The sequence below is a fragment of the Stutzerimonas stutzeri genome, from assembly GCF_002890895.1.
Classification (GTDB): domain Bacteria; phylum Pseudomonadota; class Gammaproteobacteria; order Pseudomonadales; family Pseudomonadaceae; genus Stutzerimonas; species Stutzerimonas stutzeri_AB.
The window spans coordinates 398746-456416 of the sequence record NZ_POUL01000005.1; the positions used below are offsets into that span (position 1 = coordinate 398746).

General features: G+C 61.2%; 45 protein-coding genes (1 of these 45 running past the window's edge). 15 read left to right on the top strand and 30 right to left on the bottom strand.

What is annotated here, in order from left to right:
• Positions 1-390: 390 nt before the first annotated feature.
• The 3 genes from CXK96_RS12285 to CXK96_RS12295 all read left to right on the top strand — a co-directional run bounded on the left by CXK96_RS12285 (position 391) and on the right by CXK96_RS12295 (position 3048).
• Positions 391-654, top strand: coding sequence for a DUF4212 domain-containing protein (locus CXK96_RS12285; protein WP_102836722.1), 264 nt, complete (start codon positions 391-393; stop codon positions 652-654).
• 5 nt (positions 655-659) lie between these two features.
• Positions 660-2429, top strand: a complete 1770-nt coding sequence (locus CXK96_RS12290; protein WP_102836723.1) for a sodium:solute symporter family protein — start codon at positions 660-662, stop codon at positions 2427-2429.
• A 97-nt stretch (positions 2430-2526) separates the two neighbouring features.
• Entirely contained in the window at positions 2527-3048 is a 522-nt protein-coding gene (locus tag CXK96_RS12295) for a hypothetical protein (RefSeq protein WP_102836724.1), read from the top strand.
• 104 nt (positions 3049-3152) lie between these two features.
• On the opposite strand, the gene CXK96_RS12300 is transcribed toward CXK96_RS12295, so the two are convergent.
• The 11 genes from CXK96_RS12300 to CXK96_RS12350 all read right to left on the bottom strand — a co-directional run bounded on the left by CXK96_RS12300 (position 3153) and on the right by CXK96_RS12350 (position 17053).
• Positions 3153-3362, bottom strand: a complete 210-nt coding sequence (locus CXK96_RS12300; RefSeq protein WP_102836725.1) for a hypothetical protein — start codon at positions 3360-3362, stop codon at positions 3153-3155.
• Positions 3359-4483, bottom strand: coding sequence for a PepSY-associated TM helix domain-containing protein (locus CXK96_RS12305; protein WP_102836726.1), 1125 nt, complete (start codon positions 4481-4483; stop codon positions 3359-3361). The genes CXK96_RS12300 and CXK96_RS12305 overlap by 4 nt, the downstream gene beginning before the upstream one ends.
• Positions 4483-6900: a TonB-dependent receptor gene (locus tag CXK96_RS12310; RefSeq protein ID WP_102836727.1), complete on the bottom strand. Its 2418-nt coding sequence runs from the start codon at positions 6898-6900 to the stop codon at positions 4483-4485. Before CXK96_RS12310 ends, CXK96_RS12305 begins: the two co-directional genes overlap by 1 nt.
• Before the next feature lie 114 nt (positions 6901-7014).
• Complete coding sequence (locus CXK96_RS12315) at positions 7015-7998, bottom strand: FecR family protein (protein WP_102836728.1); 984 nt, start codon at positions 7996-7998, stop codon at positions 7015-7017.
• Entirely contained in the window at positions 7995-8510 is a 516-nt protein-coding gene (locus tag CXK96_RS12320; RefSeq protein WP_102836729.1) for an RNA polymerase sigma factor, read from the bottom strand. Before CXK96_RS12320 ends, CXK96_RS12315 begins: the two co-directional genes overlap by 4 nt.
• Before the next feature lie 121 nt (positions 8511-8631).
• Positions 8632-9336, bottom strand: a complete 705-nt coding sequence (locus CXK96_RS12325) for a 3'-5' exonuclease (RefSeq protein WP_102836730.1) — start codon at positions 9334-9336, stop codon at positions 8632-8634.
• On the bottom strand, positions 9333-11267 hold the full coding sequence (locus CXK96_RS12330) for a putative nucleotidyltransferase substrate binding domain-containing protein (protein WP_102836731.1): 1935 nt from the start codon (positions 11265-11267) through the stop codon (positions 9333-9335). The genes CXK96_RS12325 and CXK96_RS12330 overlap by 4 nt, the downstream gene beginning before the upstream one ends.
• A gap of 197 nt (positions 11268-11464) precedes the next feature.
• The gene (locus tag CXK96_RS12335; RefSeq protein ID WP_102836732.1) at positions 11465-11869 is read right to left on the bottom strand and encodes a phosphate ABC transporter substrate-binding protein; all 405 of its coding nucleotides are present in this window, start codon (positions 11867-11869) and stop codon (positions 11465-11467) included.
• 11 nt (positions 11870-11880) lie between these two features.
• The gene (locus CXK96_RS12340) at positions 11881-13029 is read right to left on the bottom strand and encodes a hypothetical protein (protein WP_102836733.1); all 1149 of its coding nucleotides are present in this window, start codon (positions 13027-13029) and stop codon (positions 11881-11883) included.
• Between the two features lie 20 nt (positions 13030-13049).
• Positions 13050-14672 carry a methyl-accepting chemotaxis protein gene (locus CXK96_RS12345; protein WP_102836734.1) on the bottom strand — a complete coding sequence of 541 codons (1623 nt, stop codon included), beginning with the start codon at positions 14670-14672 and terminating at the stop codon, positions 13050-13052.
• 200 nt (positions 14673-14872) lie between these two features.
• A complete protein-coding gene (locus CXK96_RS12350) occupies positions 14873-17053 on the bottom strand; it encodes a malate synthase G (RefSeq protein WP_102836735.1) in 2181 nt (726 codons plus the stop codon).
• A 295-nt stretch (positions 17054-17348) separates the two neighbouring features.
• On the opposite strand from CXK96_RS12350, the gene CXK96_RS12355 reads away from it, so the two are divergent.
• Positions 17349-17867 carry a glycine cleavage system protein R gene (locus tag CXK96_RS12355; protein WP_102836736.1) on the top strand — a complete coding sequence of 173 codons (519 nt, stop codon included), beginning with the start codon at positions 17349-17351 and terminating at the stop codon, positions 17865-17867.
• Between the two features lie 7 nt (positions 17868-17874).
• On the opposite strand, the gene rarD is transcribed toward CXK96_RS12355, so the two are convergent.
• Positions 17875-18768 carry an EamA family transporter RarD gene (gene rarD, locus CXK96_RS12360; RefSeq protein WP_102836737.1) on the bottom strand — a complete coding sequence of 298 codons (894 nt, stop codon included), beginning with the start codon at positions 18766-18768 and terminating at the stop codon, positions 17875-17877.
• A 187-nt stretch (positions 18769-18955) separates the two neighbouring features.
• Here rarD and CXK96_RS12365 point away from each other — a divergent pair, with 187 nt between their 5' ends.
• Together CXK96_RS12365 and treF are read left to right on the top strand one after the other, a co-directional pair.
• Positions 18956-19723, top strand: coding sequence for an SDR family oxidoreductase (locus CXK96_RS12365; protein WP_102836738.1), 768 nt, complete (start codon positions 18956-18958; stop codon positions 19721-19723).
• Complete coding sequence (gene treF, locus CXK96_RS12370) at positions 19720-21318, top strand: alpha,alpha-trehalase TreF (protein ID WP_102836739.1); 1599 nt, start codon at positions 19720-19722, stop codon at positions 21316-21318. The genes CXK96_RS12365 and treF overlap by 4 nt, the downstream gene beginning before the upstream one ends.
• 184 nt (positions 21319-21502) lie before the next feature.
• Here the strand turns inward: treF and CXK96_RS12375 are convergent, their stop codons facing one another.
• Genes CXK96_RS12375 through CXK96_RS12385 form a run of 3 tightly spaced genes read right to left on the bottom strand, consistent with a single transcriptional unit; the run spans position 21503 to position 24144 of the window.
• Positions 21503-22003 (bottom strand): LEA type 2 family protein, encoded by a 501-nt coding sequence (locus CXK96_RS12375; protein WP_102836740.1) that lies wholly within the window; start codon positions 22001-22003, stop codon positions 21503-21505.
• An 8-nt stretch (positions 22004-22011) separates the two neighbouring features.
• Positions 22012-22773 (bottom strand): slipin family protein, encoded by a 762-nt coding sequence (locus CXK96_RS12380; protein ID WP_102836741.1) that lies wholly within the window; start codon positions 22771-22773, stop codon positions 22012-22014.
• A 3-nt stretch (positions 22774-22776) separates the two neighbouring features.
• Positions 22777-24144, bottom strand: a complete 1368-nt coding sequence (locus tag CXK96_RS12385; RefSeq protein ID WP_102836742.1) for an NfeD family protein — start codon at positions 24142-24144, stop codon at positions 22777-22779.
• Positions 24145-24577: 433 nt separating this feature from the next.
• Here CXK96_RS12385 and CXK96_RS12390 point away from each other — a divergent pair, with 433 nt between their 5' ends.
• From CXK96_RS12390 to CXK96_RS12415, 6 genes are all read left to right on the top strand, one after another.
• Positions 24578-24793, top strand: coding sequence for a hypothetical protein (locus tag CXK96_RS12390; protein WP_102836743.1), 216 nt, complete (start codon positions 24578-24580; stop codon positions 24791-24793).
• A 388-nt stretch (positions 24794-25181) separates the two neighbouring features.
• Entirely contained in the window at positions 25182-25340 is a 159-nt protein-coding gene (locus CXK96_RS12395; RefSeq protein ID WP_045423855.1) for a YqaE/Pmp3 family membrane protein, read from the top strand.
• 217 nt (positions 25341-25557) lie between these two features.
• Entirely contained in the window at positions 25558-29061 is a 3504-nt protein-coding gene (locus CXK96_RS12400; protein WP_102836744.1) for a response regulator, read from the top strand.
• Between the two features lies 1 nt (position 29062).
• Complete coding sequence (locus tag CXK96_RS12405; protein ID WP_102836745.1) at positions 29063-29881, top strand: CheR family methyltransferase; 819 nt, start codon at positions 29063-29065, stop codon at positions 29879-29881.
• Complete coding sequence (locus tag CXK96_RS12410; protein WP_102836746.1) at positions 29878-30477, top strand: chemotaxis protein CheB; 600 nt, start codon at positions 29878-29880, stop codon at positions 30475-30477. The genes CXK96_RS12405 and CXK96_RS12410 overlap by 4 nt, the downstream gene beginning before the upstream one ends.
• Before the next feature lie 3 nt (positions 30478-30480).
• A complete protein-coding gene (locus CXK96_RS12415) occupies positions 30481-31677 on the top strand; it encodes a hybrid sensor histidine kinase/response regulator (protein WP_102836747.1) in 1197 nt (398 codons plus the stop codon).
• Between the two features lie 16 nt (positions 31678-31693).
• Here the strand turns inward: CXK96_RS12415 and CXK96_RS12420 are convergent, their stop codons facing one another.
• From CXK96_RS12420 to CXK96_RS12445, 6 genes are all read right to left on the bottom strand, one after another.
• The gene (locus CXK96_RS12420) at positions 31694-32347 is read right to left on the bottom strand and encodes an HAD family hydrolase (RefSeq protein ID WP_102836748.1); all 654 of its coding nucleotides are present in this window, start codon (positions 32345-32347) and stop codon (positions 31694-31696) included.
• Positions 32347-33348: an ABC transporter ATP-binding protein gene (locus CXK96_RS12425; RefSeq protein WP_102836749.1), complete on the bottom strand. Its 1002-nt coding sequence runs from the start codon at positions 33346-33348 to the stop codon at positions 32347-32349. The genes CXK96_RS12420 and CXK96_RS12425 overlap by 1 nt, the downstream gene beginning before the upstream one ends.
• 153 nt (positions 33349-33501) lie before the next feature.
• Positions 33502-34302 carry an ABC transporter permease gene (locus CXK96_RS12430; RefSeq protein WP_102836750.1) on the bottom strand — a complete coding sequence of 267 codons (801 nt, stop codon included), beginning with the start codon at positions 34300-34302 and terminating at the stop codon, positions 33502-33504.
• Entirely contained in the window at positions 34289-35200 is a 912-nt protein-coding gene (locus CXK96_RS12435) for an ABC transporter permease (protein WP_256061606.1), read from the bottom strand. Before CXK96_RS12435 ends, CXK96_RS12430 begins: the two co-directional genes overlap by 14 nt.
• On the bottom strand, positions 35197-36000 hold the full coding sequence (locus CXK96_RS12440) for an alkaline phosphatase family protein (RefSeq protein WP_102836751.1): 804 nt from the start codon (positions 35998-36000) through the stop codon (positions 35197-35199). Before CXK96_RS12440 ends, CXK96_RS12435 begins: the two co-directional genes overlap by 4 nt.
• Before the next feature lie 70 nt (positions 36001-36070).
• Positions 36071-37129 carry an ABC transporter substrate-binding protein gene (locus CXK96_RS12445; protein WP_102836752.1) on the bottom strand — a complete coding sequence of 353 codons (1059 nt, stop codon included), beginning with the start codon at positions 37127-37129 and terminating at the stop codon, positions 36071-36073.
• Between the two features lie 353 nt (positions 37130-37482).
• On the opposite strand from CXK96_RS12445, the gene CXK96_RS12450 reads away from it, so the two are divergent.
• Positions 37483-38217: a UTRA domain-containing protein gene (locus CXK96_RS12450; protein ID WP_102836753.1), complete on the top strand. Its 735-nt coding sequence runs from the start codon at positions 37483-37485 to the stop codon at positions 38215-38217.
• A 245-nt stretch (positions 38218-38462) separates the two neighbouring features.
• Here the strand turns inward: CXK96_RS12450 and CXK96_RS21170 are convergent, their stop codons facing one another.
• The 9 genes from CXK96_RS21170 to CXK96_RS12495 form a co-directional block, all read right to left on the bottom strand.
• Complete coding sequence (locus CXK96_RS21170; RefSeq protein WP_102836792.1) at positions 38463-39116, bottom strand: hypothetical protein; 654 nt, start codon at positions 39114-39116, stop codon at positions 38463-38465.
• 542 nt (positions 39117-39658) lie between these two features.
• Complete coding sequence (locus CXK96_RS12460) at positions 39659-42961, bottom strand: hypothetical protein (RefSeq protein ID WP_102836754.1); 3303 nt, start codon at positions 42959-42961, stop codon at positions 39659-39661.
• Positions 42958-45144, bottom strand: a complete 2187-nt coding sequence (gene tssI, locus CXK96_RS12465; RefSeq protein ID WP_102836755.1) for a type VI secretion system tip protein VgrG — start codon at positions 45142-45144, stop codon at positions 42958-42960. Before tssI ends, CXK96_RS12460 begins: the two co-directional genes overlap by 4 nt.
• Before the next feature lie 257 nt (positions 45145-45401).
• The gene (locus CXK96_RS12470; RefSeq protein WP_102836756.1) at positions 45402-45920 is read right to left on the bottom strand and encodes an Hcp family type VI secretion system effector; all 519 of its coding nucleotides are present in this window, start codon (positions 45918-45920) and stop codon (positions 45402-45404) included.
• Between the two features lie 280 nt (positions 45921-46200).
• Positions 46201-47661, bottom strand: a complete 1461-nt coding sequence (selO, locus tag CXK96_RS12475) for a protein adenylyltransferase SelO (RefSeq protein WP_102836757.1) — start codon at positions 47659-47661, stop codon at positions 46201-46203.
• Positions 47662-47742: 81 nt separating this feature from the next.
• Complete coding sequence (mscK, locus tag CXK96_RS12480) at positions 47743-51045, bottom strand: mechanosensitive channel MscK (RefSeq protein ID WP_102836758.1); 3303 nt, start codon at positions 51043-51045, stop codon at positions 47743-47745.
• Between the two features lie 108 nt (positions 51046-51153).
• Complete coding sequence (locus CXK96_RS12485; protein WP_102836759.1) at positions 51154-52899, bottom strand: potassium/proton antiporter; 1746 nt, start codon at positions 52897-52899, stop codon at positions 51154-51156.
• A gap of 193 nt (positions 52900-53092) precedes the next feature.
• Positions 53093-54895: an acyl-CoA dehydrogenase gene (locus tag CXK96_RS12490; RefSeq protein ID WP_102836760.1), complete on the bottom strand. Its 1803-nt coding sequence runs from the start codon at positions 54893-54895 to the stop codon at positions 53093-53095.
• A 119-nt stretch (positions 54896-55014) separates the two neighbouring features.
• Positions 55015-55920 carry a polyprenyl synthetase family protein gene (locus tag CXK96_RS12495; protein WP_102836761.1) on the bottom strand — a complete coding sequence of 302 codons (906 nt, stop codon included), beginning with the start codon at positions 55918-55920 and terminating at the stop codon, positions 55015-55017.
• Positions 55921-56038: 118 nt separating this feature from the next.
• Here CXK96_RS12495 and fni point away from each other — a divergent pair, with 118 nt between their 5' ends.
• Positions 56039-57088: a type 2 isopentenyl-diphosphate Delta-isomerase gene (fni, locus tag CXK96_RS12500; protein WP_102836762.1), complete on the top strand. Its 1050-nt coding sequence runs from the start codon at positions 56039-56041 to the stop codon at positions 57086-57088.
• Positions 57089-57134: 46 nt separating this feature from the next.
• Positions 57135-57671, top strand: the 5' end (the start) of a protein-coding gene (locus CXK96_RS12505) for a glycosyltransferase (RefSeq protein ID WP_102836763.1). It continues 753 nt past the right edge of the window; the window shows 537 of its 1290 coding nt (coding positions 1-537); its start codon is at positions 57135-57137; its stop codon lies off the right edge, out of view.

Consider the following 57671-nt stretch of genomic DNA (forward strand, 5'->3'; position numbering starts at 1 on the left):
GCTACTTACATCAAGCTAATAAGTGGCGGTTGGCGATTGATAAAACCCATGTAAGTCAATTCTGTTCAGCTTCGTGACTGATGAGTCAGCTTGAAGGCTCGCCCTCAAAGCAGCAAGTGCCTTGAATGTTTGATCGTCATTTCGTTTGAGGGTGCAGTCAGAAGCGCGCCTCCTGCGCTTAAGGGCAGCGTGCCTCCTACGCGCTGCCGGTGCGCTGGCTTGCGGCCAGCAATCTCGATAATCGCAAGCCTGGCAACGGTCGAGGTCTCGTTTAATCGCTCGTTCTAGAGCGCGTCAGACTAAAGTCGGGGCTATCATTCCACGACACATCCTTGCTAAATTCACGATGTGGTTCCCTTCACCCGTAATAAAAATAAGACGGAGAACGTCATGGCCGACAGCGACAAAACAAATGCTGCTGCGTACTGGAAGGCGAATGTTCGCCTGATAACTTGGAGCCTGGTGGTCTGGGCTCTTGTCTCATATGGTTTCGCCATCCTATTGCGCCCTTTACTCGCCGGTATCCCGGTTGGGGGTACTGATCTGGGGTTCTGGTTCGCTCAACAGGGTTCCATCATCACGTTCATTTTGATCATCTTCCACTACGCGTGGCGGCTGAACAAACTGGACAAGGAATTCGGGGTTGAGGAGTAACCACAATGAGCCAATATTGGATCAACATGATGTTCGTGGGCGCCTCGTTCCTGCTCTATATAGGAATCGCGGTCTGGGCTCGCGCAGGGTCAACTAAAGAGTTCTATGTCGCCGGTGGTGGTGTTCACCCCGTAACCAACGGCATGGCAACGGCGGCAGACTGGATGTCTGCAGCTTCCTTCATTTCCATGGCCGGTCTGATCGCCTCTGGCGGTTATGCCACTTCTGCTTACCTGATGGGCTGGACCGGTGGCTATGTGCTGCTGGCGATGCTGCTGGCGCCGTACCTGCGCAAGTTCGGCAAGTTCACGGTTCCGGATTTCATCGGCGACCGTTTCTACAGCCGTGGCGCGCGCCTGGTAGCGGTGGTCTGCCTGATCCTGATCTCCGTGACCTACGTAATCGGCCAGATGGCAGGTGCGGGCGTGGCGTTCTCTCGCTTCCTTGAAGTGAGCAATTCCACCGGTATCTGGATCGCAGCCGTGATCGTGTTCGCCTATGCGGTATTTGGCGGCATGAAGGGCATTACCTACACCCAGGTGGCGCAGTACGTGGTTCTGATCATTGCCTACACCATTCCGGCCGTGTTCATTGCGATGCAGCTGACTGGCAACCCGATCCCGATGTTCGGCATGTTCAGCACTCACACCGAATCCGGTATGCCGCTGCTCGACAAACTGAACCAGGTTGTCACCGACCTTGGCTTCGCCGCTTACACCGCGGACGTCGACAACAAGCTGAACATGTTCCTGTTCACCATGTCGCTGATGATCGGTACCGCCGGTCTGCCGCACGTCATCATTCGCTTCTTCACCGTACCGAAGGTGGCTGACGCTCGTTGGTCCGCTGGCTGGACACTGATCTTCATCGCTCTGTTGTACCTCACAGCACCGGCTGTTGCCTCCATGGCACGCCTGAACCTGGTCCAGACCATCTATCCGGAAGGCCCACAGGCTGAAGCGATCCGTTACGAAGATCGTCCAGAGTGGATCCAGACCTGGGAAACGACTGGTCTGATCAAGTGGGAAGACAAGAACGCCGACGGTCGTGTGCAGATGTACAACGACACCAACGCTACCTTCACTCCGACCGCTACTGAGCGTGGCTGGAATGGCAACGAGCTGACCGTGAACAACGACATCATTGTTCTGGCCAACCCGGAAATCGCCAACCTGCCGAGCTGGGTCATCGGTCTGATCGCTGCGGGTGCTATCGCTGCTGCGCTCTCGACTGCTGCGGGTCTGCTGCTGGCGATCTCCTCTGCCATCAGTCATGACCTGATCAAGACATTGATCAATCCGAAAATCAGCGAGAAGAACGAAATGCTGGCCGCGCGGCTAGCCATGACGGCAGCGATTCTGCTTGCGACCTGGTTGGGCCTCAATCCTCCGGGCTTTGCGGCTCAGGTGGTGGCTCTGGCGTTCGGTCTTGCAGCCTCGAGCCTGTTCCCGGCTCTGATGATGGGTATCTTCTCCAAGCGTGTGAACAGCAAAGGCGCTGTCGCAGGGATGCTGGTTGGTGTGGTTTCCACCGCCGTGTACATCTTCCTGTACCTGGGCTGGTTCTTCATTCCTGGCACTGCAAGCATCCCCAACACGCCTGATCAGTGGTGGATGGGCATCTCCCCGCAGGCCTTCGGTGCCGTAGGTGCGATGCTGAACTTCGCTGTAGCCTACGCCGTGTCGATGGCTACCGAGGCTCCGCCGCAGGAGATTCAGGATCTGGTCGAGAGCGTTCGTACCCCGAAGGGTGCTGGCGTTGCGCTTGATCACTAACTGATAATGCAGCCGAACGTCAGACATGCTCTGACACAAGGTTGAGGTAGAAGTCGGGCTTCCATATGGAAGCCCGATTTTTTTAGGGGAGTTGTATATGTTCTGGCATCTAATCGCGGCAATCGTCGCGGGTGTGGCGGGGGCAGGTATTGGACTGCTGCTGCGCTCACTGACGCGTAAGCGGTTGCCGATGTGGATCATTCCTGTATGTGCGGGTCTGGGAATGCTGAGTTACACCATCCACTACGAATACACCTGGTTCGAAGCCAAACAGGCACGCCTGCCGGAGGGCAGCGTGGTCGTTTCGAGCGAAGAGGGGGAAATGTTGTGGCGCCCTTGGACCATGATGTATCCCATGCCGTTGAGCTACACGGTACTCGATCAAGCCAACGCACAGGTTCAGGATACAAATCAGGGCCGTATCGCCCGCTTTGTTCTGTATCGCTTCGACAAGCAGCATCTGACTTCCACTGTGGTCAGTCAGCGCTATCAGATGATTTGCGCGGAGAAAGCCATGTTCAGGTTGAACGAGGCAGGTCAGGCCAAGATTGAAACCTTGACCGAACTGGAGGCCGATTCGCCGTTATATCAGCGCATTTGCGTATCCGACATGCGTTAAGCCTGTCGCGATCGAAGCGTTGTTTCGATCTGATGGAGCGCAACGCAGTTCGCAGCGACGCCTGGTCAGGAAGGCCGGGCGGCAGGCTGAAGCCTTGGGGAATGTCAGTCCTGGTTTCGAGGCTGCCCTGCTTGGGCGGGTGCTGTCATTCTCCTGCGCAGCAGCGGCCATACTCCAAGTGCTGCCGGCAGGCCTAGACCGAGCCAGGCAAGCACATTCCACCAGTCATCCCCCAGCAGCGCAGCGAAAAGCCCGACGAGGCCGAGCCCCGCAATGAGGCCCGGCAGCAGAAAGGTTGATTCGCGCCAGCTCATGCTGCTACCTCGCGAGCTGAGGCCTGTATGCCGCGGCGGCGTACCCACCAAAGATAAAGCCCGCTGCCGAGTACGATGATTGTAAGAACATCGAGCACGGCCCACAGAATCTGCATCGGTCGACCCCCGTAATCACCGAAGTGCAGGGGTTGAGACAGACCCAGTGCATCCATGTACCAGGGGCGATCGCCGACGGCAGTGACCTGCAGCGTTTGCGCATCGATCAGCACCGGGGTAAGCAGGTGCGAAGTCAGATGGCTGCTGCCATTCATGAATACCGTGTAGTGATGCTCGCTGGAAAAGCGCGTTCCCGGAAAGGCGATGAAGTCTGGCTGCATACCCGGCGCTGCCTGGGCTGCGATCTGCAGCAGATCGTTGGTCGGGGCGCGGGTCGTCAGGGGCGGCGCGTCACGGTAGGGCGCGAGCATCGTCGCCAGTGACTCAGCGCGCCATGCCTCGATCAGCAGATCGGCGCAGGCGCTGACCACGCCAGTAATGCCCACCACCAGTGCCCAGCTGAGCGTGACGATACCGATCAGGTTGTGCAAATCGAGCCAGCGCGTCCGGCTGGAGCGCTCATGACGCACCTGAGCGAACTTCAGCCGCCGCATGAAGGGCGCGTACAGCACCACGCCGGAAATGATCGCCACGATAAACAGAATGCCCATGGAGGCCAGGAACAGTTTGCCAGGTAGCCCGGCAAACATGTCCACATGCATGCGCAGGAAAAACATCATCAGCCCGCCATTGGCCGCCGGCATTTCAACCGCTTCGCCGGTACGTGCATCGAGCATGAAGGTGTAGGACGAGTTGGGCTCGGTGCCGGCCGTCGCCGCGGTAATCGCCACGACGCCGTTGGGCTCGTCCGCTTCCCAGCCGAAATACTGCACGACCTCATCCTGGCGGTGCCGCTCGGCGGCGGTCACGAGCTGTTGCAGATCGAGATGCGGCGTACCGGGCGCCATCTCACGCAGCTCCGGAGCATCGCCAAGCAAGTGCTCCAGTTCGTGATGGAAGATCAACGGCAGTCCGGTGACCGCCAGTAAGAGTAGAAACAGCGTGCAGATCAGGCTGGTCCATGTATGGACGAAGGACCAGCGGCGGATGGTAGCGGCCCGCATCAGAACTCCAACTGCGCCGATAGCTTGAGCGTGCGTGGTGCCCCAAGGTAATGACTGCTCAGCCAGTATTCCTCGTCGGTGAGGTTGCTCAGGTTGGCGCGCAGGGTCAGGGCACGCTCATCCCCCAAGGCCATGCGATAGCGACCGCCCAGGTCGAACGTGGTGAACGACGGGATGGTGTTGTCGTTGGCCTCGTCGGTGTACTGCTTGCCCGTGTAGAAGGCGCCACCAGTGAGTGTCAACCCGGGTACGCCGAATATCGCGTATTCGCCGTAGAGCTTGGCCAAGTGCCGCGCCACGTCGACCGGCCGGTTACCGTCGTTGGCAGCATTCGCCGCGCCTTCCACGACTGGATCGAGCAGGGTGACGCCGCCCACCAGTGTCAGCGCTGGGGAAACGTGGCCGGTGATGCCGAACTCCAGACCCTTGTTGTGCTGCATGCCATCCTGAACAAAGAAATTGGCGGCGTTGGTGTAGGTGTTAGGCTTCTCGATGTCGAACAGCGCAACGGTGAACAGCGCACCGCCAAGCTCGGCTTTCGCACCGATTTCGTACTGTTCGCTGACGATCGGCGCCAGCGCCTGCCCGGAGTTGTTCGTGCCGCTCGGCGCTACGCCACCCGTCTGCAGGCCTTCGATGTAGGTTACATACGTGGTAAGCCACTCGATCGGCTTGTAGACGAGCGAGACGTTGGGCGAGGTTTCGGTTTCGCTGTAGTCCTCGATCACCGGCGCGCTGCCGAACGCGTCGACCCAGACGAAGTTGTCGCTGAAGGTCTTGATACGCGAGTGCGTCACGCCAAGGATCGTCGACCACTGCTCGTTGAAGGTGATGACGTCACCGATCAGCACACTGTCGCCCTGGCTGCGGCTGGCCAGATGGTAGTCGCCATCGCCGAGGTCGTAGGCCGGCTTGGCCACCTGCGGCCGCTCGCTGAAGGGCGCTTCTGGTGTTACCGATACATATTGAGGGCCCGGGAAGGGGATGTAATCGGTGTTGTAGCGAACCCGGGCGATGTTTCCCTGGTAACCGAAGGTCATCGCATGGCCGACACCTGCGGTGTCGAAAATCGCATCGAGGAACAGGTTGCCCGAGGTCTCTTCGGTTTCTACCGGGGCGAATGCATAGAGCGGCTGGACGTACACGCCGGCCGAATTCACGGTCGGCCCCGTGTAGGCGTATTCGGTGGTGTATTGGCTGTAACCGAACGCGCCGCGCAGGCTGAACACGTCGCCCAGGCTCCACTGGAAGCGGCTTCCGACGCGGTCATGGCGACTGTCGTTGTAAGCCCAGCGCTGGCTATAGAGCTCGTCGTTCTCCAGGTCGTCGGCATCGGGCCGGAATGCTTGATCGGCGAAGTACCAGTAGCTGGTGAGGCCCCGCGTCTCGCTCTGCTTGTGCGAGGCGTCGAACTGGATGAGCAGGTCGTCGCTGACATTCCAGTCCAGCGCGACGCTGGCCATGTGACGACGTTCGACCTGTCCGTCGATGGCGGTTTCACCGTCCTGGGCGAGCAGGTTGACGCGGTAGGCAAAGCGACCTTCGCTGTCGATCGGCCCGCCGAAGTCGCCATGCAGGTACTGGTTATCGCCACCAGGGGTGCCGTAGGTCACGCTGTTGTAGCGCTCGGCAGTGGGGCGCTTGAGCACGTAGTTGACCAGTCCGCCGGGGCTGGCCGGGCCATAGAGGAAGCCGGATAGACCACTGAGGATTTCCAGCCGTTCCATTTCCTCGATGAAGTTGCCGCCATCGTAGCTGTTGCTGAAGCGCAGGCCGTCATTGGCGATGCTCAGGTTGCCGACGCCGCTGAAGCCGCGAATGGCCACTGCGCTGGCGTAGCCGGCGCTGGTCGGGGAGGTGAACTGAGTGGTGGGGCTGAGCTTGAAGATGTCGTCGCTGGAGGTGGCCTGGATGTTGTCCATCAGCTCCGAGGAAATCACGGTTACCGAATAGGGCGCATCTTGAAGAGCCATTCCACCCAGCGCGCCGACGTTCTGCACGGCACTGGCGCGGTAGCCGCTTTCTTCGCCGCCGTTTGCCGCCGCCTCGGTTGCCATCACGGTCACATCCGGTAGCGCCATCGCATTGGTTGCCGCCTGCTGCAAACTGAAGCTGCCCGAAGGCTCCTGGCGAAGTTCGAGCCCCGTACCTCGCAGCGCTTCCTGCAGTGCGCCCTGGCCATCGAAGCGGCCTTGTACCGGCTCGGCCATGCGGTCGCGGCTCAATGCCGGATCGATGCTGAGCACCAGTCCCGCTTCGGCGGCGATACGGTTGAGTGTGCTAGCCAGTGGCGCGGCGGGCAGGGAATAGTCACGCATGGAATCGCTTGTAGCATCGGTTTGAGCTAACAGCGGCAGCGGTGCAAGCGCGATGGCAACGGCCAGGAGGCTGGGGCGGAACAGTGAAAGCGATGGCATTTGTGAATAACTCCCGAATAGGAATATGTCTCAGTTATTCGTCAGGCCGGGCGAGAAATGAAAAGTGATAGGGGGGGCTGAAAATATTTTTATAGGCCTGCGCAAGCGCTGCTGTTACATGTCCGGATGGCTGGCCGCTTGCGCCGGAACCACCTTGACCCACCAATCGGTGTGCCGCTCGATCTGCACCGGCAGGCTGGGTGGCAGCGCAGCCAGCGCGCGGTCAGTGTCGTACAGCGGAAAGCTGCCACTGATACGCAGGGATTCGAGGCTTGGATCGAGGCCGAGGTAGCCAGGGCGATACTCGCGAAGTTTTGCCAGCAGCTCACCCAACGGCAGATCTTCCACAACAAGCATGCCCCGGCTCCAGGCATCTGCCGCGGCCGGCGCCTGTTCATTCTGGTCGAGATGATCGCGGTGCATCAGTACCTGCTCGCCTGCCTGCACAGTGCGACCAGCTTGCAGGTCGCTTGGAAGCGCGGCCACAGCGGATCGGAGCACGATCAGGCGGGTCGCATCAGCCTCTCGGCGAACGATGAATCGCGTGCCGAGCGCACGCAGATCGCCCTGTTCGGTTTCGACGATAAAGGGTCTCGAGTCGTTAGCCGGTGCTGTTTCAACAAGCACCTCACCGCGGTGCAGAAACACTCGGCGCTCTTGCTGATCGAAGCGAACATCCAGAGCGCTGCGGCTGTTCAGTTGTATGTGGCTGTTGTCGGCCAGCGTAACGCTCAGCTGTTCACCCGCGCCGGTGCGCTCGTCGGCCAACCACACGGGTAACGGCTGCGACTGCAGGGCCATTCCGACACCCAAGGTGCCCAGCAGGGCCAGACTGAGAAGCGCACGCCCAGATGTTCGCCGTCCGGAGTTCGCACTGAGCTGCAGCGCTCTTCGCGCGGTTGGAGAGTCAATGGTCCCGAGTTGCTGATCGATACCGCCTAGCTGCGCCCAGGCCTTGCCGTGCTCAGCACTTTCATTCAGCCAACGCTGCAGTTCTTTTCTGGCCTGAGCGCTTACCGCACCGTCCCCAAGGCGTAGCTGCCAGGCGATGGCCTGATCGAGAACTCGGGCTGATACCGGCTGCCGATCCAGACTCATCTTGGCTCACCGTAAACGGCGATGTAGCACTGGCGCAGAGCCTGGGCGAGATACTGGCGCACGCGCGGGACGGATACGCCGAGCCGCGACGCGATCTCCGCATGGGGCAGACCGTCCAGACGGTTATAGAAGAAGGCTGCACGTGCATTGGCTGAGAGCTCGCCCAGCATCAGGTTCACTTCGCGCAATGCCTGAAGTACCTGCAATTGCTCTTCGGCACTGGGCTGCGTTTCTTCCGGCTGCTGGGCGAGTTCATCAAGGTAAGTACGCTCCAGTGCACTGCGACGAAAATGGTCGATCAACAGGCCGCGGGCAATCGTCGCCAGCAAGGTGCGTGGCTCACGCAAATCACCTATGTCGTCACGCTTGAGCAGTCGGACGAAAGTGTCCTGGCTCAGGTCTTCGGCGCGATGAGGGCACGCCTGGTGGCGGCGCAGCCAGTTCAACAGCCAGCTGCGATGATCGCGATACAGCGAGCCGACGAACTGTTGATGGGTTGACCCAGCCGACAAGCGAATGCTCCAAGGCCGATGGATGGCCAGTAACGAGAACTATTCGCACATGATCGCAAGTTGTCGCCAGCGGCGCAACGCGGATGTCGCGCTCATTCATCCGTGACTGTTTAGCCGAGCGCTACATGAATTGAGCCTGTTGCCGTTTGCGCCAGTTAGCCAAGCGCAGGTTGATGGCATGCAAGCTGTCCAGCCCTTGTCGGTGCGCCTTGCTGAACAGAATCAACGCCAGCTCGGCGGTGGCCAGTGCATCGGCGCTGGCGTGATGGCGCTGCAGCACATGCAGGCCGAAATGCGTGCACCAGTCGTCCAGACCATTCTGTCGCGGGCGGTTGTCTGGGCAGAGCATCGGCGCCAGTTCGGCGACATCGATGAAAGGATGACGCAGCTTGTAACCGAGCGTTTGCTTCAGTGCACGGGTCAGCATGCGCTGGTCGAAACCTGCGTGAAACGCCAGGATCGGGCTGTCGCCGACAAACTCCATTAGATCCAGTAGCGCTTCAGCAGGGTCCTCGCCCGCTTCGAGTTCGCTGGGCGCGATCCCGTGGATCAGCACACTCTCGCTAACCTTTTGTGCCGGGCGCAACAAGGTCGATTCGAACTGATCGCCCAGTTGGATGCCGCCTTGATCGATCACCACGGCGCCAATGGACAGGACGATATCGCGGCGCATGTCCAGGCCGCTGGTCTCAAGATCGAGCACTACCATGCGCTGCGTGGGCAGCGGACAAAGGCCCAGCGCGGCGGGCTCGGCAAGTTGATCGCGCCGTTGCAGTTGTTGCAGTTCGAGGGTCGGGCCGCGATGTCTGAACCAAGGCATATTCATAGCTGATAGCGAACCGCCAGGCTGCTCTGCAGGCGCTGCGCCTGGCGAAAGGATTCGCGCAGGATACGCCGGTCCAGATGATTGAGGGTGTCGGGGTCGAGTCGGTTTGAATACGGCCGTCCTTCGCGCGCCTGCTGCTGATGCTGCTGCATGCGGGTCTGCTGGATGAAATGGTAGGCCTCTTCGTAGGCCGCGCCATCCTTGTCGTCAATGACATCCTTTTCGACCAGCTGGCGCAGTCGGTCCAACGTGTTACATGCGGTGATGCCGTGGCCCAGCGCGAGCAGGCGCGCGCCGTCGACGAAGGGCGTCAGGCCCTGCACCTTGAGATCCAGGGTCGCCTTGCCGTCGCCTTTGCGGGTCACCACAAAATCGCGAAAACGCCCCACAGGCGGGCGATGGCGCAACGCATTTTCCGCCATCATGCGCTGGAACAATCGGCTCTCGCCCACTTCTTCAAGCATGTTGGCGCGCAGCTGCTCGCAGCCTTCGCTGGGCCCCCAGATTGCGCGCAGGTCGAAATAGATGGTGCTGCTCAGCAGATTTTCCGGTGTCGATTCGCGAACGAAGGCACTGAAGCGTCGCTGCCATTCCAGCCGTGACAGGCACAGCTGTGGATTGCTGGCCATGATGTTGCCTTTGCACAGGGTGAAACCGCAGGTGTCCAGATCGCGGTTGATGCGCTCTGCGAGCGGCAGCAGGGACCCTCGGATCTGTGCAGCTTCGGCTGCATCGGCGGCTTCGAAGAGTATGCCGTTGTCCTGATCGGTATGCAGGGTCTGCTCGCGACGCCCTTCGCTGCCGAAACACAGCCAGGTGAAGGGAATGCCGGGGTCGCCAAGCACTTCGATGGCCAGCTCAATCACGCGGCAGACGGTATGGTCGTTGAGCAGGGTGATGATGTGGGTGATCTGTGTCGACGACGCGCCGTGTGCCAGCATGTTGTCGACCAATTGCAGAATGCGGCTGCGGATGATCACCAGCGTCTCGACGCTGTCGGCGTGGGAAATCGCCTGCGCCAGGTGAACCAGGTCGACGCGCTGCAGCGAGAACAGGTCGCGTTCGGAAATCACCCCACTGAGCAGACCTTTATCGACGACACAGACGTGAGCGATGTGACGTTCGGTCATCGCAATCGCGGCATCGAATGCGGTTGCATCCGGTGGCAGATGGAAGGGGTCCTGCGTCATGAACTCGGCAATCGGGACGGACAGGTCGGTCGTGCCGGTGCCGATCACCCGGCGCAGATCGCGCAAGGTGAAGATGCCTTGCGGGTGAAGTTCGAGGTCGGTGATCACGATGCTGCCGGTGTTGTTCTCGTGCATCAGTGCTACCGCATCGGCCAGTGGCATCGATGGCAGGCAGGAGACCGGATGGTGCAAAGCGAGCTCGCCGATGCTTGTCTCCAGCGAGTATTGTTCGCCCAGGCTTTCCACGGCCCGCATCTGCGCCTGCTGATTGACCAAGTCGAGCAGGCTGCTGACGCCACGCATGGCGAAGTCACGAAATGCGGCCGATTTGGACACCAGCTTGATGAAGGCGGGCTTGCTCAACAGATAACAAAAGGTATCTTCGGCGGCGAAGTGCCCGGTGCGAGTGGCCCGTTCGCCCATTAACGCGGCCATCGGGAAGCATTCGCCAACGATCACTTCAAAAGTGGTGTCTGTGCCGCGCTTGCTGGTGTGTGGGCGCTGGCCATGCACGCGGCCCTGCTTGATGATGTAAAAGTGTTCGACGACACCGTCATCGGGCGAAATGATGCAATCGCCTTCACTGTAGAAGCGCAGCTGGCAGTTCTCTACCAGATAGGCGAGATGTCCCGGTTCCATCTGGTTGAAAGGCGGGTACTTGCGCAGAAACTCCATGGTCCCATGAATGTTCTGCAGCACGGCGGTCTTGCCTGCCTCGGCGAAAGCATCGGCTTTGCTCATGGTTCGGTTCCATTTTTTGGGCCCAATGGTGGGCTGTGGGTCCGGCGTGGCACATTGGACGTAAGTCTAGTCGCGCGGGCGCCGCATCGGGCTGACACGGGTCAGCTCATGGAGCCGGGGTGTTGCAGGGTTTTTCGCTCATAAAAAAACCGCCCGATGCAGACGCAAGGGACGGTTCTTTCAGTTGCAGGTCAAGATCACGGCAGGGTGAACAATACCTTTACCGAATCGTTGACTGCCGCGCTTTCGACGTAGCCGATGGCGTCGGCTTCCGCCGCAACTTTCGCGACCATTGCGGCCTCGTCGGCCACACTGGTCATCGGCTGGCCTTTACCAGTGAACACCAGACCGGACCAATACGACTTGAGCTGCGACTCGTTCTTGTTGGTCACCGCGGAGTAGAAGCTCTCTTTGGCCGGCGTCCAGTCCTTGAGGTCGACGCCTTTCATGGACTTGTCCTTGCCCAGAAAGATGTTGGCGACCTCAGACTGCGACGGCGCTTTGGCCGCGCCTGGATTGACGATAACGGCGACCTCAGCCTGAGCCAGGGATGCCATGCCAAGCAGTGCAACACTGCCGAGGATGCGAAGGGATGCTTTCATCTGGACGCTCCTCAGAATACGAAATCGACGCCGACGGAAACGATGTCACCGTCGTAGTTGCGGGCTGGAGCAATGCCTACCGCATTTTCGAATACTTCCTGAGCATTGCGGGTAAACACGCCGTCATAGCCGTTCTTGGTGTCGACGCGCTTGTACTCGCCCTTGACCACGACGGTCGGGGCGGCCTGGTAGTTAAGGCCCAGAGTCCAGGAGCTCTGACGACCACCGTTGTCGTCCAGCTGTGCATAGGTCACGTGTGGCAGGAAATCACCGAAGCGACGACCCCCCATGAGGTAGAAGGAATCGATCGACTCCATGTCATCGTTCTCGACCATGCGCGAGGTCCACTCGTTGCTGCTGATCCAGACACCGTTGTCGTACTGGTAGCCGATCGAGGTGAATTTGCCTTTTTCCTTGTCGAGATCAAGGAGCGAAAGCGAACGGTTCGCGCCCAGGCCGATGGCGCTGGCGTCTACCGTGCCGCTGATGTCGGTGGTGATGTCGGCTTCCACGTAACCGATGCGCAGGGTGCCGAAATCGTTGGTCGCCATGCTCACGCTGGCGCCGAACAGCTTGCCGTAGTCGATATCGAACTGCTCGTCGTAGGCATAGTAGTCACGGTTCTTCGACTGGCCACCGGCAACCTGGAAGGTCACCGAGCCGTAGGACAGCGGCACGGTGTAGACCGCGTCAACGCCTTCGTAGTTGGTCACCTGAACCTGGCTGTAAACCTCATCGGGCAGGCGCAGCCAAGGGTAGCTGTAGCCGACGTCAAGGCTCTCGGAGTACATGTACACCGGGCTACGCAGGCGACCGGCACGGAGCATCAGCTGATCATTGGTCTGCCACGACAGGTAAGCCCACTCGAGGTTGGCTTTCCATTCATCCTGCTGCGCCTTGACCGTGGCCTGAACGGTCACACCGACGGTGTCGGTCACGCCGTAGCTCAACTGCGCACCTAACTTGGACAGCTGGTCGCCGCGCCAGGAATCGTTGGTCTGGCCTTGAACACCATAGCTGCGGCCGTCATCTTCGCCACCCAGGTGGGTGACGCCGACAGTGCCAAAACCGTTTAGGCGGTGCTCACCTTGCTCGAGAGCGAAGGCTTGAGTGGTTGCCAGGCAGACGGCTGCCAGGCCGATAACACGTACTGCGGTCATCAGGATGCTCCTAAAGCAATTTAAACGCGGAATTGGGCCGTGGCTGCACGCAGGTGATCGCCCGTGCTGACCAGTTGCTCGCCCATTCGGGCAGTGGCTTCGGCGCCGTTTGCGGTTGCTTGTGCGTCCTGCTGCAACACTTGGGTTTCTTGTTGGATGGAACTCGACAGGCCGATCTGCTCCTGAGTGAACTGAGCGATACCGGCATTGAGTTCGTCGATCTGGTTGACGGTGCGGGCAATGGTTTCGAGCAACTGGGTCGCTTCGACCGAGCGTTCGATGCTGGCGCGCGATTTCTCGCCATTGCTGTTCATCACATTGAGCACGGTGTTGGCGCTGCTTTGCAGTCGCTGGATGATCTGCTGAATCTCGGCAGTGGAGGCGGAGGTTTTCTGCGCCAGGTTGCGTACTTCGTCAGCCACTACGGCGAAACCGCGGCCCTGTTCGCCGGCCCGGGCGGCTTCGATGGCGGCGTTCAATGCGAGCAGGTTGGTCTGTTCGGCAATACTACGGATCACGGTGAGCACCGAGCCAACTTCCTGGGTTTCCTCTTCCAGCTGCTCCATGGCCTTGACTGCGCCCATCACACTGTCGCCCAGGTCGCTGATACCGGTCGACAGGCTGCCAACGTGCTCACGCGCGGTGGCGGCCTGGCGCGCGGCCGAGTTGGCTTCGTCCGAGGCCTGCTGCGAGCGCTGCGCGACCTCCTGGATGCTGCCGGTCATGGTGAGGATGTCGCGGGTGATGGAGTCGGTGTGGTGCTGCTGCGACTTGGCGTTCTCTTCCGAACCCTGAGTCAGGTTGTAGAGTTCCTTGGAGACCTGGCCCAGGGGGCTGGCAGCTTCGATGATCTGGCGGATGGTGCGCTGTAGCTTGTCGAGAAAGCCGTTGAACAGCTCGATCATGGCGCCGATCTCATCGTTCGACTCGACATTGACGCGCTGGGTCAGGTCGCCGTCTCCACGTGCGATGGATTGCAGAGAGGCGATCACGCCGCGTACGTTTGACATCACGCTGCGAATCACCAGCCAGGCGCCAAGGCCCACAACCACGATCAGCACCAGACTCAGGATGATTCCCAGTCGAGTGGTGTTCTTGTTGGCTTCGCGGGTTTCGGCCAGGGTCTGTTGGAAATCCTGGTAGGCGCCGGTGCGGAAGTCAGTGGCCAGTTTCTGCGCTTGGGCAAGGTCACTGGCCATACGATCCAGGCTCGGGCGCAGATCATCGAATGAGGCACTGCCGTCGATCAGCTTGGCGGAAGCGTCGAGCGCGTTGTCGGCGTAGGCCTTGACTGCCTTGCGCCAGTCGTTGAGCGCCTGAAGCCGTTGCGGCTGGGTGTTCAGAAGCGTGGCGAGCGCCTGCTGCTGCGCATCGATTTCACTGAGCCCTTCGCGCGCTTCGCCGAGAATGCCCGACTCTCCGGCGGCCACGGCATTGTTCAACAGGCCGGGAATACGGGAGAACTGAAAGATCACCGCGTCAGCCTTTTCCAGCGTGGGATAGCTTTGTGTTTCGATGCTGACCAGGCGGGAATCCGTCGCAGACAGCTGCAGCGAGGTATAGCCGACATACAGAATCAGCCCGAGCAGGGCGACGGCGGGGACCAGCGACAGCTTCGCAGTGAGCGAGAAATTCTTGAACATGCATCGACTCCACAGTGGGTGGCGGATACTACGTAATGGCCACTAGAGGCGCATTGCCATCTGTCGGATAAATTGTGACTTATTTTGGAAATCCGGTCACGTTATCGGATGTCGCAGGCGGAACTTGAGCGCCATTGGGCGGCAAACACCCATAAAAAAACCGCCCCGAAGGGCGGTTCTTTGTGCAGCAGCGCTGCGGGTTACAGGCCGTTCTTGGCCTTGAACTCGCGACGACGACGGTGCAGGACCGGCTCGGTGTAGCCGTTGGGCTGCTTGGTGCCTTCGAGGACCAGCTCCAGGGCAGCCTGGAAGGCCACGCTGTTGTCGAAGTCCGGCGCCATCGGGCGGTATACCGGGTCGCCCTGGTTCTGACGATCGACCACAGGCGCCATGCGCTTGAGGCTTTCGACCACCTGATCCTTGGTTACCACACCGTGACGCATCCAGTTGGCTACGTGCTGGCTGGAGATGCGCAGGGTGGCGCGGTCTTCCATCAGCGCGATGTCGTTGATATCCGGCACCTTGGAGCAGCCGACGCCCTGTTCGACCCAGCGAACCATGTAGCCGAGGATGCCCTGCGAGTTGTTGTCCAGCTCGTTGCGCTTCTCTTCCTCGGTCCAGTTGGTGTCTTGCGCCAGCGGGATGGTGAGGATGTCGTCGATGGACGCTTTCTCACGCTTGGCCAGTTCGACCTGACGCGCCTGCACGTCAACCTTGTGGTAGTGCATGGCGTGCAGGGTGGCGGCGGTCGGCGACGGTACCCAGGCGGTGTTGGCACCGGCCATGGGGTGGCCGAGCTTCTGCTCAAGCATCGCGGCCATCAGGTCAGGCATGGCCCACATGCCCTTGCCGATCTGCGCTTTGCCTTGCAGACCGCAAGCCAGGCCCACGTCGACGTTGTTGTTTTCGTAGGCACTGATCCACTTCTCGGACTTCATCGCAGCCTTGCGTACTACCGGGCCGGCTTCCATGGAGGTGTGGATTTCGTCGCCGGTGCGGTCGAGGAAGCCGGTGTTGATGAACACCACACGCTCGCGCGCTTCCTTGATGCAGGCCTTGAGGTTGATCGTGGTGCGACGCTCCTCGTCCATGATGCCGACTTTCAGAGTGTTGCGCGGCAAGCCGAGGACGTCTTCGACGCGACCGAACAGTTCGGTGGCGAAAGCCACTTCTTCCGGGCCGTGCATCTTCGGCTTGACGATGTACATCGAGCCGGTGCGGGTGTTCTTGCGGCTGGTGTTGCCCTTGAGGTTGTGGATCGCGGCGAGGCTGGTGAACAGGCCGTCCATGATGCCTTCCGGGACTTCGTTGCCGTCCTTGTCGAGGATGGCATCGTTGGTCATCAGGTGACCGACGTTACGAATGAACAGCAGGGAACGGCCGTGCAGGGTGAGTTCACCGTTGCCGTCGGCCTGGGTGTAGACGCGGTCAGGGTTCATGGCGCGGGTGATGCGCTTGCCGCCCTTGTCCAACTCCTCGGCCAGGTCGCCCTTCATAAGGCCGAGCCAGTTGCGGTAGACGATGGTCTTGTCATCGGCATCGACGGCGGCGATGGAGTCTTCGCAGTCCATGATGGTGGTCAGTGCCGATTCCATCAGCACGTCTTTGACGCCGGCTGCGTCGGTCTGGCCGATGGGGCTGGCCGGATCGATCTGAATCTCGAAGTGGATGCCGTTGTGCTTGAGCAGCACGGCAATCGGTGCGCTGGCATCGCCCTGGAAGCCGCGCAGTTGCGCTGGGTTCTGCAGGCCGGTGGTGTTGCCATCCTTCAGCGAGACGACCAGCTTGCCGGCCTCGATGCGGTAACCAGTGGAATCGGCATGCGAGCCGGTTTCCAACGGGGCGGCTTCGTCGAGGAAGGCGCGTGCATAGGCGATGACCTTGTTGCCGCGGATCTCGTTGTAGCCCGGGCCCTTGGTGGCACCGTCTTCTTCGGAGATGGCATCGGTGCCGTAAAGCGCGTCGTACAACGAGCCCCAGCGCGCATTGGCGGCGTTCAGCGCGAAACGCGCGTTCATGATTGGCACCACCAGCTGCGGGCCGGCCATGCTGGCGATTTCTTCGTCGACGTTCTGAGTAGTGGCCTGGAAGTCTTCGGCTTCCGGCAGCAGGTAACCGATTTCCTGCAGGAAGCTCTTGTACGCCGCTGCGTCGTGGGCCTGACCGGCACGCGCCTGATGCCAGGCATCGATCTGCGCCTGCAGCTCGTCACGCTTGGCCAGCAGCGCGCGGTTCTTCGGCGCCAGGTCGTGGATGACGCTGGAAGCGCCGGCCCAGAAGGCATCGGCATCAACGCCGGTACCAGGAATCGCTTCGTTGTTCACGAAGTCGTACAGGACTTTGGCGACCTGCAGGCCACCGACTTGAACGCGCTCAGTCATTACTCGCCTCACTTGGTTCTTCTTCAAATCTGTCGGACTGTTTCTTCTTGTAGTCCGGGTCGACGGATACTACATGAAGCCGTTCGGAAAATCAGTCCGCCACTCGGCGTAGGCCCAGGGCCCGCAATTGTCTGTTCATCGGGCAGCCAGAGGGCCTTGGAATCGACACTTTGCCGCGGCGTCGACGGTGTTTGTTCTATACCTATGGAGTCGCATGCCACGGGAGCGGTCCATTACTCTCTACAGCCGCACGGCCAGCGCCGGTTGCCGTATTTCCCTATTGAAGGAGCCACAGATGGATCATCTCGTACTTACCGTGATTGCCGAAGACCAGCCGGGGCTGGTCGAATGCCTGGCCAAATGCATCGCCGAGCATGGCGGCAATTGGCTGGAGAGCCGCATGTCGCGGATGGCTGGTCAGTTTGCGGGCATCCTGCGGGTGGCTGTGCCCGCTCAGGCCCACGCCGATCTCAGCGAGGCCTTGCAGCAGCTTGAGCAGCAGGGCATTCGTGTGCTCTTTGCTCAAAGCGGCGCCGAGCCGGAGCGGAGTTGGCGGATGATCCAGCTGCAGCTGGTAGGCAACGACCGCGCCGGTATTGTCCGTGACATCACGCAATTGCTGGCCCGGCACGGCGTGAACCTGGAAAGCCTGGACACCGATGTGCTGCCTGCACCGATGACCAACGAGTTGCTGTTCCGGGCCGATGCACGGTTGGCCGTGCCGACCGAATTGTCCCTGGACGACCTGCAGGAACACCTGGAAACGCTTGCCGATGACCTGATGGTGGAGCTCAAGCTGCAGCCTGCCGACTGAGCTGCCGTCAGCGCACGCTGGCTTTACGCATCAGTCGCCAGGCGTCGTAACTGTAGACGGCAAGGCCGGCCCATATGCAGACAAAGGCGAGCTGGCGATCAGCCGGGAAGGGCTCGTCGAACACCCACACCGCGAGCAGCAGCAGCAACGTCGGCGTGATGTACTGCAGGAAGCCCAGGGTCGAATAGGGCAAATGCCGGGCCGCTGCGTTGAAGCACAGCAGCGGCAACAGCGTGACGGGCCCGGCGGCCACCAGCCAAAGCGCTTGCGGTTGGGTCCAGAACGACCATTCGGTGCTCGGGCCGCTGCCAAAGAAGAACAGCCAGCCCAGCGCGATCGGCAGCAACAGCCAAGTTTCCACTACCAGCCCCGGCAGTGCGGCGACAGGTGCTTGCTTGCGCAGCAGTCCGTAGCTGCCGAAGCTCAATGCCAGAGCGATCGACACCCAGGGGAAGTCGCCCAAGGTAACCAGCTGCAGCAGCACACCGATGGCTGCCATCGCCACAGCCAGCCATTGCAGCGGGCGCAGCCGCTCGCGCAGGACAATCAGCCCCAGCAGCACGTTGACCAGCGGGTTGATGTAATAGCCCAGGCTCGCTTCGAGCATGTGGTTGTGGTTCACCGCCCAGACGTAGATCAGCCAGTTGCTGGCGATCAATACGCTGGAAATCATCAGTACGCCGATCCGCCGCGGATGGGCCAGCAATTCCTGCCACCAGCCGGGGTGGCGCCAGAGGCTCAGCACCAGCGTACCGAACAGCGCCGACCAGATGGCTCGCTGAGTGACGATCTCGAGCGCCGCGTACTGCTCGATGGACTTGAAGTAGAGCGGGAACAGGCCCCAGATGGAAAAGGTCATCAGACCCAGTAAGTAACCCTTGCGCAGATCAGCGGTGGCCATGGATGTCCTGATAAACGGGGCGGCGGAGAGCCGGTCATTTTGCGCTTAGGTAAAGGTATTTGTCTGCCTCGGGCGCTCTCGGAAGCATTCGCAAACACCCGCCATTGAACGTGCCCGGCTGCAGCCCGTCAGACATTGCACGACTCAGGGGTCGCCGCTGCGACTCGACAGCCACACGAGGTGTTCGATGAAACTGCAGAACAAGGTCGCCCTGGTTACCGGCAGCTCCCAGGGCATCGGCCGCGGCATCGCCATACGCCTGGCCAAAGAAGGCGCCGATCTGGTGATCAACGGGCGGCACGATGACGAGCAGGCGCGTGAAACACTCGAGCTGGTGCAAGCTCAGGGCCATCGGGCCTGCTTCATCGCCGCTGACGTTGCAGAGCCCGCCAACTGCTACCAGCTGATCGAACAGGCGGTCGAGCAGATGGGCCGGCTGGATATTCTGGTCAATAACGCCGGGGTGCAGAAGCACGCAGCCTTTCTCGACGTGAGCGAGGCGGATTACGACCAGGTGCTGAACGTCAATCTGCGTGGCCCGTTCTTCCTGTCACAGGCCTTTGCTCTTCACCTGCGCGACACTGGACGCGGCGGGCGGATCATCAACAACAGTTCGGTTCACGAAGAACTGCCGTTCCCCAACTTCAGTGCTTACTGCTCCAGCAAGGGCGGACTCAAGATGCTGACGCGCAATCTCGCGATCGAGTTGGCCCCGCTGGGGATCACGGTCAACAACGTTGCCCCTGGCGCGATTGAAACGCCCATCAATCAGACCCTGATGAACGAGCCGGAGAAGCTTGCCGGGCTGCTCGAGAACATTCCGGCCAAGCGTCTCGGGCAACCTCACGACGTGGCGGGAGCGGTGGCCTTTCTCGCCTCGGACGATGCCGACTACGTCACCGGCACTACACTGGTGATAGATGGTGGACTGCTATGGAATTACAGCGAGCAATGACCGATACCTCTTCGAACGCCTTCGATTACGACACCCGCGCGGTGTCGGCCGCAGATACGCTGAGCCCGGCGGACCGTTACCAGGAGCTCTTCGTGGCGGTGCAGATGCAGCGCGTGTTTCCTGACAGCAAGACCTTTGTCGACTGCGCCCCTCGGCAGCATCCAGAGCGCATCCTGGAAGCCTACCGGGCACAGAACAGCCAGCCAGGTTTCGATCTGCGCAACTTTGTCCTTGAGCATTTCGAGGTCTACCAGCGAAAGCCAATCGAGTTTGTCGCCGACCCCGACAATACCCTGGCGGAGCACATTGATCGGCTCTGGCCGGTGCTGACCCGAAAGCCGCGGCAGCACCCGGAGTTTTCCTCGCTGTTGCCGCTGCCCCACGACTACGTGGTGCCGGGCGGTCGCTTTACCGAGCTGTACTACTGGGACTCCTACTTCACCATGCTCGGTCTGGACGAAAGTGGCCATTGCGAGCTGCTGCGGTCAATGGCAGACAATTTCGCCTACCTGATCGACACCTACGGTCATGTGCCTAACGGCAACCGTTCCTACTACCTGAGCCGCTCGCAGCCGCCGGTTTTCGCGTTGATGACCGATCTGTTCGAGGAGTCCGGCGTGCACCGCGCCAGCGATTACCTGCCGCAACTGCGCAAGGAACATGCGTTCTGGACCGACGGCGACGATCAACTGCGCCCGGGCGAGTCTCATCGGCGCTGCGTCTGTCTGGCCGATGGCAGCGTGCTCAACCGCTATTGGGATGAGCGGGACACGCCGCGCGAGGAGTCTTACATTGAAGACGTCGAAACGGCGCGCTCCTCCAGCCGGCCCGCCCATGAGGTTTATCGCGACCTGCGCGCCGGGGCCGAGTCCGGGTGGGATTTCAGTTCGCGCTGGCTGGGCGATCCTCAGCGGCTATCGAGCATTCGCACCACACAGATCATTCCGGTGGACCTGAACAGCTTTCTCTACAACCTTGAGCGCCAGATCTCCCGTCTCAGTCACGCCAAGGGCCAGCATGACTGTGCCGAGGCGTTCCGTCAGCGTGCCGAAAAGCGTCTGGCTGCGATCGACCATTACTTGTGGAACGAGCAGCAAGGCGCCTATTTCGACTACGACTGGTGCCTGGCGCAGCCGCGGGACAACCTTACCGCCGCGACTCTGACGCCGCTGTTCGTCAAGCACGCCAGCGCCGAGCAGGCGGAACGGGTAGCTGAGGTTGTTCGTGAGCGGCTGCTGGCCCCCGGCGGACTTTCCACCACCGAAGTCAGTGGCAGCGGTGAGCAGTGGGACCGCCCGAACGGCTGGGCGCCGCTGCAATGGATGGGCATCCGTGGACTGCAACACTACGGTCACGATGCGCTGGCACTGCAGATCGAAGAGCGCTGGCTGAAGATCGTTTCACTGCTGTTCGAAAGCGAGAGCAAGCTGGTGGAGAAGTACGTGCTGCGACCCTGCACCGAGCACGCCGGTGGTGGTGAATACCCGTTGCAGGACGGCTTCGGCTGGACCAACGGCGTGACTCGCAAGCTGATGCAGGCCGACCCTTCTCATGAAGCTCACCGTTGTCGAGCCGGCCGCTGCCAGGTGGAGTAAGCAGGGCGGACAGCTGCCGCGACTGTGGCGGCTCGGCAGCCCTGCCATTTGCGAGCGAGCGTTCCTACTCAACGAGACCGGATGCCTTTTGTAGGAGCGAGCTTGCTCGCAGAGCGTTGGGAGATGCCGGCAGCTAAGTTACCCGCTTGCCAGAACGCGCTTGCCGGCTGCGAGCCCTAGAGGGCTACCGCCGATACGGGCTAGGCAGCGCGCCGTTCAGATCAAGCGTGCCCTTCTCCACGAACCGCTGCGTGCCGAACGTCCTGCCGCCCGCCAGCTTGCCTCGCAGCACATAGGGCACTTCATCCATGCCGATATGCTCGGCCAGGCCCAGCGCTTGCCGCGCGGCAGAGAATGCCGAGATGGTCATCGGCACGCTCAATACGGTCTCGCCGAAACGTGGGATGGTGCCGCTTGCGTCGCTGACGCCGCTGGCCAGGTTGCGCCCGTTGATTTCCAGCTCCAGCGCGATGCCGTCGTAATCCAGTGGCCGATCGTTGGGGTTCTGCACCCGCAGTTTCACCGCCATGCGCAGCTCCAGTCCTTCCCCGGGCAGCGGTTGGATGCCGGCCACCTGTACGTTGAGCGGGTCGTGCTTGAAGAAAGCCGCGCAGCCAGCGAGGGTCAGCATCAACAGGCAGACCGACAGCAGGCGAACAACGGGTACGGCGGATCGCAAGGGCATAGAAGTCTTTACTCGGTTTTCTTGGTGAGGTTGCCCATGCCCTGCAGCAGCTCCATGGGCAGCGGGAAGACGATGGTCGAGTTTTTGTCGCCAGCGATATTGCTCAGCGTCTGCATGTAGCGCAGTTGCATGGCGCCGGGTTGGCGCCCGAGCATCTCGGCGGCCTGCATGAGTTTTTCCGAGGCCTGCAGCTCGCCTTCTGCATGAATGACCTTGGCGCGACGCTCGCGTTCCGCTTCTGCCTGCCGGGCGATGGCACGAATCATCGATTCATCCAGGTCGACATGCTTGATCTCGACATTGGCGACCTTGATGCCCCAGGCGTCGGTCTGTGCGTCAAGCACCTGCTGGATGTCATTGTTGAGCTGTTCACGCTCGGCCAGCATGTCGTCCAGATCATGTTTGCCAAGCACCGCGCGCAGCGTCGTCTGCGCCAGCTGGCTGGTCGCCGAGTGATAGTCCTCGACCTGGATGATCGCCTTCTCGGCATCCAGCACCCGGTAGTACACCACCGCGTTGACCTTGACCGAGACGTTGTCACGCGAGATCACGTCCTGAGTAGGCACATCGAGCACCAGGGTGCGCAGGTCGACTCGTACCATCTGCTGGATGCCGGGAATGATCAGGATCAGCCCCGGCCCCTTGACCTTCCAGAAACGGCCCAGCTGAAACACCACGCCGCGCTCGTATTCGCGCAGGATGCGGAAGGTGGATGCCAGCAGCGCAATCAACAGCACTGCGACGGCGACAAAACTCATTTCAAAACCCATGTTTCACCTCTTCTCGATTGAGGGCCCGTCGGCCGCGGTCACATCCAGTTGCAAGCCATGCCGTGCTACCACGCGAACCTGTTGGCCCACCTGCAGCGGCGCCGTTCCCCGCACTTGCCAATGCTCGCCGTGCAGCTGCACCCAGCCGTTGCCGGGACTATCGGCCTCGACACCGGTGATTCGGGTAAGCGTCCCGATCAGCTCGCCATCACCGGTGACCACAGGCTGCCGCCGGGCTTTGAGCGCCATGCTGACGATGGCAAAGACCAGCAGCGCGCTGATGACGCCAAGGGTGCCGATCAGGGCCAATGGAATGCCGAAGCCTGGCACCTCAGTGTCGATCAGGATCACTGAGCCGGTTACAAAGGCGGCAACGCCGCCAAGGCCCAGCACGCCGAAGCTGGGCACGAAGGCTTCGGCGACCATGAACGCAAGGCCCAGGAGAATCAGGGCGACCCCGGCATAGTTGATTGGCAGCAATTGCAACGAAAACAACGCCAGCAGCAGACAGATCCCGCCAATGACGCCGCCGGCGCCGGTGCCTGGGTTGGAGAACTCGAAGACCAGTCCGTAGATGCCGATCATCATCAGGATCAGCGCAACGCTGGGGTTGGTGATCACGGCCAGCAGGCGGACTCGCCAGTCCGGGTCATGGCGCTCGACAGTGGCGCCAGCTGTCCTCAATGTCTGCGGGCCGGTGTTGGTCTGGATGGTTTGCCCGTCGAGCTGGGTCAGCAGGTCATCGAGGTCGTCAGCCAGGTAGTCGACTACGTTCAGCTCCAATGCCTCGGTTGCCGACAGACTGACGGCCTCGCGCACAGCCCGTTCGGCCCATTCGGCATTGCGCTCGCGCAATTGCGCCAGGCCGCGGATATAAGCGGCTGCGTCGTTCACCTGTTTGCGGCTCATGGCGTCGCCGCTCTTTTCGTTTTCTTTATCGGCCTCCGGTGAAGGCACCGGTGGGCCGCCGCCGCTGCCACCGATCTGCACCGGGGTTGCGGCGCCGAGGTTGGTGCCGGGGGTCATTGCGGCGACGTGGCTGGCGTAGAGCAGGTAAGTGCCGGCGCTGGCCGCCCGCGAACCGCTGGGCGTGACGTACGTGGCGATCGGCAATGGGCTGGCGAGGATCTCCTTGATCATCGCGCGCATCGAGATATCCAGCCCGCCAGGCGTGTCCAGCTCCAGCACCAGCAGCTGCGCATCGGCCTCCTGCGCCCGCTGGATGCCGCGGATGACGTAATCGGCGCTGGCCGGGCCGATAACACCGTCGACCCGCAGCACCATCACCGGCCCGGCCGCCTGTGCGGCACTGGCGAAGGCCAGCATCAGGCCAAGCAGCCAGGCGAACCGGTGAACCAGACGACGATGCATCAGCTGTAACCTCCCGGTCGGCGGCAGGCCGATGATTGATGACGCGGTTCTCTGAGGATAGTCCAGTCGGCCGCAGGTTCCTCTTCGCTGTGCGGTACCTTGACCCAGGTCAGGCCAGGAGGCAGCGCCCTCTGGACGCCGCGTGGTCTGCGAGCCTCACATCTCGTGCAGGACCGAACCAAAGGGGCGGTCTACGGCGCAAGGTGCGTGCCGTTGCGTGATGCTCCGCTACTCCGGTTTTTTTTTGCATTAATCGCCTCAAACGTGGCGGATGTGGCTCGCTGGCGGCACGCTGTTTGACTGCCATGAGCATTGCTCCTTACCGCCCCATGTGGCAGCGTGAAACGGACACAGCGAGTGCTGAAATAAAGTGGCGCGCTGCGCTGCAGTAGCCACGTTAGCCAAGGCGCTGGAACGCCTGCGGGGAGGTGGAATGGGACAGCAAGACGATGACCGCGTTGGCGGCGCGGTGCGAACAGCGATGGGTTACGTCAGGTGGATCGGTTTCGTAGCCTGTTCGCTCGCGGCGTTGGGCTACGCGGCGATCGGAAACTACAACATGACCGGGCTGATGCTGGCGTTGGCCGTGTTGTCATGGATCAACATCCGACGTAAGCGCAACAGGCCCGAACCGCCTGCTCGTCTTTAAGCAATAAAAAACCGGAATGTTGGGTGTCATGTTCGACTATTCGCTTATGGCGACGGGCTTGGATTATCGGCGATAGTCGGCTGGCCTAGCGCTGTTGCTTGGCGTTGCACGTGGCTCACAAGGCATACGGCATCGACGCATTCAGCTGACTGCATTCCAAGGCCAGCCGCGTTCTCTCCTTCTTGCGCCCTTCGGGTGCCCCAGGCGACTCAAACGGTCGCTACCGGATTTTGAAATCGCTGCCTTTTCGGCTGCGGTTGCTCCATCGAAACGTCCCGACGCGCTATCTGTAGGCGCGCCGATTGCTGCAGTCAAAGGAACCCCTTTCCGGCTAACCGGTCGACTCACAGTAGACCGATTGGCTAAACCAGACTTAAGGGGAACCACAATGGACCTGATCCGCATCATCATCGCGATATTGCTGCCGCCGCTGGGGGTGTTCCTGCAGGTAGGCCTGGGGGGCGCCTTCTGGCTTAACATTCTGCTGACCTTGTTGGGCTATATCCCGGGGATCATTCATGCGGTCTGGATCATTGCCCGTCGCTAAGGGTTGACCCGCGAGCAATCGGGCCCGGCCATTCGGCCGGGCTTTTTTGTGCTTGCAAGCGAGGCGGTGTAAAGTCCCCGATCGACTGCGTGGCTTGTGGCATCTCACGCGAATCACCAAGAACTTGTCGGGATCGGAGACGTTCGCTTCGCGCGGATGCATCTGCCGGCGTGGCCGTGGGCCACTGTCATGGGCACAGTGGCTTGGAAGGAACCAGATGGGCGACTCTTTCATCGATCAGAATCACTTCAAGCGAATCCTCAACCGCAACGTGGCGGTGCCTCTGGGTTTCGGTTTCCTCAGCGCGTTTTTCTTCAGTGCCATTGTTTACTTCCTGCTCAACGTCGGCCACTGGGTCGAGCGCTCGGTGGTGGGCGTCGGCTATGCCCACGACATGCTCAAGGTGATGGGTGATCTGGAGGCCTCGATGCGTGGCTACCTTATCGCCGGAGAAGAGGTGTTTCTCGAACCCTACCGTAATGAGCTGCCGGTGTACGAAAGCCTGTTCGAACAGATGACCACGTTCGCCGCCGACGATCCGGTACAGCTGAATAGAGTCGAGCGCATCGGCCGGCTGCATGAGCAATGGATCGCTTTCGCCGGGGAAGCGATCGAGCGCAGGGATCAGAACCAGCCTGTCATCGACTATGTCCGCAGCCACAGAGGGCTTGAGCTGAAGGAAGAACAGCGTCGTCTGCTCAATGAGTTCATCGCCCACGAACGGCAGGTCCGAGCCGAGCGTACCGACACGACCGAAGCGATCACCACCGCGCTGATTGGCGGTTTTCTGCTGTTCAGCCTGATCTTCAGCGGCCTGCTGGTCTATTTCGGGCGGCGTGATTTGATCAGTTTGTCGGACAGCTACTCGGAGTCGCTCGAACAGCAACAGGCGCACGCCGCCGCTCTGGAAAAGCAGGCCTGGTATCGAACAGGCCAGACCCAGCTCAGTGAATCAATGATTGGCGAACAGGCCTTGCCGACCTTGGGCCAGAACGTGCTTGGCTTCCTCGCGCGCTACCTGGGCATGAGTGTTGGCGCGCTCTACGTCACGCAGGATGGCAAGCTGCAGCGCGTCGCGGAGTTCGGCTGGGACCGGGAACGTCTGCAATCCGGTCGCGCGTTGGAGCTTGGCGAGGGGCTGGTGGGCCAGGTGGCCCTGGAGCGCCGCGTGATGCGCCTCGACAATGTGCCGCAGGGTTACCTGAACGTCAGCTCGGCGCTGGGCAGCGCTGACGCAGCGTCGGTGCTGATCTTTCCTGTCGAGGACAGCGGCATGGTCAACGCCGTGCTTGAGATCGGTTTCTTGCGGCCCTTGCTTGATGAAGACCGTGAGTTGCTACAGCGGGTCAGCGAGAACATCGGCTCGGCCATCGAAGCCGCGCGCTACCGTCAGCGTCTGCAGCGCATGCTGGCTGAAACCCAGCAGCTCAACGAGGAGCTGCAGGTGCAACAGGAAGAGCTGCGCGCAGCCAACGAGGAGCTCGAAGAGCAGTCCAACGCCCTGCGTGAGTCGCAGGCGCACATGGAAGAGCAGCAGGCCGAGCTGGAGCAGACCAACGAGCAGCTCGCCGAACAGACCCAGGCGCTGGCGCTGCAGCGCGACGAGATGGACCTGAAAAACCATCGCCTGCATGAGGTGCAGCTGATGCTCGAAGAGCGCGCTGATGAATTGCAGCGCGCCAGTCGCTATAAATCGGAATTCCTCGCCAACATGTCCCACGAGCTGCGCACGCCGCTGAACAGCTCGCTGATCCTGTCGAAATTGCTGGCCGACAATCCGCACGGCAATCTGCAGGAAGACCAGGTGCAGTTCGCGCGCTCGATCTATTCGGCGGGCAACGACCTGCTCAATCTGATCAATGACATTCTGGATATTTCCAAGGTCGAAGCCGGCAAGCTGGATGTACACCCCGAGCTGTTGATCCTCACGCGGTTGGTTGATGGCCTGAAGAGCCTGTTTCTCGCCCAGGCGCTGGAAAAGACCTTGCAGTTCGACGTTCAACTCGACGAAAGCGTGCCGTCCAGCCTCTTCACCGACCGCCAACGGCTGGAGCAGATTCTCAAGAACCTGCTGTCCAATGCCTTCAAGTTCACAGAAAAGGGCTCGGTAGAACTTCGGGTCACGCGCCGTGACGACCAGCAGATCGCCTTTGCCGTGCGTGATTCGGGAATCGGTATTCCCGCCGATCAGCAGGATGTGATCTTCGAAGCCTTCCGTCAGGCCGATGGCACCACCAACCGCCGTTATGGCGGCACCGGGCTGGGCTTGTCCATCTCCCGCGAGCTGGCCCAGCTGCTCGGTGGCACCATCGAGGTCAGTAGCGAGCCGGGGGCCGGCAGCGTGTTCACCTTGATCATCCCTGAGAACTACAGTGCCCCGGTGGCCGAGCAGGAGCCCGAGCCTTTACCTGCGCCGATCAATATCCAGGCAGCGCTTGCACCCGTGACGACGCCTATTGCTGCAACGCCGCGACCGGTGCTGGAGCAAGCCCAAGGCGTGGCGTCCCTGACGGACGATCGCGAGCGCTTCCCGTTCGAGCGTTCGGTGCTGGTAATCGAGGACGAGCCGCAGTTTGCCGGCATTCTTCGCGACCTGGCCCACGAACTGAAATACAGCTGCCTGATCGCGCAGAACGCCGACCACGGCTTCGACACCGCAGTGCAGTACCGGCCCGATGCGATCCTGCTGGACATGCGGTTGCCAGACCATTCCGGGCTGACCGTGCTTGAACGGCTCAAGGAAAACCCCATCACGCGGCACATCCCGGTGCACATCGTGTCGGTGGAGGATCGCAAGGAAGCCGCGATGCAGATGGGCGCCATCGGCTACGCGACCAAACCGACGACCCGCGAAGACCTCAAGGCCGTTTTCGGCCGCTTCGAGGAGAAGTTGGCGCAGAAGGTCAAACGTATCCTGCTGGTCGAAGACGACGCCCGTCAGCGCGAAAGCGTCTCGCGGTTGATCGAGGACACCGATATCGAGATCACCGCGGTGGAGTTTGGTCAGCAAGCCCTCGAGCTGCTGCGTACCACGGTGTTCGACTGCATGATCATCGACCTCAAACTGCCGGATATGGATGGCCATGAACTGCTCGAACGCATGGCGCGCGAGGACATCTGCTCGTTCCCGCCAGTGATCGTCTATACCGGACGTAACCTCACTCGTGATGAAGAAGCGGCGCTGATGAAATATTCGCGCTCGATCATCATCAAGGGCGCGCGTTCGCCGGAGCGATTGCTCGATGAGGTCACGCTGTTCCTGCACAAGGTGGAGTCGGACATGCCGCCGGAGCGGCAGAAGATGCTGAAAAGCGTGCGCAGCCGGGAAAAGGCCTTCGAGGGCCGCAAGATTCTGGTGGTCGACGACGACGTGCGTAACGTCTTCGCCCTGACCAGCGCCTTGGAGCAGAAAGGCGCGCTGATCGAGATCGCGCGCAACGGCCATGAGGCCATTGCCCAGTTGCAGAACGTTGGCGATATCGATTTGGTGCTGATGGACATCATGATGCCGGAGATGGACGGCTTCACCGCCATGCAGGAGATCCGCAAGGACCCACGCTTCGCCAAGCTTCCAATCATTGCGGTGACGGCCAAAGCGATGAAGGACGATCAGGATCGCTGTTTGCGGTCGGGCGCCAACGATTACCTGGCCAAGCCCATCGACCTGGACCGTCTGTTCTCGCTGATCCGCGTTTGGCTGCCAAAGGTGGAGCTGCTCTGACATGCCGGACCGCAACCAGGCCATCGAGCTGAAGCTGCTGATCGAAGCGATCTACCTGCGCTACAGCTACGATTTCCGTGACTATTCCAGTGCTTCGCTCAAGCGCCGCGTGCTGCTGGCGCTGAAGCAGATGCGCTGCGAGAGCATTTCGGAGCTGCAGCGCCGGATTCTCTACGACTCGCAGGCGTTCATGGAGCTGCTGCAGTTTCTCACCATCCCAGTGAGCGAGATGTTCCGTGACCCCAGCTACTACCTGGCGCTGCGTGAGCAGGTCATCCCGGTACTGCGCACTTACCCGTCACTGAAGATCTGGATTGCCGGTTGCAGTACGGGCGAAGAGGTCTACTCGATGGCGATCCTGCTCAAGGAAGAAGGGCTGCTCGAACGCACAATCCTGTACGCGACCGACATCAACCCAAGGTCGCTCGAGCGTGCGCGTCAGGGCATTTTCAACATCGATAACATGCGCCAGTACACCGACAACTACCAATGTGCCGGTGGCAAGCACAGCTTGAGCGATTACTATACGGCCGCCTACGATTCGGCAATCATGGATAAGTCCTTGAAAGAGAACGTAACGTTCGCCGATCACAGCTTGGCGACCGACAGCGTATTTGCCGAAACGCAGTTGATTTCCTGCCGCAACGTGCTGATCTATTTCAACAAGCCGCTGCAAGATCGGGCCTTTGGTCTGTTTCTCGATTCGCTCTGTCATCGCGGCTTTCTAGGCCTCGGCAGCAAGGAAACCCTTGAGTTTTCCGGCTATGCCGAGCGTTTCGAAGCCTTCAACAAGCAGGAAAGGATTTTCCGCAAGCTATGAACGCGCCTGCCGAAGCCTCAACCGAGCTGCCCGCCCGGCCTGTGGATGCCGTGGTGATCGGCGCGTCGGCTGGCGGGTTGTCCGCGCTCAGTGCGCTGGTGTCGGGGTTGCCGCGTACGTTTCGCTTGCCGCTGCTGATGGTTCAGCACGTGCCCCCGAAAGGGCCGACCCAGCTGGTGGAGATCTTCCAGCGCAAGACCGATCTGGCCGTGAAGGAAGCGCGCGACAAGGAGCCGGTGCACGGCGGCACGCTCTACTTCGCAGCGCCGGGCTACCACCTGCTGGTCGAGGCGGACATGACGCTGTCGCTCAGCCAGGATGAGGCGATGCATTTTTCAAGACCTTCGATCGACGTGCTCTTCGAGTCTGCGGCAGATGTCTGGGGCGACCGCGTCGCCGGCATCCTCCTGACCGGTGCCAACGAGGACGGCGCCGCCGGGCTTGAGGCGATCAAGCAGGCCGGCGGCCTCACAATCGTTCAGGAGCCCGGCGAAGCCGAGGTGCCGACGATGCCACTTGCTGCACTCCAGCGCTTCGCGCCGGATTACATTTTGCCTTTACGCGATATTCATCGATTGTTGCGTGATCTGGAGTGACTGATGCCCAACCAAACCGATGAAGCGAACCTGCTGATCGTCGATGATCTGCCGGAAAATCTGCTGGCGCTGGAGGCCCTGCTACAGGGCCCGGGCATCCGGGTCCATCAGGCCGAGTCGGCAGAACAGGCGCTTGAACTGCTGCTCCGCCACGAGTTCGCACTGGCCATTCTCGATGTCCAGATGCCCGGTATGGATGGTTTCCAGCTGGCCGAGCTGATGCGCGGTACCGAGCGCACCAAGCAGATCCCCATCGTCTTTGTCAGCGCCGCTGGGCGCGAGCTTGACTATGCGTTCAAGGGCTACGAAAGCGGTGCCGTCGACTTCATGCAGAAGCCGCTGGACACCCATGCGGTGCGCAGCAAGGTCAGCGTGTTCGTCGACCTGTATCGCAACCGCAAGCGCCTGGCGCGTCAGCTCGAAGAGCTGGAGCGCAGCCGTCGCGAACAGGAAGTGCTGCTCGACGAGCTGCGCAGCACCAAGGCCGAACTGGAGAATGCGGTGCGCATGCGCGACGACTTCATGTCGATCGTCTCCCACGAGCTGAAGACGCCGCTCAATACGCTCATTCTGGAAGTGCAGCTGCGTAAGTTACAGCTCGGTCGCGAGAGCGCCGCGGTGTTCAGCGAGGACAAGCTGCGGCAGATGGTCGACAAGGATGAGCGCCAGGTCCAGAGCCTGATCCGCCTGATCGACGACATGCTCGATGTGTCGCGTATCCGCACCGGCAAGCTGTCGATTCGGCCGACGCAGGTGGATTTGGGAAAGCTCGTAGCCAGCGTGGTGGAAAATTTCGCCCCGCAAATGGAAGTGAGCGGCTGCACACTGCTGTTCCAGCGCCCCGAACCGATCATCGGTTGCTGGGACGAGTTTCGTATCGAGCAGGTGCTGGCCAACTTGCTCACCAATGCCATGCGTTACGGTGCGGGTAACCCGGTGCAGGTGAGCGTCGGCGCGAGCGAGTCTGGTGCCTGTATCGAAGTGCGCGACCAGGGCATCGGTATCAGCCCGAAAAGCCTGGAGCGCATCTTCTGCCAGTTCGAGCGCGCCGAAGGCAGCGAATGCAGTGCTGGCCTCGGTCTTGGGTTGTTCATCGCAGAACAGATCGTCAAAGCGCACAAAGGCCAGATTCAAGTCGAGAGCGAAGAGGGCAAGGGTGCGTTGTTCAGAGTTCTGCTGCCATTGAATGCCAACGCCTGAGGCGCATGGGTGCGCATCAGGCCCAGGTCAGCTGAGGCCATCCCCGGGTTTCGGCTTGTTCGCGCAATAGCGGGTCGGGGTTCACCACATGCGGATGCGCCACTTGCTCGAGCAGCGGCAGGTCATTGATCGAGTCGGAGTAGAAGTGCGCGCCCTCCAGCGATTCGCCCGCCGCCTCTGCCCACTCACGTAACCGCGTCACCTTGCCTTCACGGTAGGTCAGCACACCACGGGTGTTGCCGCTGTAGAAGCCGTGTTGTTCCTCCAGCTGAATGGCCAGCACTTCTCTGATCCCGAGGCGTTCGGCAACGGCCCCGACGAGGAACTCCGCCGAAGCGGAAATCACCAGAATGCGGTCGCCGGCCTTGCGATGCTCGGCGATGCAGCGCATGGCGTCGTTATAGATCAGCGGCTCGATCACACCCTCGACGAAGGGCTCGACGACATGGTCCACCTCTTCAGCCGTGCGGCCTACCAGGGGTGTCAGGCTGAAGGCCATGTAGTCTTCCATCGCCAGCGTGCCGAAAGCGTATTCAGCCATCAGCTCGGCATCCTTGCGCAGGAAGGATTCTCCATCCACCCAGCCGATCTTGGCCATTTCATGGGCCCAAAGGCTGGCGCAGTCGCCGTCTATCAGTGTTTCGTCCAGGTCGAAAATTGCCAGGGCCATCAAGCCACCTCGTGAATTGCCGAAGCGTCGATGGTAAGGCCAACCTGGCAGCCGCGGGGAAAGAGATCGGCGGCGGAGCGATTCAGTACATCGACCAGCAGTTCAACTCCGCGTGCTTCGACGCGGTAGCGAATCACGTTGCCAAGCAGGCTGTGGCTTTTGATCACGGCGGCAATGTTGCTGCCGCCGTCGGCCGAGTTGCTCAGCGCGATGGCTTCCGGGCGGATCGCCACCTGCGCATCAACCGGGCGTTGCAGCAATCGCGAGGCGATGTCCGGGGCGAGCAGGTTGTAGTTGCCGATAAAGCCGGCGGCGAAGGCATCCACTGGTGCGGTGTAGAGGGTTTCGGCATCGGCGCTCTGGACGATGCGGCCGGCGTTCATCAGCAGGATGCGGTCCGACAAGGTCAGGGCTTCCTCCTGATCATGGGTGACGAAAATAGTCGTCAGTCCCAACTCCTGCTGGATCGCGCGGATCTGCTCACGCAGATGCTTGCGGATGCGCGCATCCAGCGCTGACAAGGGCTCGTCGAGTAGCAGCAGGCGAGGGCGGGTCACCAGTGAGCGCGCCAGGGCCACGCGCTGGCATTGGCCGCCGGAAAGCTGGCTCGGATAACGACGGGCGAAATCATTCAGCTCGACCATCGCCAGCACCTCGGCCACCCGCCGTGCGCTCTCGTCTCGGGCGATCTTCTGCATGCGAAGGCCGAAGGCGACGTTCTGTTCGACGGTCATGTTCGGGAACAGCGCATAACTCTGGAACACCATGCCGATCTGCCGTTTCTGTGGTGCAAGCGGCACCAGATCCTCGCCGTCGAGCAAAATCTGTCCGCCATCCACCTCGGTCAGTCCGGCGATGCAGCGCAGAAGCGTGGATTTACCGCAGCCGGACGGGCCGAGCAGGGTGATCAGCTCACCCTTGGCGACTTCGCAATTGATGTCGCTGAAGACCTGGGTATCGCCAAATGATTTATGCAGGCCGCGAATGGAAAGGTAGCTCATGAGGGTTCCTGTCTCGAATTGCCGCTGCGGTGGCATGGATCAATTTGAAAGAGCTGGGCCATATGGGGCACGCTCGACGGACTCAGCACATAGCCGTGGAGGCTGGCCTAACGCCCACCGTTCAGACCTAAGCCCACCCACGAACTGCTCCAGTCATGCTGTGCGCTCACGATTCAGCCGAGTCGCCGCCCAGGTAAACACCAGCACAAAGAAGAAATAGGAGATCACCAGCGCGCTGTTGAAGTGGCCGCTGCTGTTTTTCATGTTGTTCAGGTACACCTGCAGGGTTTCATAGCGCGTGCCCACCAGCAGGTTGGCAAAGACGAATTCGCCGAACAGAAAGGAGAAGGACAGAAACAGCGACACCATCAACCCTTTGCGCAAGTTGGGCAGCACCACCAGAAAAGCCGCCTTCCAGGTGCTGGCGCCGACCAGGTGGGCAGCGTCCATCAGGTCGCGCAGGTTGATCGCCTGCAGATTGTTGCTGATCGCGCGATACATGAACGGCAGGGCGATGGTGAAGTACGCCCCGATCAGGATCCACGGCGTACCGGCCATCGCCAGCGGCCCGGAGCCATAGAGCTGCAGCAGTCCGACCGAGGACACCACCGGCGGCACCGCGAAGGGCAGCAGGATAAGGATGTTCATCAGGCCGTCGAGCTTCGGGAAGTGGTAATGCACCACGAACAGCAGCGGCAGGATCAGCACCACCGCCAGCGCCAGGGCGCCGAAGCAGACCAGCAAGGACTGGCCGAAGGCACGCAGGAAGCGCTCTTCACTCCACAGTTGCAGATACCAGTCGAAGGTCAGCCCATCCGGCAGGATAGTCGCCGACCAACTGCTGGAGATCGAGTAGAGAAAGGTTGCCGCCAGAGGCAGCAGCAAGATCAGAAACAGCAGCCATACCACGATACGGTGGTAAAGCAGGCCGCGCCTGGCTTCAGTGGCCCGCATGGTAGCTCCTCCGTAGCAGTAGTTGATGCGCCACGGTGATTACTGCCATCAGCCCCACCAGCACCATCGCCAAGGCACTGGCCATGTTGGGATCCAGGGAAATGTCACCGGAGATCATCGCCGCGATGCGGATCGGCAACACGTTGAAGTTGCCGGTGGTGAGGTAGTAGACGGTTGCGTAGGCGCCCAGCGCGTTAGCCAGCAGGATGACGAAGGTGCCCAGCAATGCGGGGGTCAGCACCGGCAGGCCGATGTAGCGCCAGTAGCTCCAGGTGCCCGCACCGAGCAGTGAGGCCGATTCGCGCCAGTCCTCGCGCAACGCGTCGAAGGCGGGGTAGAGCAGCAACACACCCAGCGGGATCTGGAAATAGGTGTAGAGCACGATCAGGCCGGTCTTGGAGTAGAGGTTGAAGTCTTCGATGATCCCGGCCTGCTTGAGCAGGATGGTCAGTGCCCCGTTGAAGCCGAGCAGGATGACAAAGGCGAAGGCCAACGGTACGCCCGCGAAGTTGCTGGTCATGTTCGAGAACGCCATGACGAAGTCACGCAGTCTGGAATCAACCTGACGCAGCGAGTAACTGCCGAGGATCGCAATGACGATGCCGAATAGGCTCGACCAGAAAGAGATTTGCAGGCTGTGCTTGATGGCTTGCAGGTAGAACTTCGAGCCGAAGATCTTTTGAAAGTTGGCCAAGCCCCAGCCTTCGGGCGTGTTCAGGCTGTTGACCGTCACCCACAGCAGCGGGGCGATCTGAAAGGCAAAAAAGAACAGCGCGAAAGGCAGCAGGCAGAGCAGCGCCAGGTGTTTGCCACGTGTTGGCCTGCGACTGACGGTGGTCGGAGCTGCATGGTCGCGTATGGCCGCGGTCTTGACGTTGTTCTGGAGCGGCGCGGTCATATCAGCAGCTCCCGACACAGCGGTTTGTCGTGGGCTACGCCGAGCAGCTCACACAGCGTGCCGCACAGCTCGGTCTGTTTCGGGCGGGCGGCCGGGTCGAGGCTGAACGCTGAGCCGAAAACGAACAACGGCACTTCACGCTCTTCCGGCAACAAGCCGTTATGGGAGCGATCGTTGTTCATGCCGTGGTCGGCGGTGACCAGCACCTGATAGCCGTCATCCAGCCAAGGCTGCAGATACTCCGCCAGCAGGATGTCGGCGCGCCGCGCCGCGTTGCGGTATTGAGACGAATCCAGGCCGTGCTTGTGGCCGGCATCGTCGATATTCATTGGGTGCACTAGCAGGAAGTCAGGCTTATGCCGCAGTCGCAGGCTTTCAGCATCGGCAAACAGGTGTGAATCCGGGTAGTGGTCTTCGTAGTAGAAATACCCGTGCTGGATCGGCAGCTCGGGGGTGTCGCTGTGACGGTCGCGTACCGCGTGAAACGGCGCGCGGTTGTAGAGTTCGCTGACCCAGTGATAGGCCGCGGCCGCCGTGCTTTTCCCGGCGTCTTGGGCGTAGTGGAAGATGCTGCGTTCGGTGGACAGCCGTACCACATCGTTGTGCACGATGCCACTTTCAATGGGCGGCACGCCGGTGAGGATGCACTCATACAGCGGTCGAGACAGCGCGGGCAGCTCGCACTGCAGCCGATACAAGGCGCCGCGCCCGGCCATGCAATACGCTTGGAGGTGCCCCAGCGCGTGCTCGGCTACCGAATAGCTCAGGCCGTCGAGGATCACGAGGATGGCTTTGCGCATGAGGCGTTCCTGTTGAAGGCAGTCAGTAGATGGGGAGGGTGTGCGTCAGCCCACCCTCCCCGTCGATGCCTCACTCCATCTCGATGATCACGTTTTCCTGCCACTGCTGCGGCAGCGCCTTAGAGGTCGCTTCCCAGGCTTCGGCATTCTCGATGGGCTTGACCTTGGCGTACTGCTCGTTCGACAGCAGCTTGGCCTGCACCTCGGCTGGCAGGGTCAAGTGCTCGGCACGAATCGGCCGCGCATTGCCCTTCGCGAGGTTGATCTGACCGGCGTCGGACAGGATGTACTCACGTGCCAGCTTGGCGGCATTGGGGTGCTTGGCCCACTTGTTGATGATGGTCGAATAGCCGGAGATCACTGATCCATCGGAGGGAATCAGCACTTCGAAGCGGCTTGGATCGATCTGGTCGCGGTAGGACAGGCCGTTGAAATCCCAGACCACACCGACTTCCACTTCGCCACGCTCCAGCGTCTGGATCGTTGGGTTCGACAACGACAGGCGGCCCTGCTTAGCGATTTCGGCGAAGTAATCCAGGCCCGGCTGGATGTTCGTCTCGTCGCCACCGTTAGCGATCGCGGCCGCCAGCACACCGTTTACGGCCTGAGCAGCCGCGCTGACGTCACCGATAGCGACTTTGTAGTTTCCATCCTTGAGCTCGGCCCAGGAGGTCGGCGCCTTGTCGACCAGTTGCTTGTTGACGATAAAGGCAATCGAGCCGGTGTAGGCCAGCATCCAGTGACCGTCCTTGTCCTTGGCCCACTCAGGGATCTGCTCCCAGGTGCTTGGCTTGTAGGCCTGGGTGACACCCTGCTGTACGGCAATCGGCCCGAACGCGGCGCCAACGTCGCCAATGTCGGCCGTGGCGTTGTCTTTCTCGGCGGCGAACTTGGCGATCTCCTGCGCCGAGCTCATGTCGGTGTCCATGTGCTTGAGGCCGTACTTCTTCTCCAGGTCCTGCCAGGTGTCCTTCCAGTTGGCCCAGCTGTCCGGCATGCCGACGCTGTTGACCTCACCTTCCGCACGCGCCGCCTCTTCGAGGCCTTTCAGGTCCGTTTGTGCAGCGTTTGCCGATGTCGCCAAGGCAATCGCCGATCCCAGCAGTGATGCCAGCAGCAGTCGTTTCATCAGAAGCTCCTTTCGCAGGTCAGTTTGGTCTAGATCAGCAAGACTGGAGCCAATCTAGGGGGTGCAAATGACATTTTGATGTCGTTGCCTCCGCCGCCGCCCGTTAGAGCGACACCGCGACAGGAGTGCCGTAGCAAGCCTAGCTCAGGCTGAGCGCCTTGCTTGGCGCGGTTTCATCTGTTTTCACCGATACGCTTGATCGGGCCAGAGCAGACGCAAATGGGCTGCTTTACACACTGATGTCATGCGCCGGTCATTTAGCTTGCCTAGCCTGAAAGTCGGCATCGGCCAAAAAATGACGGGAGCAATCGCTCCGCTTTGGCACTGGTCTGGACCAGCTATGGGGGTAAGTGATGCGTGACGAAGCACCGCGAGCGGTTACGGCAATCTGCCGGTCCTTGCAGGAGCAGATCGCCCACGGGTTGCTCCAGCCCAGTGGCCAGCTACCGTCTGAGCGCAAGCTCAGCGAGCTGTTCGATACCACGCGTATCACGCTGCGCGAGGCGCTGGGCCAGCTGGAATCGCAGGGGCTGATCTACCGCGAGGATCGTCGAGGCTGGTTCGTCTCACCGCCTCGGATTGCATACAACCCGCTCGTGCGTAGCCACTTTCACGCCATGGTTCAAGAGCAGGGCCGGACCCCAGCGACGGAGGTCCTGTCGGCCCGGTTGGTGCCCGCTGCGGCAGACATGTGTGCGCGACTGGGATTGCCGGCGTTATCCGGCGTCTTCCAGATCCGCCGTGCCCGGCGCATCGATGGCCGCCTAGTGCTCTACGTCGAACACTACCTGAACCCCAGCTATTTCCCAGGCATTCTCCACCACGACCTGACCCGCTCGCTGACTGAGCTCTACGCCAGCGAATACGACATCCACTACGGCCGCGTCCGTTTCGACATGGTCCCTACAGCCTTACACCCCGAAGCGGCCTCAACACTACGCACCGCCCCCGGCAGCCCAGCCCTGCGCATCACCCGCCTCAACCGCGACCAGCATGATCGGTTGATCGATTGCGACGTGGAGTATTGGCGGCATGATGCGATTCATGTGTGTGTGGAGGTGCCGGAGAGGGGGATGCCAATTCACTGATTGCCACGAAAGTAAACTCCTACGCGGGGCTGACGTCGCCGAGCTGGACGTGGTGGGGAGACGCTTGGCTACTCTCTTAGAAGAGGAGTAACGCTCTAAGTGATTGCAGATCGGTCGAATGGAATTCCGGTGTCATGAGCGCGGCGTCGTGCTGGTACGGCGTTACGGTACGACGCTGGCCGCGTTCCTCTCGGAAGCAGCCGCCTTCGTACTGAGCAGCGCTATTACCAAGAATGCTCTATCGACTAGCTGGGCTCGGTACCGACACGATGCTGGTGGATGTTACCGATGTCGTTGCCCTTCGGAGTGGCGTGAATGCGCTTAGCTTCTTGGCTACGGTAGTAGTCTTCGACGCTCAGGTCTGGGTCGATCTTGATGCGCAACGCGCAGGGTTTCTGTTGCCAAGTATGGCTGGCCAGTTGCTCCTTCAGCTTCCTCGACGCAGAGCTGCGTTTCCAGTCTTCGGCGGTACGGTCACGCCAAAGGCGCTCGGGGCGGCCGATGGCGGCATCGTGGGCGACGGTAACGGGGTCTAGGTGGCGGCTTTGCTCCAGCACGGGCAGATCGGGCAGCGGCTGCTCGACGTCCATATAGCGTTGCAGGGTATCCCAGAAGGCGTGGATATTAGCTTTGTCGAGCCCCAAGCTGTGCATCTTCATGCCCAGGCAGACCTTGGTATCGGTGTAGCGGTGATGCAGCCATAGCACATAGTCATGGCCGCCATGGGGAGTGATCTGCAGTTGCATCACTGGGTCGAATTCGTAGAACGGGGCGACGAAGGGTGAGCGGAAACGCCGGCCGATTTGCAGCATTCCGTCGCGCCGGTTGAAGCCGCTGCCGTCGTGGGTATAGATCAGGGAATAAAGGCCTATCAGCAGGTCGGTGCCGATTACAGCCATAAAGAGTACTACGGCACCGAACCAGAATGCGGTTTGTTCTCCCCAATAGCCCGAGAGAGCGCCTTGGTCCCAGGCAATAACTACGGTAGTAATTACGGCAAGTACCCCACCCAATATATAAGACAGCCAAGGCCTCGATGTGCTGTAGAGCATTAGGCTGGCGAACATTGTTATAACGCCCATTATCAAAACTGCATAATCACTATCAAGAACCATACTCACCTTGACAGTCCACGGAACTGAAAAGAGCGTTACGCAAAGAATTTTTAATATAAAAAGAAAATGCAAGAGCTTGCTGCTGTTTTCGAAATTCCAGCGCTCAGCATCGCAATAAATATGCTGTTTGCGTTTTGCCTTCGCTTGCCGCTCATAGGCCAGATGGGCCTCGCCCATCAATTGGCCTTCGATCTCGGATATCGAATCCAGGTTGGCGTAATGCCCCCATTTCAAGGCGGTGCCGAATAGGCCTTGCTTGTCGCGAATCGGTGGCGGCAGTAGGGGCAAGGCTTGGCCACGATAGGCGGCAGGTCCGTAGGTTTCAGTCATACCTTGAATTCCAGAGTATCGATTTGCCAGTAGGAAACTTCGTCGGTCCTAGCGCTTAGCGCCGGCGGCTTGGCGAAGGCGGCTTGATAAGGTTGCCAAATTTTCGGGTTGGGCTGTGGCAGCACCAGCTCGTCGGAGTGGTCGGCCTCCTTGGCGAGGCGGAATTGACCGAAGACCTTGAGGCGCTGGGTGACCCTCTGCCCATGACGTTGCAGTGGGGTAAGCGTCATCACGGGAAACTGCTTCGGCAAAATGTAGAGCACCGAGGCATCGTCAAGGGGGTGCGCGGTCAGTTTGGGCTCGTCGATCAGGCGCCGCTCGGTGCGCTCCGCATTGAAGGCGCCATTGAGGGGAAGCACCCCAACTTCTTCCCGGGCAAAGAACTGAAAGTGCTGGGCGTCGAATAGGCCCAACAGGGGCGAGTGGATACGCACCGCCCAGTCGTCGCGCTCAAAGGGCTGGGCCGAGATACGACGGCATTCTAAGGCCGCGTTCAGCGGGGCGCGCTGTCGGTTGAAGCCGCCGAGGCCTGCCCGCACGCCCGGCGGCGCCTGGTCCAGCCAGTCGCCCAGGCGGCTGACCTGGATCATGGGCCGGCCAAGAATGCCGAGCAGTTGCTGGTAGGCGATATGCGGGTCGCTAAGGTGAGCGAAGCGCTGGTCATCACCAAATACTGTGTCGAGCATGCCGACCTGGCCATTCTCCTTGCCGTAAGGCCCATTCTTCATCAGCGCCTCGACGTCGCTGTCGACCAGCCAGCCGGCCAGGATGCTGCCACCGATAAACAGCACCGCCCCGGCCAGCAGCACCACCGGATTGATGCACATACCCAAGGCATAGGCCGTCCAGGCCGCCCCACCCGCCGCAGCTGCGCCATAGGCCAGGGCGGCATCGCGGTCGCCCTGGTGCCAGGCACGCTTGGCGTCCCAGACGGTAATAAGGGTTGTTACGAACATAGCTGCCCCCGAAAGAGCGCGAAGTACTGGTAGACGCGGATTGCCCGTCTGCTCTGCCAGCTTTGCTGTCCAACGAGTGGAGATTTTGGAAACATCGAGGCGTGGTTTATTCAGCAGGGTTACGAGTTGCTGCTCACCGCCAAGAATAAATTTGGAAAGATTGCCTGAAGCAACGCCGAGATCAGCCAGAGCGGAAAATTTACCGAGGTTATAGCGTGCGTCACCATCTCCTGCTTCCCTTTGCAAACTCTTCATCCCCTCAACCTGCGCACTCAGGTTGTACAGGGCGCAGGCCACCGCCACTCCTGGCAGGGAAGGCGACTGCGCGACAGTGTCGAGTTTGCTGGCGACCGCATGTTTCCAGGCACTGTACTTGACTACTTCCGGGTGGTCGGCAGGGGCCGCGATGACGACCCCGGCGCCTTGGTTGGGCAGCCCTCGTCCCGCCTGGCGCGGGCTGGTGGAGCCGATGACCTGGCCCACCGGATTGACGACGTTCATATAAAGGTAGTTCTTGCGGGTGATGGCCGCCCGCTCCGTGGCGGTCAGGCCATATCTCAGCCCTTCCCCTTGAACCCCCAGAATTCGCAGGTTCGAGGCCTGCGTCTGCGCCTCGCTGACCAGCTGTATGCCGCGCCAGCTGGGTGAAAGCTTCTCGAGCACGCCGTGAGTCGGTGCGAACAGGCGGCGGAACTCAATAGCTACGTTCACGTTAGCATCGTTCAAGCGCTGCACCTGGGTCAGCACGGCAACGGAGAAAGTGTCCATAAAGTCGCCGATCAGGGCGTGCAGATTCTTGTATACCAACACCTTGTCGGTCTCCTGCGGGTCGATGTCGGCCATGTGCAGCAGGCTATTCATGCCCATGCGCTGTGGCTCGGGCTCGCGTTTTTTTGCGGCCAGGACGACAAGCCGCTCTACGGCCTCGGGTAAGGTGCCGTCCGCCTGCGCCAGGAAAGGCTTGGTGAGTGGGTGATGGCCGGTCAGGAGGCGTTCGCTCAACTGGGCGATTCGGGTTCGCAACGAGTTATTGGCGTCGGCCGGAGACAAGGCATCGATATGGTCGGGCAGTTTGCCCAGCGTGGTGAATATCTCACTGAGCAACTGGTAGGGTTCCAGCAGGCGTTCGTCGTGGGTGTATTGCCAGTCCCACAGCGCTGCCGCCAGCGAAACATCCGATAGAAGACTGACCAGGCGTTGCAGTTGGGATGACAGGGCGGTCCTTACCAGCTTGCGTTCGCCGTCGAACACAGCGTCGTGAAGTTGCTCGATGTGCAGGTGCTTCTTGAACTTGCCCAGAGGGCTGCTCGGGCTCTGCATGACCGAGCTGTACAGCGCATGGGCGTAGCGACCATTGGGGCGATGCGGCACCAGCGCATTAAGGGTAAGTAGGTAGGACTCCGCCAGACGCGCTTGCGCACAAGCATGCCTGAGCGCGAACAAGGGGTCGTCGAGCATCAGCCCAACCAGCTTCGGATAGGCTCGCATATTGCGCTCCTCCAGCACATCCGCACTGGCCGCCAAGGTGGGCAGGGGCTGCGGCGTCGCACTGCGGGTGGCGGAAGCCAGTTCCTCCAGGCGCAGCTGCATGCAGCTGCTCATTTCATTCGAGGGGATGCTGCTCAGGCTGGGGGTGAACAGGGACGGATCGCTCAGCAGGCTCTCGATGCTGAAGTCGCGCGCTCGAAAGCCGTCCGTCTGAGCGCTGATCACCACCGCCGGCATGGCCTGCGTCGGCCGCCATTGATCCATCCCAACGACCGCCGCCGACCAGGCGAACGCGACGATCTGGGCACGGTTTTTAACTCGACTCCGATCTGCCTCCAGCCAGCGGATATATTCCCAGGTCCAGGGCTTCTCGCTGTAGGCCATCAGGTAGTTATGGGCAACGGACTGGCCCTGCACCAGGATGGGGATCAGCAGCACTTGCTGCTGCTTGCCGACGGATGGTCGATCATCGGCAGCGGCCCCGCTCTCGGCCTGCCTGCGCCAATGTGCGAGATCGACATCCTTCATGTTGCCTTTGCCGTCGCACCAGACCTCACGCCAAAGCTTGCCATTCTGGAATACGTAGACTCGCCCTGGACGGGGCAGCGCTGCCCGGGGTGCCTCGTTGTAGGCGTCATGTCCTGGCAGCTTGGCCAGCGGCATGATGGCTAGGAAGGTATTCTGTTGAATGTTTTCTTCTTCCTCATGGCTGCGCATGTCTACAGCGATGGGCAGAGACAGCTTGCCACCATCCTCCCGGTCGACATTCAGCACGAGCCTCTTGCGCTGCGCATTTTTGTACTCGGCACGCTTGCGAACACCCTGCTCGATGGGTTGATCCTTCAATTCGCTCATGCGTCTTCCTCCGGGTCGAGCAATACAACTTGCCCGCCTTGCTCCGGGTCGCCCCAGACATCCACGATCAATTGTTGCGGCCCCTGGGCCCCTTTTTCTGTTGGGGCTGGTAACTGGTTCGGATTGGCGGTGCTGGTTTTCTCCCCCACCGGCGCGGTATCTGCCGGTTTGGGCGATACCGGTGAGATAGGCGCCGCTTCTGACCTATTGGCCGGTGCCCCGCCGGAGTTGATCCTGATCAAAGGCCCGACCATCGTAATGCCGCTCGCATCGAGCTTGATAAAGCTTCCGCCCGCTTTGAAGGTCAGTTCGCTACCGGCTTCAAGCACGACCTTCAGGCCGCTGGAGAGATGAATTTCATTGCCCGCCTCGATGAACTGTCCGCTGCCGATCTTCACGTGTTGGTTGCCGCCAACAGTCAGGTGGTCGTTGGCGCGGACTTCGGTTTTGCGATCTGCGTGGGTGGTGCGGTGTTCTTCGGCCCGGAACTCGCTGTAGCTGTTGGCCACGACGCTGTCATGGCGCTCGTGGCCGACGCGGATTTTCTGGTCGTGTTCGATGTTCTCGTCCCAATCGCGCTGGGCGTGGAGGTAGATCTGTTCGGCGCCCTTGCGGTCCTCGATGCGCAGTTCGTTGTAGCCGTCACCGCCGGGCGAGCTCAGCGTCTTGAACACGCTGCGAGTCTTGTTGGCCGGCAGGTCGTAGGGGACCTGGTGTTCCTTGTGATACAGGCAGCCAGTGATCAATGGCTGGTCCGGATCGCCTTCGAGGAAGGTGACGAGTACTTCCATACCGACGCGAGGGATGGCAATGCCGCCGTAGCGGTCGCCGGCCCAGCTGGACGAGACGCGCAGCCAGGAGCTGGTGTGTTCATTGGCTTGGCCTTCACGATCCCAGAAGAATTGCACCTTCACTCGGCCGTATTTATCGCAATGGATCTCTTCGCCAGCCGGGCCGGTCACTACCGCGCTCTGGCTGCCGAGAATGCGGGGTTTGGGATGGTCGAGTGGGGGGCGGAAAGGGACAGCCCAGGGCGTGGCGGTGAAGTGGTTGCGGTAGCCCTGGGTGAAACTACTGGCTCCGAATCCTTGGGCGATACCCTCTAGCCCCTCATCCCTAAGCCCGGCGCCCCAGCGCTCTTCCCTATGGGGAGAGAGGGTTGGTGCGTGCGGGAGCGCTGCCTCGGTGGCTGACTCTTCGAGGACTTGCGGTTGTTTGCCTTCATGGTGGATAGCGGTAAGCAGCCACAGCTGGTTCCAGTCGGCGCGGGGATGATCGGCTAGGGGCAGAAACTGTCCGGAGGCCAGCAGTGGTTGGTCGCTCACGCCCTCGGCCAACTCGAAATCGTGGCGGTGCCGCTCCAGAGTACGCCGGGACAGGTGCTTGCCTCGCTCGCGATCGACGAAGCGGCCTGAATAGTCGTAGTCCTCGAGGTCCGGCTGGGTGCTGCTGCTGACTGCCGCTTCCATCGTCAGACGAGGTTTTTCGAAGTCGTAATCGCGGCGGGTAACGCGGCTGGTGCGGGTCTCGACGCGCACGCCGAAGCGTTTGATGACCGGCTTATCGGCGACCATACCGCTGTCCTGCTGATAGGCAACGGAGGCAAGCGTCGGGAACACCGTCTGGTCATCACCAAATACCAGCAGGTGGCCGGTTTCGCTGTGCTGAAAGTGGTAGTGAATGCCTTCTTCTTCGCAGAGGCGCTGGATGAAGCGCAGATCCGTTTCATCGTACTGAACGCAGTAGTCCCGCTTGGGGTAGAGCTCCGGACCAAGATCGAAACGGTGACGATCGCCAGCAAGGATGCCGTGCTCATCAAGCACCTTGGCGATGATCTGCGGTACCGAGAGTTGCTGAAAGATGCGTTGGTTGGTGCGGTGAGACAGGTAGGCGAGCTGTGGACGCAATGTGACGCGATAGCGTGTCAGGCGTTTCCCAGAATTGCCTTGTGCTGCGCTGTAAATCAGGCCATGGATACCCTTGCCGGCTGGAGACAGGGTTAGAAATGCGCGCTGATGCAGCAGGCTTTCCAGATCGAGATCGGGGCATTCGCTGACCAGTTCGAGATCGAACGCGAAGGGCTGCGAGATGGCCTCTCGCCCTTTGAATTCGAGTACCTGCAGGTCATGTTGGACGCCTTCAACAACTAGGCTGTAATGCGTTTCGTTGGCCGGATTGAACATTCCCTGTTCCTTTGTAACCAGTCCATGGCAGCGATCCGATAACGGTTCGCAAGGCGGCAATGCATGTATTACATGCAAGCTGTGCAGCGGATTGGAAAGCATCCAGCTCCGCAGAAATCTTGGAGCTATTTTCGCTCCTTTGGTGAAACCGTCGTGTGAAGCACTACGTTGTTTACCGCATCCGTCGGCTGAAAACGCATCGGCCAGGTAACCCTGGCCGATGTGAATTAACCGTGGCCGCGAGGCCTGATCAGGGCTTATGCCGAGATCGGGGTGCGCCAGTCATCGGAGCCGGAAGTGCCGGAGACTTCGTGGGTCCAGACGATTTTGCGGTAGGTGAAGTACACGTCTTCCAGATGAGTGAAGTGGGACATGTTCGGATCCTGGCAGTTGGGCATGCGTGACTGCACGTCAACGATTACCGCGTCTTCCAGTTCGATGGTGAAATAGTGCTCCTGAGTACCGGTCGAAGACGTGCGGTACCATTCCAGCCGGCACTTGTTCAGTCGCTCGCCGGAAGTCAGGGAGTTAAAGACCAGAGGCGACGACTTGTCGAATACTTTGGTGATCATCAGCGGCTTGTGAACGCGCTGGCCGGTTGGTTGGCCGGACTGTGGGTCACGCGGGATGATGACCTGGTGCTGGAAGGCCTGCACCAGAATCTGGTCTTCGTGTCCTTCCTGGAAAATATTGCCGACCGAGTCCTCGGTGAAAGTGCCTGCGGTGATCAGGCCTTGCTTGGTGCCTTCGAGGGACAGATACGCTGGTGTTGGCATGAACGCTCTCCTTGCCTTGTTGAATGCCGGAATGGCCCAAACACTAGTACAAGGTGCATGCCAAATAATAAAAGTATATTTAGATCAGTGGCTTATGGGCGATGCCGCCCTCTATTTCAGCGCGAGTGGGGGACGGCTCACATTTAGCTGGGCAACTTTCTGCCGAGCGCTGCGCAAGGTTTGGCGCAAGTGCGCTCAAACCCTGCGACTGTGCGCCCCGCAGCTGGGGTAGCCAGGTTCAGCGGTTAAACAATGCGCAGCATATTGCGCAGTCCCGGACTCAGGATGAGCAGCTGATTTCCAGATGCTTGCCCCACTCCGGCGGACGCTCAGCGTAGCGCTCCATGCCTGGCTGCTCCTCGAAGGGGCGGCTGAGCACCTGATGCAGCTCACGCACGGGGCCGTAATCACCGGCCTCGGCGGCCTCGATTGCCTGTTGCGCGAGGTAGTTGCGCAGGATGTATTTCGGGTTGGCTGCGTGCATCCGTGCCCGGCGCGCTTCGTGATCGTTGCCTTCGCGGTCGCTACGTTGGCTGTAAGTGGCGGCCCAATCGTCGAATGCTTTGATATCGATGAAGTCCTCTCGCAGACGAGCCAGGGCCAGCTCTGCCGGGCTGTCGCCGAGTTCGCGGAAGAAGCGCGTGTAGTCGATGGCGCTGCTCTGCATCAATTGCAGCAAGCGCTGAATCAACTCTTTGTCGCTGTCCTCGGCGGTCTGCAAGCCCAGCCGCTTGCGCATCAAATCGAGCCACGCTGCTTCGTAGATCGGCAGGAACAGGTCCATGGTTGCGCGCAATTGCTCGATGCCGATGAAGGGCGTCAGTGCCTGCGCCAGTGCGGCGAGGTTCCAGTGCGCGATCGGTACTTGGTTCTCGTAGGAATAACGGCCGGCGTGGTCGGAATGATTGCAGATGAAGCGCGCATCGAAGTCATCGAGAAAGGCGTAGGGCCCGAAGTCGAACGTGATGCCGAGGATGGACATGTTGTCCGTGTTCATCACGCCGTGGCAGAAGCCGTACGCCTGCCATCTGGCGACCATCTCGGCGGTGCGCTCCAGCACTTCACGGAAGAAGGCGTGGTAAGGCTCCGGGTGCTCCAGGCATTCGGAGAAGTGGCTCTCGACGACATGATCGAGCAGCTTCTTCAGCTCGTCGTGCTGCTTGGTGTAGTAGAAGAATTCGAAATGGCCGAAGCGCACATGGCTGGGCGCGAGGCGCATCAGCATCGCGCCGCGCTCTTGGCGCTCACGGTAGACCGGCGTATCCGAACTGGTCACACAGAGCGCGCGGGAGCTGGGGATGCCCAGCGCATGCAGGTGCTCACTGGCCAGGAACTCGCGGATCGATGAACGCAGCACAGCACGGCCATCACCCATGCGGGAATAGGGCGTCATGCCGGCACCTTTAAGGTGCAGATCCCAGTGTTCGCCGGCCTCGTTGACCACTTCACCGAGCAGCAGGCCACGTCCATCACCCAGCTGCGGGTTGTAGCTGCCAAACTGGTGGCCGGAATAGACCATCGCCCGCGGCTGCGCCGTGGCCCAGAGCTTGTGGCCTGAGAACAGCTCGGTGAACAGCGGATCGTCTCGGCTGGGTGGGTCGAGATCGAGCAAGCCCATCGCGGCTTCGCTGGCGACCACAAGTCGCGGCTCAACCAGCGGCTGGGGTGTGACCTCGGTGGAGAACACGTCGCCAAGGCGGGCGAAGCGATTGTCGAACTGCAGCTCGGTAAGCGTTTTCACAGCGGCTCCGGCAATGTGCGGGTCGGCGCCCGGTTACGGGCGCGCTCAGGTTTTGGAGTGCCAGGCCGCCGTTGATGTTCCTCAGGTCTGGCTGTCGGCTGGCGGCGCGCTTGGCTTGTCGTCAGGTTGATTAAACCGCGGCGCTGTACCCAGCTGCAGCACTTTGCCGTCAAGGTTTTTCAGGAACACATCGACCTGACGGAACGCGATATTGATCCCCGCCTTGGAAAACTCGCGGTCGATATAGCGGTTGATCTCGTCGGTTGCCGGGTTGCGGTCGCCAAGGTCGCGCACGTGGATACGCAACTCGTGATCCAGCGTGCTTTCGCCGAAGTTGAGGAACAGGACCAGTGGCTCCGGGTCCTTGAGCACTCGCGGGTTTTCCTGGGCGGCTTTGTAGAGCAGTTTTCTGGCCAGATCCAGATCCGAACCATAGGCCACGCCGACCTTGATCGTCACGCGGGTGACGGTGTCGCTCAGCGACCAGTTCACCAGCTGGCCGGTGATAAACGTCTTGTTCGGAACAATGATGTCTTTGCGGTCGAAGTCAGTGATGGTGGTGGCGCGGATACGTATGCGGCTGACCGTACCCGACAGGTTGCCAATGGTCACCACGTCGCCGATCCGTACCGGGCGTTCGAAGAGGATGATCAGGCCGGAAATGAAGTTGGCGAAGATCTCCTGCATGCCGAAGCCGAGACCCACAGAAAGCGCAGCCACCAGCCACTGCAATTTGTCCCAGCTGACGCCAAGGGTCGACAGCGTGGATACGATGCCGATACCGGCCAGCAGGTACGACAGCAGGGTCGTAGTGGCATAGGCGCTGCCCTGCGCCAGATGCATTTTCGACAGCACCAGCACTTCCAGAAGCCCCGGCAGATTGCGTGCCACCGCTATCGTAATGGCGACGATCAGCAGGGCGCCGAGCAAGTTGTTCAGCGTGATCGCGTTGGTGGTGGCCGCATCGCCCGTGCCACTGACGAATTCGTAGAGCACCACGTTATCCAGGTACGAGACGACACTGATCAGGTCGGCCCAAACCCAGTAGAGCACCACAAAGAACAGGCCGAACATCGCCAGTCGTGTGAGGCGCAGCGACTGCTGGTTGACCTGCTCGATATCCAGCGCGGTGTCGCCGGTTGACTCGCTGTTGTCCATCGCCTCGTCGGTCTGGGTTTCGCGCTTGGACAGCGCCCGCTGATAGGCGAGGCGTCGTGCGGCCACAGTCAGGCCGCGGATCAGCGTCGCTTCGATGACGATCCAGGCCAGCAGCAGATACAAGGTGTCGATCAGGCGACCTGTCAGTTTCAAGGCCGTGTAGTAATAGCCGAAACCCACCACCAGGATCAGCGCCAGGGGCAACACGCTGAACAGCAGGCCGATGAAACGCCGCACCGGCGGCGCGTTCTGGCTCGACGGGCCCTTGCGCAGCAGGCGCATCAGGCGCCAGCTCATCAGCGCAAAACAGACCAGCACCACGACGATGCCGACCACGTCGTCGACCAGGCCGGCCGGCTGATGCTCGGCAATTGCCACCACGGCCACCAGCGCCATGACCACCAGGCCCAGCCGCCGGATTTCGTTGCGCAGGAAGGCCACCTGCGGCCGGAACCAGCCGAAGTGCGCCTCGGCGACGCGATTGGGCGAGAGCATGCGGTAGGCGCTGTAGAACACCAGCCAGGCCTGGGCCATTTGATAGAACGCGGCACCCAGGCTGATGTTCTGCCCGCGGCCGTCCATCTGCAGCAGATAGCCGCACAGCGCGAGGAAGAGGGCTCCCGGCAGTGCCAGCAGCAGGTTCAAGAGCAGTGCCAAGGGGGTGTGTAGCTGGCTGTCATGGCGGAAATGACCGATGTCAGCGCTTAACGAGTCGAGCTTGGCGTTGATCGCGTTGCGGCGCCAGAGCAGCACGCCGATCAGCAGCAGTAGCGGCACGAAGAACAACGGCCGCTCGATCAGACCGGCGCCCAGCGCACCGAATGCCGAGCCCCACGGCATTGCGCGTAACTGGCGATCGAGCAGCGTCGGCACGCTTTTGAACCAGTCCAGGTCCAGCGGGCGGTTGCTGGGAATCCAGAACATCTGCTCGTCCAGCGTGTTGCGCAAGGCTTCTGCCTTGCTCTGTAGCTGGCGCTGATTCAGCTGCAGCGTGATCGATTCGCTGAGCAGGGCGTTCAGTGAGTGGTTGAGCCGATCAAGCAGCTCGCTGCGGGTGCGAACCAGCTCCAGCAGCGCACTGCGCAGCTCAGGCGTCACCTCGCCGGGGGGTTGGTTGGCGAGTTGCTGCTCGACATAGTCCTCGACGTTGCCCGCGGTTTCACGGCGCTGGTTCAGTTCGAACTGGTAGAGGCGAATGTCAGCGATTTCATCGGCGAGGTCCTTGTCCAGCGTCAGCTGCGGCAGGGCCTGCTTCTGTTGATAAAGAATCTTCGACAGCAGCAGGCTGCCTTCAAGCACGGCGATCTGCTCTTCCAGCGCCTGATCGGCCTGGTTGAGTGTGTCGAGCTGTTGTCGGGTCTGCAGGTTTAGCTGGGTCAGGTCGTTGAGCCGCTCGGTGGCGCGTAGCAGGTAGCCAGACAGGCGCTTGTTCTCGGCGCTTTCCGCCGGCAGCAGCTTGTCGGAGCCGGCCTTCTCGGCTTTCAGTGAAAACTCGGCAACCGTTTGTTCGGATTCCTCGCGACGCTTGTCGTTGATGGCCGCCTGCAGCGCCATGGTTTCGCGCTCGGCGCGGGTGATGCGTTCTGACAGCAGATCGCGGCGGGCGATGCCCAAGTCCTGCAGCAGGCTGTTGCCGGCCAGCTCGTTGCGGCGCAAGTCGATCTGGGCATTGAGTGCGGATTTCTCCGCGGCAAGCAGTTCGCGGCGTTCATCACTCAGTGGCTTACCGCCTTCACGGCCGGTCTTGAGCAGATTGTTGATCTCGTCGATCCGAGTCTGCGACTTGCTGATGTCGGCCTGGGCGCGCTCGGGGCGGGTTTGCGCGCTGATGATCATGCTGTTGGCGGCGGTCAGAGCCGTTTGCCAGGTCGATAGCTCCTCGACGCGTTCGGCCAGGCGCTGCTCCAGTGCCGGGACCTTCAGCTTGGCCAGCCTGTCGGCCAGGTCGCTGGTGTCGATGCCTTTGAGTTTGCTCAGCGCCCGCTGGGACTCGACAATTTCCTTCGGCGCACTGGCCAGTTCGGCCTTCAGTTCGGTCAACCGTTGTTGTGCGGTAGCGGCCTGCTCGGCAAGGCGTTGGGCGCGGTCGTCCGCGCTCGGCTGTGCGGGTTTCGCCTCCTCGGCAGCCGGCTTGCTGCCGGTCAGCCCGGGGATGGATTGGGCGAAGGTCGAAGCGGGAGCGAAGGCGAGCAAGGTCGCGAGCAACAGGGTACGCAAGGGTGCCATGAACGTTATCGAGTGAAGAAAAGAGTGCGGAGTCTAAGGGCTGCAGGAGGCCGAGGCGAGCCCATAGATCGGAACGCTCTGGCGCGGGGCGTTGCGCTCGTTCAGCGATCAGAAATGCAGCGAAGGACCTGGTTTGTTGCCCTCGGGAAACTTCAAGCCGACCTTGCGCACCCGGCCGTGCTCCATGGTCGCGATGGTCCAGGTCAGGCCATTCCACTCGATCTGATCGCCGGTGACCGGCTTGCCGCCGACGCGTTCGGCCATGAATTCACCGATCGTCTGGCTGCCGGCGACCTCGCCGAGTTTCAACCCGTACAGCGCCGCAAGGGCGCTCATTTCAGCTTCGCTTTCGAGGATGAAGTCACCAAAGAAGCGCATGTCGCGGCCGCGTTGCGGTGCCTCGCTGAACAGCTTGCCGAGCGCCGGCAGGTCTTCTTCGTGGCCGATGACACAGAGAATGTCGTCCACCTGCAAACGGGTACTGCCGGAGGGGTGCAGCAGGGCCTTGCCGCGGAACAGCGCGGCGATGCGTGTACCGGTGGGCATCTTCAACTCACGCAGCGCGGCGCCAATGCACCACTTCTTGGCGGTCAGGCGATAGATGAACATTTCCCACTGGCTGGTGGTGTGAATTTGCAAGCCGGCGCGGGAGATCGGCAGGGGTGAGGGCGGCACCTCGACCTTGGCCTTCTTCGCCGCCCAGGTCAGCGTGGTGCCTTGAAGCAGCAGCGAAACCAGCACGATGAAGAACGCCACGTTGAAGAACAGCTGGGCGTTTTCCAGCCCGGCCATCAGCGGAAAGACCGCGAGGATCACCGGCACTGCGCCGCGCAGGCCAATCCAGGAAATGAACAGGCGCTCGCGCAAGTGGAAGCTGCGAAACGGTGCCAGGCCGATGAACACCGCCAGCGGGCGGGCAAAAAGAATCATCCACAGCGACAAGCCCAGTGCCGGCAGGGCGATGGGTAGCAGCTCGCTGGGTGTGAGCAGCAGGCCGAGCACAAGGAACATGCCGATCTGGCTGAGCCAGGCGAGGCCGTCGAACATGTGCAGGATGCCGTGGCGGTTGCGGATGGGGCGGTTGCCCAACAGCAAGCCGCAAACGTAGACGGCTAGGATGCCGCTGCCCCCGATGGCGCCGGACAGTGCGTAGATCATGATGCCGCCAGCCACTGCCAGCAGCGGGTAGAGGCCATCGGCAACCGATAGCCGATTGATCAGATACAGCAGTAGCCAGCCGCCGGACAAGCCAAGCAGGGTGCCGATGCCGAACTGTTGCAGCAGGCTGATGAAGAAGCCCCAGCCGAAGCCGGTCTGGCCGGACGCGAGCATGTCGATCAGTGCGACGGTCAAAAACATCGCCATGGGGTCGTTGCTGCCCGACTCGATTTCCAGGGTGGAGCCGACGCGTTCGTTGAGCCCGCGGCCGTTGAGCAGATTGAACACCACGGCGGCATCCGTCGACCCGACGATGGCGCCGACCAGCAGGCCTTGCATCATGGGCAGGTCGAACAACCAGGCCGCAGCCAGACCGGTCAGGCCGGAAGTCACCACGACACCTGCAGTCGCCAACGAGAAGGCTGGCCAGAGTGCAACGCGGAAGGTGGCGGCGCGGGTGCGCATACCACCGTCGAGCAGGATGATGGCGAGCGCCAGGTTACTGATCAGAAAAGCCAGCGAGTAGTCGTCGAAGACGATGCCGCCGATACCATCGACGCCTGCGAGCATGCCGACCGCGAGAAAGATGACCAGGATCGGCACGCCAAGGCGCGTCGACAGAGAGCTCATCAGGATGCTCGCCGCAACCAACAGGGCACCGATAAAGAACAGTTGGTTGATATGGCCGATATCCAAACGCGCTCTCCGAAGGTTAGTGCTGGCAAGCATGCAGGCTGCATGCCAGCGATTCTAACCCGCGGTTTTGACGTGCTGTCAAAAAAGCCGGGTAGAGCGACGGGCGTTTCGAAGAGGGCGCAGTGCCGCTGCTAGGCGGCAGGCGAGTGGTGAGACGTCGACACGCGCCAATGCAGCGCGTGCCGGGGCCGGGTCAGAACCAGTCTTCTTGCATGGTCAGGCAGGTGTCATCGCGACCGGCCAGCAGATCCAGTTCGTGGTGGCAGCTCGGCACCTCCCAGGTCAGGAAGTAGCGTGCAGCCTGGAGCTTGCCGCGGTAGAAATCGACATCCGCCTCGTTGCCCTTGGCCAGCCCTTGTTCTGCGCGTATCGCCTGTTCCAGCCAGCGCCAGCCGATCACGGCATGACCGAAGACTTTCAGATAAAGCGCCGAGTTGGCCAGTGCCTGATTGATCTTGCCAGCCATCAGATCGCCGAGCAGGGCCTGGGTGACCTCGGTCAGGCGCGCCAGAAGCTGCTCCAACGGCTGACGCAGCGCATCCAGCGAGCTGAACTCGCCAGCGCGCTTGCACGTGCCCTGGATCAGGCCTAGCAACTGACGCAGCCCCGCGCCGCCGTTCTGCGTCAGCTTGCGTGCCAGAAGATCGAGCGACTGGATGCCGTGGGTGCCTTCGTGAATCGGGTTGAGCCGGTTGTCGCGGTAGTACTGTTCGACCGGGTATTCACGGGTGTAACCGTGGCCGCCGAGAATCTGGATCGCCATCTCGTTGGCCTTGAGGCAAAACTCCGACGGCCAGGATTTGACGATGGGTGTCAGCAGGTCCAGCAGTTCGTGGGCATTCTTGCGCTCTTCCTCGGTTGCCGCAGTCTGCTCTTCGTCGACTATGCGCGCGGCATAGAGGCCAAGATCAAAGGAGCCTTCGACGTAGGCTTTCTGCATCAGCAGCATGCGCTTGATGTCAGTGTGCTGAATGATCGGCACCTGCGCCGACGCTGGATTCTTGCCATCGGGCAGACGGCCTTGCGGACGCTCGCGGGCGTAGTTGAGCGAGTACAGGTAGCCGGCGTAGCCGAGCATGATCGCGCCCATGCCGACGCCGATGCGCGCGTCGTTCATCATCTGGAACATGTACGACAGGCCCTTGTGCGGCTCGCCCACCAGATAGCCGACGCACTCGCCGTTGTCGCCAAAGTTCAGCGCGGTAGAAGTGGTGCCGCGCCAGCCCATCTTGTGGAACAGCCCGGCGAGGATCACGTCGTTACGCTTGCCGAGGCTGCCGTCGTCATTGACCAGGAACTTGGGCACGATGAACAGGCTGATGCCTTTTACGCCGGGCGGAGCGTCCGGCAGCTTGGCCAGCACCATGTGCACGATGTTTTCCGACAGCGGATGGTCGCCGCCGGAAATGAAAATCTTGTTGCCCTTCAAGCGATAGCTGCCGTCACCGGCCGGCTCGGCGCGGGTGCGCAGGTCGGACAGGGAAGAGCCGGCGTGCGGCTCGGTCAGCGCCATGGTGCCGAAGAAACGGCCTTCGAGCATCGGCTGGAGGAAGCGCTGCTTCTGCTCGTCATTGCCGAACACTTCGATCAGGTGCGAGGCGCCCATGGTCAGCATCGGGTAGGAAGAGGTGCCGATGTTGGCCGACTGGAAGTGGGCAAAGCAGGCACGTGACAGGAGGTTCGGCAACTGCATGCCGCCGTCGTCGAAGCTGCGAGAAGCATTGTGAAAGCCGGCCTCGATGAACGCATCGACGGCAGGCTTCACTTCCGGGATCAGTACGGCTTCGCCGTCCTTGTAGATCGGTTCGTTCTCGTCGGCCTTGCGGTTGTGCGGGGCGAAGAGGTTCTCGGCGATGCTGCGGGCGGTGTCGATGGCCGCGTCGAAGGTTTCGCGGCTGTGGTCGGCAAAGCGTTCGCGCTGGGTCAGGCCTTCCGCGTCCAGTACTTCGTAGAGTTCGAACGCCAGGTTACGCGGGCAGAGCAGAGTCTCGGGCATGGAAAATCCTCCGTTTACATGCAATCGAGTCTAAGGAGGCGACGAGACGGCTGCCTAGCACCATACATTCGAGTGATGGGTCGACACAGCAGCCTCTTCTAGGGCTTGCCCCTGCGGGCTCAGTGTGGCCTTGCGCAGAAATATTCGAGCAACTGGGCGAGGTGACCATCACCGATGTCTGCGTCGATCAGGTGCTGCTCGGCCCGTGCCAGGTGCTCTTCCACATGCTGGCGAGCCGCCTCGGGGCCGAGAAGGGCTACCACAGTGCTTTTGCCGGCGTCTTTGCCGGAATCCTTGCCGATCTGTTGCGGGCTGAGCCCGTCGGACAGGTCATCAAGCAGCTGGAAGGCCAACCCAAGCTCGGTGGCAAAACCGGTTAGATGGCGCATCTGGGTGGCGCTGGCGCCGGCCAGTAACGCAGCTGACTCCACTGCTGCCGTGAATAGCGGGCAGGTCTTCAGGCGATTGGTGTGAGCGATGGCTTCCAGCGGGCGGGCGCGCTGCCCCTCACGCAGGTCGTGAAACTGGCCGCGAACCAGACCCTGCGCACCGGTGGCTTGCGACAGCAGGCGCACCAGTTGATTGCGTGTCGACGCGTCGATGCCGGCTGTCGAGGCCGCTATGCTGAAGGCTTGGCTGAGCAGTGCGACCGACCCAAGGACCGCCACATCCTCGCCGAACTGGCGGTGGATGGTCGGCCGGCCGCGGCGCAGCTCGGCGTTGTCCATGCACGGCATGTCATCAAGAAACAGTGACGCGGCATGCACCATTTCCAGGGCGCAAGCCAGGTCTAGCCCGGCATCGGACGCCGTCGTTTCCTGCTGCAGATCCTTGAGGGTCAACAGCAGCAGCAATGGGCGGACTCGTTTGCCCGGCGCGAGGGTGCCTTCGCGCATGGCCGTGGCGATTGCGTCCTGCGGGGGGGCTAGCGGTAGCCATTGGCCTAGCCGCTCGTCCACCTGTGCACGCAGCGTACTGACTGTCGCTTCGAAGTCGTGTTGCGTGTCCGGCAAAGCGATGGCCATGACGACCTCCTGTATCGTTTTTCGTTAGATATCGTGACAATACCTGTACAGAGTGTATAAGTCTTGGCACTTTTAATGACCACTACCGTCCACATAAGGTCATCAAACGAGGCGCTGCATGACTAAAGAAACTATTGCGGAACGTAAGAACGATCATCTGGACATCGTTCTCGACCCGCATCGCGCCTGTTCCGCGGTAGATCCGGGCTACGCCGCATTAACTTTCGAGCACTGCGCGGTGCCGGAGTTGCGTCTGGACGACATCGATATTCGCGCCTCGTTGTTTGGCCGGACCCTTTCGGCCCCATTGCTGATCAGCTCGATGACGGGCGGCGCGGCACGGGCCACGCAGATCAATCGAAACCTGGCAGAGGCGGCGCAGGTGCTTGGCATTGCGCTGGCGGTTGGCTCACAACGAATCGCGCTGGAAACTGATGCGGATCAGGGGTTGACCCGGCAGTTGCGGGAGCTGGCGCCCTCGATCCCATTGCTGGCCAACTTCGGCGCCGCCCAGCTGGTCGCTGGTTACGGGTTGGACGAGGCGCAGCGAGCCGTCGACATGATCGAGGCCGATGCGCTTATCATTCACCTTAACCCGTTGCAGGAAGCGGTGCAGGTCGGCGGCGATCGCGACTGGCACGGTGTGTACGCAGCGCTCGAAGCGCTAGCCTCGCGCTTGCCAGTGCCGTTGGTGGCCAAGGAGGTCGGTGCGGGTATCTCGCCGAGCGTGGCGCAGCGACTGCTCGATGCGGGTGTGTCGGTGATCGACGTTGCTGGTGCCGGGGGCACCAGCTGGGCAGCGGTGGAGGCTGAGCGCACCCTGGACCCGCAACAGCGCGCCATCGCCAAGGCATTTACCGGCTGGGGCATACCCAGCGCGCAGGCTATCTCGAACGTTCGCCGCGCCTGCCCGGACGCGCAGCTCATTGCATCAGGGGGCATTCGGGACGGCATTGATGTGGCCAAGGCGATTCGCCTCGGCGCCAACCTGGTGGGCCAGGCCGCCGGTGTGCTGGACGCGGCGCTGATCGGTCCGGACGCCGTGGTCGCGCATTTCCAGGTGTTGATCGAGCAGCTGCGCATCTCCTGCTTCTGCACCGGTTCGGCCAGTCTGACGGCGCTGGCCAAGGCGCCGCTGCTGGCACCCTTCGATCCCTCGAAGCTGTGATGCAGCGGCACGACTGCCAACCGGCCGACCGACGAGGTTCGCTTCAATGACTCATTTCGCCGTGATCGGGCCGGCGTTTCACAGCCATGTGCGGGCCATGGAGGCGGTCGCCGGTGAGCTGCTGGCACGCGAGCACCGTGTGACGGTTGTGCAGCAGGCCGATGTTGCCGCGATGCTGCGCGACCCTCGCCTGGGATTTGCCCAGGTCGGTGCGGGCTCGCATCCGCCCGGCTCTCTTCAGTCGGTGATCGATCGGGCGGCGCGGCCTGGCGGCCCCTGGGGTATACGCCGGGTGATTGCCGATATGGCCTCGGCGACCGACATGTACTGCCGAGAGGCACCAGGCGTGCTCCGCACCATCGGTGCAGACTGCATCATCGCTGATCAGATGGAGCCGGCCGGTGGGCTTGTGGCCGAGCATCTCGGGCTGCCGTTCGTGTCGGTGGCCTGCGCATTGCCGGTCAATCGCGAAGCGCTGGTGCCGCTGCCGGTCATGCCCTGGCGCTATCGTGCGACGCCCTGGGGCGAGCAGCTGAACTTGCACAGCAGTGGTGTCTATGACCGCGCCATGCAAGCGCACGCC

Excerpts from the sequence above, each read along its gene's own strand:
- CXK96_RS12400 (WP_102836744.1), top strand. The coding sequence starts at position 25,558 with ATGGGCGACTCTTTCATCGATCAGAATCACTTCAAGCGAATCCTCAAC.
- CXK96_RS12355 (WP_102836736.1), top strand. The coding sequence starts at position 17,349 with ATGGATCATCTCGTACTTACCGTGATTGCCGAAGACCAGCCGGGGCTG.
- CXK96_RS12365 (WP_102836738.1), top strand. The coding sequence starts at position 18,956 with ATGAAACTGCAGAACAAGGTCGCCCTGGTTACCGGCAGCTCCCAGGGC.
- CXK96_RS12340 (WP_102836733.1), bottom strand. The coding sequence starts at position 13,029 with ATGACCGCAGTACGTGTTATCGGCCTGGCAGCCGTCTGCCTGGCAACC.
- CXK96_RS12345 (WP_102836734.1), bottom strand. The coding sequence starts at position 14,672 with ATGTTCAAGAATTTCTCGCTCACTGCGAAGCTGTCGCTGGTCCCCGCC.
- CXK96_RS12380 (WP_102836741.1), bottom strand. The coding sequence starts at position 22,773 with ATGGGTTTTGAAATGAGTTTTGTCGCCGTCGCAGTGCTGTTGATTGCG.
- CXK96_RS12490 (WP_102836760.1), bottom strand. The coding sequence starts at position 54,895 with ATGCCCGAGACTCTGCTCTGCCCGCGTAACCTGGCGTTCGAACTCTAC.
- CXK96_RS12335 (WP_102836732.1), bottom strand. The coding sequence starts at position 11,869 with ATGAAAGCATCCCTTCGCATCCTCGGCAGTGTTGCACTGCTTGGCATG.
- CXK96_RS12290 (WP_102836723.1), top strand. The coding sequence starts at position 660 with ATGAGCCAATATTGGATCAACATGATGTTCGTGGGCGCCTCGTTCCTG.
- rarD (WP_102836737.1), bottom strand. The coding sequence starts at position 18,768 with ATGGCCACCGCTGATCTGCGCAAGGGTTACTTACTGGGTCTGATGACC.
- CXK96_RS12325 (WP_102836730.1), bottom strand. The coding sequence starts at position 9,336 with ATGAATATGCCTTGGTTCAGACATCGCGGCCCGACCCTCGAACTGCAA.
- CXK96_RS12375 (WP_102836740.1), bottom strand. The coding sequence starts at position 22,003 with ATGCCCTTGCGATCCGCCGTACCCGTTGTTCGCCTGCTGTCGGTCTGC.
- tssI (WP_102836755.1), bottom strand. The coding sequence starts at position 45,144 with ATGTTCAATCCGGCCAACGAAACGCATTACAGCCTAGTTGTTGAAGGC.
- CXK96_RS12285 (WP_102836722.1), top strand. The coding sequence starts at position 391 with ATGGCCGACAGCGACAAAACAAATGCTGCTGCGTACTGGAAGGCGAAT.
- CXK96_RS12330 (WP_102836731.1), bottom strand. The coding sequence starts at position 11,267 with ATGAGCAAAGCCGATGCTTTCGCCGAGGCAGGCAAGACCGCCGTGCTG.
- CXK96_RS12495 (WP_102836761.1), bottom strand. The coding sequence starts at position 55,920 with ATGGCCATCGCTTTGCCGGACACGCAACACGACTTCGAAGCGACAGTC.
- CXK96_RS21170 (WP_102836792.1), bottom strand. The coding sequence starts at position 39,116 with ATGGCTGTAATCGGCACCGACCTGCTGATAGGCCTTTATTCCCTGATC.
- fni (WP_102836762.1), top strand. The coding sequence starts at position 56,039 with ATGACTAAAGAAACTATTGCGGAACGTAAGAACGATCATCTGGACATC.
- CXK96_RS12385 (WP_102836742.1), bottom strand. The coding sequence starts at position 24,144 with ATGCATCGTCGTCTGGTTCACCGGTTCGCCTGGCTGCTTGGCCTGATG.
- CXK96_RS12470 (WP_102836756.1), bottom strand. The coding sequence starts at position 45,920 with ATGCCAACACCAGCGTATCTGTCCCTCGAAGGCACCAAGCAAGGCCTG.
- CXK96_RS12305 (WP_102836726.1), bottom strand. The coding sequence starts at position 4,483 with ATGCGGGCCGCTACCATCCGCCGCTGGTCCTTCGTCCATACATGGACC.
- treF (WP_102836739.1), top strand. The coding sequence starts at position 19,720 with ATGACCGATACCTCTTCGAACGCCTTCGATTACGACACCCGCGCGGTG.
- CXK96_RS12420 (WP_102836748.1), bottom strand. The coding sequence starts at position 32,347 with ATGGCCCTGGCAATTTTCGACCTGGACGAAACACTGATAGACGGCGAC.
- CXK96_RS12450 (WP_102836753.1), top strand. The coding sequence starts at position 37,483 with ATGCGTGACGAAGCACCGCGAGCGGTTACGGCAATCTGCCGGTCCTTG.
- CXK96_RS12460 (WP_102836754.1), bottom strand. The coding sequence starts at position 42,961 with ATGAGCGAATTGAAGGATCAACCCATCGAGCAGGGTGTTCGCAAGCGT.
- CXK96_RS12295 (WP_102836724.1), top strand. The coding sequence starts at position 2,527 with ATGTTCTGGCATCTAATCGCGGCAATCGTCGCGGGTGTGGCGGGGGCA.
- CXK96_RS12440 (WP_102836751.1), bottom strand. The coding sequence starts at position 36,000 with ATGCGCAAAGCCATCCTCGTGATCCTCGACGGCCTGAGCTATTCGGTA.
- CXK96_RS12395 (WP_045423855.1), top strand. The coding sequence starts at position 25,182 with ATGGACCTGATCCGCATCATCATCGCGATATTGCTGCCGCCGCTGGGG.
- CXK96_RS12415 (WP_102836747.1), top strand. The coding sequence starts at position 30,481 with ATGCCCAACCAAACCGATGAAGCGAACCTGCTGATCGTCGATGATCTG.
- CXK96_RS12350 (WP_102836735.1), bottom strand. The coding sequence starts at position 17,053 with ATGACTGAGCGCGTTCAAGTCGGTGGCCTGCAGGTCGCCAAAGTCCTG.
- CXK96_RS12430 (WP_102836750.1), bottom strand. The coding sequence starts at position 34,302 with ATGCGGGCCACTGAAGCCAGGCGCGGCCTGCTTTACCACCGTATCGTG.
- CXK96_RS12435 (WP_256061606.1), bottom strand. The coding sequence starts at position 35,200 with ATGACCGCGCCGCTCCAGAACAACGTCAAGACCGCGGCCATACGCGAC.
- mscK (WP_102836758.1), bottom strand. The coding sequence starts at position 51,045 with ATGGCACCCTTGCGTACCCTGTTGCTCGCGACCTTGCTCGCCTTCGCT.
- CXK96_RS12425 (WP_102836749.1), bottom strand. The coding sequence starts at position 33,348 with ATGAGCTACCTTTCCATTCGCGGCCTGCATAAATCATTTGGCGATACC.
- CXK96_RS12390 (WP_102836743.1), top strand. The coding sequence starts at position 24,578 with ATGGGACAGCAAGACGATGACCGCGTTGGCGGCGCGGTGCGAACAGCG.
- CXK96_RS12300 (WP_102836725.1), bottom strand. The coding sequence starts at position 3,362 with ATGAGCTGGCGCGAATCAACCTTTCTGCTGCCGGGCCTCATTGCGGGG.
- CXK96_RS12445 (WP_102836752.1), bottom strand. The coding sequence starts at position 37,129 with ATGAAACGACTGCTGCTGGCATCACTGCTGGGATCGGCGATTGCCTTG.
- CXK96_RS12315 (WP_102836728.1), bottom strand. The coding sequence starts at position 7,998 with ATGAGTCTGGATCGGCAGCCGGTATCAGCCCGAGTTCTCGATCAGGCC.
- CXK96_RS12405 (WP_102836745.1), top strand. The coding sequence starts at position 29,063 with ATGCCGGACCGCAACCAGGCCATCGAGCTGAAGCTGCTGATCGAAGCG.
- CXK96_RS12410 (WP_102836746.1), top strand. The coding sequence starts at position 29,878 with ATGAACGCGCCTGCCGAAGCCTCAACCGAGCTGCCCGCCCGGCCTGTG.
- CXK96_RS12310 (WP_102836727.1), bottom strand. The coding sequence starts at position 6,900 with ATGCCATCGCTTTCACTGTTCCGCCCCAGCCTCCTGGCCGTTGCCATC.